This is a genomic window from Amycolatopsis sp. WAC 01416, from assembly GCF_003947485.1.
Lineage (GTDB): Bacteria > Actinomycetota > Actinomycetes > Mycobacteriales > Pseudonocardiaceae > Amycolatopsis.
Window position 1 is genome coordinate 340659 of sequence record NZ_QHHX01000011.1, and the last position, 46148, is coordinate 386806.

General features: G+C 68.9%; 52 protein-coding genes (1 of these 52 only partly in view). 16 read left to right on the forward strand and 36 right to left on the reverse strand.

Features of this window, described 5'->3' with window-relative positions; translation table 11 throughout:
* Window positions 1-391 carry the start of an RNA helicase gene (locus DL990_RS34435; protein ID WP_125801223.1) on the reverse strand. Its footprint begins 2387 nt before the window's first position, so the window shows 391 of its 2778 coding nt (coding positions 1-391); the start codon lies at window positions 389-391; the stop codon falls past the left edge of the window.
* Between the two features lie 112 nt (window positions 392-503).
* Here DL990_RS34435 and DL990_RS34440 point away from each other — a divergent pair, with 112 nt between their 5' ends.
* Window positions 504-1091, forward strand: a complete 588-nt coding sequence (locus DL990_RS34440; protein WP_125801224.1) for a hypothetical protein — start codon at window positions 504-506, stop codon at window positions 1089-1091.
* On the opposite strand, the gene DL990_RS34445 is transcribed toward DL990_RS34440, so the two are convergent.
* The 7 genes from DL990_RS34445 to DL990_RS34475 form a co-directional block, all read right to left on the reverse strand.
* Window positions 1075-1950 carry a diacylglycerol kinase family protein gene (locus DL990_RS34445; RefSeq protein WP_125801225.1) on the reverse strand — a complete coding sequence of 292 codons (876 nt, stop codon included), beginning with the start codon at window positions 1948-1950 and terminating at the stop codon, window positions 1075-1077. The two genes, DL990_RS34440 and DL990_RS34445, sit on opposite strands and share 17 nt — an antisense overlap.
* 7 nt (window positions 1951-1957) lie before the next feature.
* Entirely contained in the window at window positions 1958-2929 is a 972-nt protein-coding gene (gene tatC, locus DL990_RS34450; RefSeq protein WP_125787715.1) for a twin-arginine translocase subunit TatC, read from the reverse strand.
* Window positions 2930-3026: 97 nt separating this feature from the next.
* Window positions 3027-3359, reverse strand: coding sequence for a Sec-independent protein translocase subunit TatA (gene tatA / locus DL990_RS34455; protein ID WP_125787714.1), 333 nt, complete (start codon window positions 3357-3359; stop codon window positions 3027-3029).
* Window positions 3360-3397: 38 nt separating this feature from the next.
* Window positions 3398-3607 (reverse strand): bacteriophage holin, encoded by a 210-nt coding sequence (locus DL990_RS34460; RefSeq protein WP_125787713.1) that lies wholly within the window; start codon window positions 3605-3607, stop codon window positions 3398-3400.
* Window positions 3608-3616: 9 nt separating this feature from the next.
* Window positions 3617-4594 carry a YafY family protein gene (locus DL990_RS34465; RefSeq protein WP_125801226.1) on the reverse strand — a complete coding sequence of 326 codons (978 nt, stop codon included), beginning with the start codon at window positions 4592-4594 and terminating at the stop codon, window positions 3617-3619.
* On the reverse strand, window positions 4591-5571 hold the full coding sequence (locus DL990_RS34470; RefSeq protein ID WP_125801227.1) for a YafY family protein: 981 nt from the start codon (window positions 5569-5571) through the stop codon (window positions 4591-4593). Before DL990_RS34470 ends, DL990_RS34465 begins: the two co-directional genes overlap by 4 nt.
* A 9-nt stretch (window positions 5572-5580) precedes the next feature.
* The gene (locus DL990_RS34475; RefSeq protein ID WP_125787878.1) at window positions 5581-6012 is read right to left on the reverse strand and encodes a helix-turn-helix domain-containing protein; all 432 of its coding nucleotides are present in this window, start codon (window positions 6010-6012) and stop codon (window positions 5581-5583) included.
* 104 nt (window positions 6013-6116) lie between these two features.
* On the opposite strand from DL990_RS34475, the gene DL990_RS34480 reads away from it, so the two are divergent.
* From DL990_RS34480 to DL990_RS34490, 3 genes are read left to right on the forward strand one after another with little or no spacing between them, the layout of a single operon-like run.
* Window positions 6117-7055: an NADP-dependent oxidoreductase gene (locus DL990_RS34480; RefSeq protein WP_125801228.1), complete on the forward strand. Its 939-nt coding sequence runs from the start codon at window positions 6117-6119 to the stop codon at window positions 7053-7055.
* Between the two features lie 37 nt (window positions 7056-7092).
* A complete protein-coding gene (locus tag DL990_RS34485; RefSeq protein ID WP_233599060.1) occupies window positions 7093-7557 on the forward strand; it encodes an SRPBCC family protein in 465 nt (154 codons plus the stop codon).
* Window positions 7554-8252 carry an SDR family oxidoreductase gene (locus DL990_RS34490; RefSeq protein ID WP_125801229.1) on the forward strand — a complete coding sequence of 233 codons (699 nt, stop codon included), beginning with the start codon at window positions 7554-7556 and terminating at the stop codon, window positions 8250-8252. Before DL990_RS34485 ends, DL990_RS34490 begins: the two co-directional genes overlap by 4 nt.
* Here DL990_RS34490 and DL990_RS34495 read toward each other — a convergent pair.
* From DL990_RS34495 to pafA, 8 genes are all read right to left on the reverse strand, one after another.
* A complete protein-coding gene (locus tag DL990_RS34495) occupies window positions 8249-9112 on the reverse strand; it encodes a TIGR03620 family F420-dependent LLM class oxidoreductase (protein WP_125801230.1) in 864 nt (287 codons plus the stop codon). The two genes, DL990_RS34490 and DL990_RS34495, sit on opposite strands and share 4 nt — an antisense overlap.
* A 72-nt stretch (window positions 9113-9184) precedes the next feature.
* Window positions 9185-9526: a helix-turn-helix transcriptional regulator gene (locus tag DL990_RS34500; protein ID WP_125787707.1), complete on the reverse strand. Its 342-nt coding sequence runs from the start codon at window positions 9524-9526 to the stop codon at window positions 9185-9187.
* A 420-nt stretch (window positions 9527-9946) separates the two neighbouring features.
* Complete coding sequence (locus DL990_RS34505) at window positions 9947-10987, reverse strand: oxidoreductase (protein WP_125801231.1); 1041 nt, start codon at window positions 10985-10987, stop codon at window positions 9947-9949.
* Between the two features lie 76 nt (window positions 10988-11063).
* Window positions 11064-11624: a hypothetical protein gene (locus tag DL990_RS34510; protein WP_233620665.1), complete on the reverse strand. Its 561-nt coding sequence runs from the start codon at window positions 11622-11624 to the stop codon at window positions 11064-11066.
* Window positions 11621-12379, reverse strand: a complete 759-nt coding sequence (locus tag DL990_RS34515) for a hypothetical protein (protein WP_125801232.1) — start codon at window positions 12377-12379, stop codon at window positions 11621-11623. Before DL990_RS34515 ends, DL990_RS34510 begins: the two co-directional genes overlap by 4 nt.
* A 24-nt stretch (window positions 12380-12403) precedes the next feature.
* Entirely contained in the window at window positions 12404-12727 is a 324-nt protein-coding gene (locus tag DL990_RS34520; RefSeq protein ID WP_125801233.1) for a hypothetical protein, read from the reverse strand.
* Complete coding sequence (locus DL990_RS34525; RefSeq protein WP_125801234.1) at window positions 12727-13449, reverse strand: hypothetical protein; 723 nt, start codon at window positions 13447-13449, stop codon at window positions 12727-12729. The genes DL990_RS34520 and DL990_RS34525 overlap by 1 nt, the downstream gene beginning before the upstream one ends.
* Before the next feature lie 89 nt (window positions 13450-13538).
* Entirely contained in the window at window positions 13539-14897 is a 1359-nt protein-coding gene (gene pafA / locus DL990_RS34530) for a Pup--protein ligase (RefSeq protein ID WP_037319655.1), read from the reverse strand.
* Between the two features lie 147 nt (window positions 14898-15044).
* Between pafA and DL990_RS34535 the strand changes: the two genes are divergently transcribed.
* Window positions 15045-16523, forward strand: a complete 1479-nt coding sequence (locus DL990_RS34535) for a bifunctional phosphatase PAP2/diacylglycerol kinase family protein (RefSeq protein ID WP_125801235.1) — start codon at window positions 15045-15047, stop codon at window positions 16521-16523.
* Here DL990_RS34535 and DL990_RS34540 read toward each other — a convergent pair.
* Window positions 16520-17494, reverse strand: coding sequence for a helix-turn-helix transcriptional regulator (locus tag DL990_RS34540; RefSeq protein WP_125801236.1), 975 nt, complete (start codon window positions 17492-17494; stop codon window positions 16520-16522). The genes DL990_RS34535 and DL990_RS34540 overlap by 4 nt on opposite strands.
* A gap of 286 nt (window positions 17495-17780) precedes the next feature.
* On the opposite strand from DL990_RS34540, the gene DL990_RS34545 reads away from it, so the two are divergent.
* Window positions 17781-18419, forward strand: coding sequence for an RICIN domain-containing protein (locus tag DL990_RS34545; RefSeq protein WP_125790005.1), 639 nt, complete (start codon window positions 17781-17783; stop codon window positions 18417-18419).
* Between the two features lie 183 nt (window positions 18420-18602).
* Here the strand turns inward: DL990_RS34545 and prcA are convergent, their stop codons facing one another.
* The 4 genes from prcA to dop form a co-directional block, all read right to left on the reverse strand.
* Window positions 18603-19349: a proteasome subunit alpha gene (gene prcA, locus DL990_RS34550; protein WP_125790004.1), complete on the reverse strand. Its 747-nt coding sequence runs from the start codon at window positions 19347-19349 to the stop codon at window positions 18603-18605.
* 51 nt (window positions 19350-19400) lie between these two features.
* The gene (prcB, locus tag DL990_RS34555; RefSeq protein WP_125790003.1) at window positions 19401-20237 is read right to left on the reverse strand and encodes a proteasome subunit beta; all 837 of its coding nucleotides are present in this window, start codon (window positions 20235-20237) and stop codon (window positions 19401-19403) included.
* A gap of 73 nt (window positions 20238-20310) precedes the next feature.
* Complete coding sequence (locus DL990_RS34560; protein ID WP_037319666.1) at window positions 20311-20505, reverse strand: ubiquitin-like protein Pup; 195 nt, start codon at window positions 20503-20505, stop codon at window positions 20311-20313.
* A gap of 97 nt (window positions 20506-20602) precedes the next feature.
* Complete coding sequence (gene dop, locus DL990_RS34565) at window positions 20603-22105, reverse strand: depupylase/deamidase Dop (RefSeq protein ID WP_125790002.1); 1503 nt, start codon at window positions 22103-22105, stop codon at window positions 20603-20605.
* A gap of 43 nt (window positions 22106-22148) precedes the next feature.
* On the opposite strand from dop, the gene DL990_RS34570 reads away from it, so the two are divergent.
* A complete protein-coding gene (locus DL990_RS34570; RefSeq protein ID WP_125801237.1) occupies window positions 22149-22664 on the forward strand; it encodes an NUDIX hydrolase in 516 nt (171 codons plus the stop codon).
* Here DL990_RS34570 and DL990_RS34575 read toward each other — a convergent pair.
* The 3 genes from DL990_RS34575 to DL990_RS34585 are packed head-to-tail and all read right to left on the reverse strand — an operon-like array spanning window position 22661 to window position 24616.
* Window positions 22661-23266 carry a hypothetical protein gene (locus tag DL990_RS34575; RefSeq protein WP_125790000.1) on the reverse strand — a complete coding sequence of 202 codons (606 nt, stop codon included), beginning with the start codon at window positions 23264-23266 and terminating at the stop codon, window positions 22661-22663. The two genes, DL990_RS34570 and DL990_RS34575, sit on opposite strands and share 4 nt — an antisense overlap.
* 55 nt (window positions 23267-23321) lie before the next feature.
* Window positions 23322-24275, reverse strand: coding sequence for an aldo/keto reductase (locus tag DL990_RS34580; RefSeq protein WP_125789999.1), 954 nt, complete (start codon window positions 24273-24275; stop codon window positions 23322-23324).
* Window positions 24272-24616, reverse strand: a complete 345-nt coding sequence (locus DL990_RS34585; protein ID WP_125789998.1) for a hypothetical protein — start codon at window positions 24614-24616, stop codon at window positions 24272-24274. The genes DL990_RS34580 and DL990_RS34585 overlap by 4 nt, the downstream gene beginning before the upstream one ends.
* 142 nt (window positions 24617-24758) lie before the next feature.
* Here DL990_RS34585 and DL990_RS34590 point away from each other — a divergent pair, with 142 nt between their 5' ends.
* Complete coding sequence (locus DL990_RS34590) at window positions 24759-25670, forward strand: DMT family transporter (RefSeq protein ID WP_125801238.1); 912 nt, start codon at window positions 24759-24761, stop codon at window positions 25668-25670.
* A 56-nt stretch (window positions 25671-25726) separates the two neighbouring features.
* On the opposite strand, the gene arc is transcribed toward DL990_RS34590, so the two are convergent.
* Window positions 25727-27529: a proteasome ATPase gene (gene arc / locus DL990_RS34595; protein ID WP_125789996.1), complete on the reverse strand. Its 1803-nt coding sequence runs from the start codon at window positions 27527-27529 to the stop codon at window positions 25727-25729.
* A gap of 362 nt (window positions 27530-27891) precedes the next feature.
* Between arc and DL990_RS34600 the strand changes: the two genes are divergently transcribed.
* A complete protein-coding gene (locus DL990_RS34600) occupies window positions 27892-28713 on the forward strand; it encodes a hypothetical protein (protein WP_125789995.1) in 822 nt (273 codons plus the stop codon).
* Between the two features lie 7 nt (window positions 28714-28720).
* On the forward strand, window positions 28721-29176 hold the full coding sequence (locus DL990_RS34605) for a hypothetical protein (RefSeq protein WP_125789994.1): 456 nt from the start codon (window positions 28721-28723) through the stop codon (window positions 29174-29176).
* Window positions 29177-29235: 59 nt separating this feature from the next.
* Here DL990_RS34605 and DL990_RS34610 read toward each other — a convergent pair whose 3' ends face one another.
* Both DL990_RS34610 and DL990_RS34615 read right to left on the reverse strand, forming a co-directional pair.
* Window positions 29236-30060, reverse strand: coding sequence for a tRNA (adenine-N1)-methyltransferase (locus tag DL990_RS34610; RefSeq protein WP_125789993.1), 825 nt, complete (start codon window positions 30058-30060; stop codon window positions 29236-29238).
* A gap of 102 nt (window positions 30061-30162) precedes the next feature.
* Complete coding sequence (locus DL990_RS34615) at window positions 30163-31314, reverse strand: M50 family metallopeptidase (protein ID WP_125801239.1); 1152 nt, start codon at window positions 31312-31314, stop codon at window positions 30163-30165.
* A gap of 128 nt (window positions 31315-31442) precedes the next feature.
* Here DL990_RS34615 and DL990_RS34620 point away from each other — a divergent pair, with 128 nt between their 5' ends.
* The 3 genes from DL990_RS34620 (at window position 31443) to DL990_RS34630 (ending at window position 34180) form a co-directional block, all read left to right on the forward strand.
* Window positions 31443-32336: a RecB family exonuclease gene (locus DL990_RS34620; protein ID WP_007035382.1), complete on the forward strand. Its 894-nt coding sequence runs from the start codon at window positions 31443-31445 to the stop codon at window positions 32334-32336.
* A gap of 55 nt (window positions 32337-32391) precedes the next feature.
* Window positions 32392-33177 carry a thioesterase family protein gene (locus DL990_RS34625; RefSeq protein ID WP_125789991.1) on the forward strand — a complete coding sequence of 262 codons (786 nt, stop codon included), beginning with the start codon at window positions 32392-32394 and terminating at the stop codon, window positions 33175-33177.
* Window positions 33178-33244: 67 nt separating this feature from the next.
* Window positions 33245-34180 carry a ParA family protein gene (locus DL990_RS34630; RefSeq protein WP_125789990.1) on the forward strand — a complete coding sequence of 312 codons (936 nt, stop codon included), beginning with the start codon at window positions 33245-33247 and terminating at the stop codon, window positions 34178-34180.
* Window positions 34181-34253: 73 nt separating this feature from the next.
* Here the strand turns inward: DL990_RS34630 and hisG are convergent, their stop codons facing one another.
* The 5 genes from hisG to DL990_RS34655 form a co-directional block, all read right to left on the reverse strand.
* Window positions 34254-35099 carry an ATP phosphoribosyltransferase gene (hisG, locus tag DL990_RS34635; RefSeq protein ID WP_125801240.1) on the reverse strand — a complete coding sequence of 282 codons (846 nt, stop codon included), beginning with the start codon at window positions 35097-35099 and terminating at the stop codon, window positions 34254-34256.
* Window positions 35100-35131: 32 nt separating this feature from the next.
* Window positions 35132-35395: a phosphoribosyl-ATP diphosphatase gene (locus DL990_RS34640; protein ID WP_125801241.1), complete on the reverse strand. Its 264-nt coding sequence runs from the start codon at window positions 35393-35395 to the stop codon at window positions 35132-35134.
* Window positions 35396-35639: 244 nt separating this feature from the next.
* Window positions 35640-36131, reverse strand: a complete 492-nt coding sequence (locus DL990_RS34645) for a methylated-DNA--[protein]-cysteine S-methyltransferase (RefSeq protein ID WP_125801242.1) — start codon at window positions 36129-36131, stop codon at window positions 35640-35642.
* 14 nt (window positions 36132-36145) lie between these two features.
* Window positions 36146-37609, reverse strand: a complete 1464-nt coding sequence (locus DL990_RS34650) for a DNA-3-methyladenine glycosylase 2 family protein (RefSeq protein WP_125801243.1) — start codon at window positions 37607-37609, stop codon at window positions 36146-36148.
* A gap of 56 nt (window positions 37610-37665) precedes the next feature.
* The gene (locus tag DL990_RS34655; protein WP_125789986.1) at window positions 37666-38346 is read right to left on the reverse strand and encodes an HAD family phosphatase; all 681 of its coding nucleotides are present in this window, start codon (window positions 38344-38346) and stop codon (window positions 37666-37668) included.
* A gap of 178 nt (window positions 38347-38524) precedes the next feature.
* Between DL990_RS34655 and DL990_RS34660 the strand changes: the two genes are divergently transcribed.
* Entirely contained in the window at window positions 38525-39424 is a 900-nt protein-coding gene (locus DL990_RS34660) for a PAC2 family protein (RefSeq protein ID WP_125789985.1), read from the forward strand.
* 87 nt (window positions 39425-39511) lie between these two features.
* Here DL990_RS34660 and DL990_RS34665 read toward each other — a convergent pair whose 3' ends face one another.
* Genes DL990_RS34665 through DL990_RS34675 form a run of 3 tightly spaced genes read right to left on the reverse strand, consistent with a single transcriptional unit; the run spans window position 39512 to window position 42165 of the window.
* Window positions 39512-40336, reverse strand: coding sequence for a metallophosphoesterase (locus DL990_RS34665; protein ID WP_125789984.1), 825 nt, complete (start codon window positions 40334-40336; stop codon window positions 39512-39514).
* A gap of 15 nt (window positions 40337-40351) precedes the next feature.
* The gene (locus DL990_RS34670; protein ID WP_125801244.1) at window positions 40352-41590 is read right to left on the reverse strand and encodes an MFS transporter; all 1239 of its coding nucleotides are present in this window, start codon (window positions 41588-41590) and stop codon (window positions 40352-40354) included.
* The gene (locus tag DL990_RS34675) at window positions 41587-42165 is read right to left on the reverse strand and encodes a helix-turn-helix transcriptional regulator (protein WP_125789982.1); all 579 of its coding nucleotides are present in this window, start codon (window positions 42163-42165) and stop codon (window positions 41587-41589) included. The genes DL990_RS34670 and DL990_RS34675 overlap by 4 nt, the downstream gene beginning before the upstream one ends.
* 154 nt (window positions 42166-42319) lie before the next feature.
* On the opposite strand from DL990_RS34675, the gene DL990_RS34680 reads away from it, so the two are divergent.
* Window positions 42320-42799 carry a MarR family winged helix-turn-helix transcriptional regulator gene (locus tag DL990_RS34680; RefSeq protein WP_125789981.1) on the forward strand — a complete coding sequence of 160 codons (480 nt, stop codon included), beginning with the start codon at window positions 42320-42322 and terminating at the stop codon, window positions 42797-42799.
* A gap of 149 nt (window positions 42800-42948) precedes the next feature.
* Window positions 42949-44556, forward strand: coding sequence for an ABC-F family ATP-binding cassette domain-containing protein (locus DL990_RS34685; RefSeq protein ID WP_125801245.1), 1608 nt, complete (start codon window positions 42949-42951; stop codon window positions 44554-44556).
* 51 nt (window positions 44557-44607) lie between these two features.
* Here the strand turns inward: DL990_RS34685 and mshC are convergent, their stop codons facing one another.
* Entirely contained in the window at window positions 44608-45846 is a 1239-nt protein-coding gene (gene mshC, locus DL990_RS34690; protein WP_125789979.1) for a cysteine--1-D-myo-inosityl 2-amino-2-deoxy-alpha-D-glucopyranoside ligase, read from the reverse strand.
* Between the last annotated feature and the right edge of the window lie 302 nt (window positions 45847-46148).

Consider the following 46148-nt stretch of genomic DNA (forward strand, 5'->3'; position numbering starts at 1 on the left):
GCAGGACCTCGGTGGTCATGACCACGACCTGCGCGTTGCCGTTGATCGAGGTGTCACCGGTCAGCAGGCCGACGGCGTCGGCGCCGTGGCGGGCGACGAGGTCTGCGTACTTCTGGTTCGACAACGCCTTGATGGGTGTCGTGTAGAAGCATTTGCGGCCCTCGGCGAGGGCGAGGTGCACCGCGAACTCGCCGACCACTGTCTTCCCTGCGCCGGTGGGCGCGCAGACGAGCACGCCGTGACCGTCTTCGAGCGCCTCGCAGCCGCGGACCTGGAAGTCGTCGAATTCGAACGACGATTCCGCCGCGAAGCGGGTCAGCTGGGGGTACCGGCCGCGGCGCTGGGAGGCGGCGTATGCCTCGGCCGGGGTCTGAGGAGGGCTATTGACCACTTCGTCAGGGTTCCATACCCCACCGACAGTTCGCACTCGGTGTGACGATCTCGGGAACGGCCGCGGCGCCCGTGTCATCCAAGGGCCGGATCCGAGATCGAGAGGGGACGCCATGGAGATCGCTTGCCCGCAGTGCGCGCAGGTCGACCAGGTGCAGAGTGTGCCGGCGGTGTTCCAGAGCGGCCAGACCACCTACCGGGTGCAAGGCGGCATGACGGCCATCCCGGCGGGCGACGGCGTGGTCTACACCGCGACGACGCACACCGGCGTGTCGGTGACCGCGACGGCGGCGTCGCTCAACCCGTATCCGGTGCCCCGCGGCGGCGGCTGCTTCCTGGCGCTCGCGCTGGTGCTGCTGATCCCCGCGTTCGTGTTCCTCGCCCTCGCGAACGACGTGCTGGACGAGAACATCGCGCCGACCGCCGACGGCAGGGCCGCGCAGTACATCGGGGCGTCGATCTTCCCGTTCGGCGCCTTCGCGCTGGTCGCCTTGTTCGCCGTCCTGTTCGTGCTCCGGATGCGGCGCAACGCACGGATCCGGCGGGGCATCCCCGCCGCGCTGGACTACTGGCGGCAGGCGTGGTTCTGCCACCGCTGCGGCGGGGTGTTCTTCCCGGGCGGCGAACTCATGTCGGCCGCGACGTTCCGCGGGCAGGTGTGGCGCGCGGGTGACTACGCCGGGCTCACGCGACGACGGTGAGCGCGCCGGGGACGCAGGTGACGTCGATCGGCAGCCTGCCCAGCGGCTCCCCGTCGGCGTAGACGGGCAGGTCGCTGCCCGCCAAGTGGATCTGACTGGCTTTGAGGACCCGCACCGCCGGATGGGCGATGTGGTCTCCCGACCGGACACCGGGCAGCATGCGGATCAGGTCGCGCCTGGTCGCGTTCCCGACGACCGTGACGTCGAACAGGCCGTCTTCGGGGTCCGCGCCGGGGCAGATCGGCATGCCGCCGCCGTAGTACGGGGTGTTGCCGACGGCGATCATGGTGGCGTCGAGTTCGATCGTCTCGACGTCGGTGCGGAGCACGACCGGGCGGGGCCGGAACGCGGCGAGTTCGGCCAGTATCGCGACGTCGTAGCGGCGCGGGCCGCGAGGCCGGGTCAGCCGGTTGGCGCGTTCGGTGACCAGCGCGTCGAAGCCGGAGCACAGGACCGTGGCGAACCATTCGCCACCGGCCCGGCCGAGGTCGATCCTCCGTCGTTTCCCGTCCACGATCCGCCTGGCGGCGAGATCTGCGGCGGCGTGCGGCCGTTCGGGGATCGCGAGTGCCCTGGCGAAGTCGTTGCCGGTACCCGCGGGCACGAGCCCGAGTGCGACGCCGGATTCGGCGCAGAACTGCACGCCCTGGTGCGCCGCGCCGTCGCCGCCGAGTACGACGAGGACGTCCAGCCCGGCCGCGCGCGAGTCGGTCATCAGCGCGCGGGATTCCTCGACCGTGTCGGCGACGAGGACGTCAAGCCGGTCCACGACGGGGCGCAGCCGCGCCGCGACCGACTCCATCAACCGACCAGCGGCCCCGTTACCGGAGGCGGGGTGGACGGCCAATGCCGCGTGCATCCCCGGCTCAGGTGACGTCGTCGGTGCTGGTGCGCTTGCCGTTCGTGGCGGCAGACGGCTCCTCGTCGATCTTGCTCGGCGTGTAGTCGAACGGCGCGGCCTCGTCGTCGTCGAGCTGGTCCCAGCCCTCGGTGCCGCGTTCCTTGTCGAGCTTGCGGTCGTGGAAGCGCGCGATCTGGATCGACATCTCCAGCAGGACCACCAGCGCGCCCGCCAAGGCGATCATCGAGAACGGGTCCGAACCGGGCGTCGCGAAGGCGGCGAAGACGAACACGACCATGATCAGGCCGCGGCGCCACTTCTTCAGCATCTGGTACTTCAGGACGCCGACGCGGTTGAGCATCACCACGAACAGCGGGAGCTCGAAACTGACGCCGAAGATCAGCAGCAGCGACAGGATGAACGAGATGTACTTGTCACCGGTGAGCGCGGTGATGAACTGGTCGCCACCGAAGTTCATCAGCAGTTCGAGAGCGTGCGGGATGAGCAGGTACGCGAGCACGGCGCCGGTGGCGAAGAGGATCGACGCGAAGAAGACGAAGGTGAGCGCGTACTTGCGCTCCTTCGAGTAGAGGCCGGGCGCGATGAACGCCCAGATCTGATAGAGCCACAGCGGCGCCAGCAGCACCGCGCCCGCGGCTATACCGACCTTCAGCTGGATCATGAAGGCTTCGAAGGGGACCGTCTGGAGCAGCTGACAGGGGCCGGTCGGGGAACCACCGAGCCTGCGCTGGTACGGGATGCCGCAGTACGGACCGGTCATGATCTGGCCGAGCGACGGGATCGGGCCGACCCTGGTCTGGAACCAGAGGAAACCGATGATCCCGCCGGCCAGGATGGCGAGCAGCGCGAAGCCCAGACGGCGCCGGAACTCGTAGATGTGCTCGATGAGCGTCATCGTGCCGTCGGGGTTGCTCCGACGGCTGCGCTTGCGCCGCTTCGTGCCGCGGCGCTCCTCACCGGAGGCGGAATCCGCCACTGGACAGTCCGTTCTCGTCAGGGTCCACCATGAGCGCGCCGCGACTTCGGCGCGCTCATCCGCGAACAGGCTCCGCTGGGCTTGCTAAAAAGACCGCTCAGCTGGCGTTCTTCTGCGCCTGCTCGGCCGGAGCGGGCGTGGCGGCCTGCTGCTTCTTGAGGTCGTCGAGCTGACGCTGGAGGTCGGCGACCTGCTTGTCCTGCGCGTTCGCGGCAGGCGCGGGCGTGGTGGCCTGCGGCAGCTGCTTGGTCTCGACCTCTTCGGTCTCGGCGGCCTTGTCCTTGTCCCCGGCCATGTCCTTGGTCTCGGCCTTGAAGATCTTCATGGACTTGCCGATGGACCGCGCGGCGTCCGGAAGCCTCTTGGCGCCGAACAGCAGGACAACGACGAGCACCAGGATGATGATGTGCCACGGCTGCAGCGCGTTCATCGTTTGCGGCCTCCTTCTCGAGTCTCTCAGGTGTGATGTTACCGGTCTTCGAGCCCACGTCGTTCCGCGATCGCCACGCGGAGCGCGGCCGACCGGGCGCGAAGGAGCCCTGTCCGTTTTCGGGTGTTCGTAGCCACCATGCTCATCGTATGGGTGAGCACGCGCAAGACTCTGCGTAATTTGATTAGCAGAACAAAGAGCAGGAGCAGCCCGGCGACGGCGAGCGCGATGCTCGGCAGGTACGACACGGCGTCACCCTACTGCTCGTAGGTTGACGTTAGGTGACGAGCCCGGGCCAGCGCGTCGGCCGCGCGTCGACGAACTGCCTCACCGAGCGCGGCAGGGCTTTCGACGTGTGCGTCTCCGCCCAAACCGAGGATCAACCGGACCATCCAGGACTCGTCGGCGTAGCGCATCCGGATCCGCAGGCGTCCGCCGTCGAGCTCGTCGAGCTCCTCGCAGGGGTAGTACTCGGCTACCCAGCGTGTGTCGGGATCGAGGACGAGGACGGCTTCCTGCTGATCGGGACGCGGTCGAAAAACACCATCGGAAATGTCAGTGGGCCGCGCGTGTGCCGGCGGGACGGCGGGTTCGTCGAGCACGGTGAGCTCGTCGATACGGTCGAGGCGGAACAGCCGGACATCCTCGGCCCGGCGGCACCACGCTTCGAGGTAGCCGACCGCCTGCACGATGAGCAGCCGCATCGGATCGACGGTGCGCTCGGTGATCTCGTCCTTCGACGCCGTGTAGTACCGGATCCGCAACGCGCGCTTCGCGGTGAGAGCGGCCCGGACGGCTTCGCGGGTGCCTGCGGTCTTCTTGCCTTCCCGTACTCCCCCGCCGACGACGATCCCCGACGGCTGGGCCTGGCCTGCCGCGGCCTCGATCTTCGCGATGGCGCGGCGGACCGCGTCGGCGTCGACCACGCCGGGCGTCTCGGCGAGTGCCCGCAGCGCGACGAGCATGGCCGTCGCCTCGCCGCCGGTGAGCCGCAACGGGCGGTTCATGCCGGCGTCGTGCGTGACGACGATCGTGTCGCCCTCGAAGGAGAGGTCGATCAGGTCGCCGGGGCCGTAGCCGGGCAGCCCGCACATCCACAGCAGTTCGAGGTCCTTGCGGAGCTGCTTGGGCGTGACGTCGAAGTCGTGAGCGGCGTCGTCGATCTTGATCCCGGGCCTGGCGAGCAGATAGGGCACGAGCGCGAGCAGCCGCGGCATCCGTCCGGTGGCGCTCATCGGGCACCGCCGGCGTGCGCGATGGCCTCGAGGCGGCTGAAGACGGACTTCGCGAGGACCTCGGGTTCGAGAACGAGGACGTCCGGGCCGTGGGCGGTGAGCCAGTCGGCGGCGGATTCGGGGTAGTACAGCTCGATCTCCACGAGGTCGCCTTCTTCTCCCCCGGCGTGGCTGCGGCCGACCACCCGGCCGCGGCGGCGGACCCCGGCGGCCCTGCCGTCGGCGACCCAGACACTGGCCGTGGTCACGGCGGACGGGTCCTCACTGCTGCTGGCGGAGACCATCCGCAGCAGGTTGACCCCCTCCGGGCGTTCGACGACGCCGGGTGGGCCGAAGGCGTCGACCTTCCCTGTCACGCGCGAAAGGCGGAAGCAGCGGGACGCGCCGCGGTCCCTGTCGTGCCCGACGACGTACCAGCGACCTTTCCAGGACACCACGCCCCAGGGTTCCAGGGTGCGGATCTTGCGTTCGGCCGAACCGCTGCGGCGGTACTCGAAGCGCACCGCCTGCCCGGCCTGGACGGCGGCGAGCAACGGACCGAACGCCGGTTCCGCGCGGACGCGGGGCTCCACGACCGTCGGGGCGTGATCGTCGACCTCGACGCCCGCCGCGCGGAGCTTCACCAGCGCGCCTTGGGCCTCACCGGTCAGTTCCGGGGAATCCCAGAGCCGGACGGCGAGGCCGACCGCGGTCGCCTCGTCGGGCGCGAGGTCGATTTCGCCGAGTTCGTAGTCGCGCCGCGCGATGCGGTAGCCGTCGATCGCGTCGAACGCGGAATTGCGGCCGGTCTCCAGCGGGATGCCGAGTTCGCGCAGTTCGGTCTTGTCGCGCTCGAACATCCGGAAGTACGCCTCGTCGCTGGCCGCGTCGGCGTACCCGGGCACGATGCCCCGGATCCGCTCGGCGGTGAGGTACTGCCGAGTGGACAGGAGGGCCAGAACCAGGTTGACCAGACGTTCGGCGCGAGCGGTGGACACCCGGTTACCCTAGCCCGCGCCGTCCGACCCGATGGTGACAGCCGCCGATCGCGCGTCGTAACGATCCCTGGCGGTCTCGACCTCGTCGAAGCGCGTCTCGGCCCAGTCCTTGATCCCGGCCAGCAGTTGCCGGAGGCTCCGGCCGAGTTCCGTCAGTTCGTAGTCCACCCGCACCGGCACGCAAGCGGTGACCGTACGGGTCAGCAGGCCGTCGCGTTCCAGGGTCCGCAGGGTCTGCGTGAGCATCTTCTGGCTGACGCCGGCGATCCGGCGGGAGAGGTCGCTGTAGCGCTGGGGCCCGTCTCCGAGGGCGACGAGGACGAGGCTCACCCACTTACCCGAGACCTCGTCGAGCAGTTTCCGGGCGGGACAGGCCGCGAGATAGGCGTCGTAGGCCCGTTTCTCCTCGTTCCGCCGTTCTTGTGCCGTGCGCGTGACCACGGTGCGCGTACCTCCGCGTGGGTTGGGCACCTCGAGGTGCGTACTTCCCGATGGAGAGTAACTCCCCATACGTTCGCCTGGAACGATCCCCTTGGAGGAGAACGATGCGCGCAGTGGTGGTCCGCCGGTTCGGCGGTCCGGAAGTCCTGGAGTTCACCGAGATCCCGGTGCCCGTCCCGGGATCCGGTCAGATACGGGTGAAGGTGGCCGCGGCCGGGGTCAACCCGGTCGACGCCGCGACCCGCTCGGGTTTTCTCACCGAGGCGGGGATCATCCCGCCGCGTGAGGTGATCGGGATCGGCTGGGATGTCGCCGGGACCGTCGACGCGGTGGGCGACGGTGTCACCGGGTTCGCCACGGGCGACGCCGTGATCGGCCTGCGGGACCGGCCGTCGACGGCGCTCGGCACGCACGCCGAGTTCGTCGTGCTCGACGCGGACGCGGTCGCCGCTGCCCCGCGGACGGCATCCCTCGTGGAGGCCGCGACCCTGCCGTTGAACGGTCTCACCGCGGTCCAGGCCCTCGATCTGCTCGACCTTCCGGCGGATGCGACGGTACTGGTGACCGGTGCGGCGGGTGCTGTCGGCGGCTACGCGGTCACCTTGGCCAAGGCCCGCGGTTTTCGCGTGGTGGCGGTCGCCGGTCCCGCCGACGAGGCACTGGTCCGAGGGTTCGGCGCGGAGGTTTTCGTGCCGCGCGGCGACTTCCTGGCCGATCGCGTGCGCGCGGTGATCCCCGGCGGTGTCGATGCGGCGCTCGACACCGCGTTGCTCGGGCTCGAAGCCTTGGACGCCGTGGCGAACCGTGGCCGGTTCGTGGTGTTCGCGGCCGGAGCGGCCCCGATTCCCTTGCGCGGCATCAGGGTCGAGCACGTCTGGATCCGCGCGGACGGCGCCGCGTTGGCCGATCTGACGGCCCTCGTCGACGAAGGCGCGCTCGCTCTGCGGGTCGCGGACACGTCGCCCTTGGACGAGGTGGCGAAAGCGCACGAGCGCCTTGCCACGGGCGGGCTCCGCGGGCGGCTGGTACTGACCAACGAATAAGTTGACGCTTAATTAAGCCTACGGTTATCTTCGCATCATGGACAGCATCATGAACGAAGACGAAACCCGGCTCGAACTCCGGCGCGAGTATCCGGACCCGATCGAAGACGTCTGGTCGGCGCTCACCGAATCCGAGCGCACGGCCCGCTGGATCGGCACATGGACGGGCGAAACAGGGGTCGGCAACACGATCATGCTGCTGATGACCGCGGAGGAGGGCTCCGAACCGTCGCCCGCCATCATCCGCGAATGCGATCCGCCGAAACGGCTGGCCATGGATCTGCACAACACCGACGAGCCGACCTGGCGAGTGGAGTTGACGCTGACACCGCGCGGCGACGGAACGGTGCTCGACTTCGTGCACCGGATGCCCAAGCCGGATTGGGACACCTCGGACATCGCGAAGGGCTGGCACTTCTATCTCGACCGGCTCGGCGCTTCCCTCACCGGCGAACCGGTGCCCGAATGGGAGACGTACACGCCGCCTAGTTTGGAGGCATGAACGATCGAGTACTGCTGATCACCGGCGCCTCCCGCGGTCTCGGCGAGGCCACCGCACGCCGGGCGGCCGCGGCCGGGTTCCGGCTCGCGTTGCTCGCCCGCGACCGCGAGGCGCTGCTCCCCCTCGTCGCCGAGTTCGGCGAGGATCGCGCCCTCGCGCTCGCGGTCGACGTCACCGACTGGGGTTCGCTGTCCTCCGCGGTCGAGACGGTGAAGACCACCTTCGGCGGGCTGGACGCGGTGTTCGCCAACGCGGGGCAAAGCGTCGTGGTCTCGTTCGCCGGGGTCGGCGGCGCGGACCCCGAGCAGTGGCGGGACATGGTGCTGACGAACGTCTACGGCACCGCCCTCACCGCACGGGCGACCCTGCCGTCGCTGGCGGAATCGAAGGGGCACCTCGTGCTCACCGGTTCGGTCGCCGGGCGCTACCACCGGCCGGGGAACCTCTACTCGGCGACGAAATGGGCGGTGACCGGGCTCGCTGGATCAATCCGCGAGGAGGCCGTCGGCACCGGCGTCCGGGTCACCGTCGTCCAGCCGGGTTTGGTGGACACCTCGATGATCCCTGAGGACTCGAAGTCCAAGCCGAAACTGGAACCCGACGACATCGCGAGGGCGGTGCTCTACGCGCTGGAGCAACCGCCCTCGGTCGACGTCAACGAGATCGTGGTCCGCCCGACCGGGCAGGTCCGCTAGCCCGGCAGCAGCGACTCGGCCAGCCGTCGCCAGTGCGGCATGGCCGACTCGCCGGGTTCGACGCCGATGACCTGGATCCCGACGTGGTCGGCGCCCGCGTCGAGATGGCCGCGCAGTTTCGCGGTGACGGTGTAGAGGTCGCCCCAGAACACGAGATCGTCGACGAGCCGGTCGCTGCCGCGGCCACCGTCGAGGTCTGCTTCCGTGTAGCCGAGACGGAGGAACTTGGCGACGTTGTACTCCGACGTCAGGTAGCCGTGCAGATGCTCGCGAGCGATCCCGCGCGCCTTGCCCGGGTCGGTTTCGAAGAGCACGGCGTGCTCGACGCCGAGGAAGGCCTTCTCCCCCAGCACTTCCCTCGCCTTGGCGGTATGCGACACCGGCACGTGATAGGTGTGCGCGCCCTCGGAGCGGTCTCGGGCCAGATCGAGCATCTTCGGTCCGTACGCGGCCAGCAGGCGCCGGATCGGCACGGCAGGCAACGGGTTGGCACTCGTGACCGTGTCGAGTTCGTCGAGGTAGTCGTTCATGGCCTCCAGCGGCTTGACGCCGGGACGCGCGCCACCGAAGCCGAGCCCCAGGACGTGCCGGCCGGGATAGGCGTCGGCCAGCAGGAGGGCGGCGCCGCGGGTCCAGCGCGCACCGCGGGAGCCGATCCGCGCGATCCCGTTGACCACGGCCATGCGTTCGGTGGACGCGAGCAGGAATCCGGCGTGGGTCAGGGCTTCCCGCCCGTCCCGTTCCGGGATCCAGATCGACGGCCAGCCGAGTTCTTCCAGCTCCCGCACCGAATCCCGCAGCATGCTCGCGGGCTGGTCTTCGAAGTCGAACGTCCAGATCCCGAAACGCCCCAGTTCCATCCGTCTCTCCTCAGGTCGAGTACAACATATCGAAGTATCGCAGATGTTCGATATGTTGTACTCGACCTGAGCTCAGATGGAGCGTCCCAGCAGGTCGACGAGCTGCGCGATCCGCTGTTCGTCACGGCGGTAGTGCGTCCACTTGCCCACACGGGTGGACCGGACGAGCCCGGCGCGCTGCAGCAACGCCATGTACGCCGACACGGTGGATTGCGCGAGCCCCAGCTTCGCCTGGAGATGACTGACGCAGACGCCGACCTCGTTCTGATCGGCGATCGCGTTCTCCGGCGGGAAGTGCCGGTCCGGTTCGCGCAGCCACCCGAGCACCTGGAGGCGGATCGGGTTGGCGAGTGCCTTCAACACCTCGACGAGGTGCTCGGTGGTCTCCGGGACGGGTTCGGCTTGTGCGGTCATGATCCTTCGAGCTTATCGGTACAGGCGGTCGCGAAGGGGCCTCCGCGCGCCATCGTTGTTGGGGCCAGAGGCGTGTGTCTGAGTCCGTGAAGGACTCCTTGGGGCACCGCATTTGCTTACCCACTACTCGGGGCTCGCGCTCTGAGATCCCCTTGGTTGTCGTGCGGCCTTAGGCGTGACACGCGTGATTGGACGCGTAACTCGCGTGATTGGAAGCGGAACTCACGGCGGACCCGGTCACGGGCGAGATCGGCCTCCAATCACGCGAGTTCCGCCTTCGATCACGCGCGACGTCCATCGGCCCGGTGGTGACATCACCTCACGACCCACCCGCCAACCCGCAGGTCAGACGTAGGCACACAAATGAAGGCCTCCTTGAGAGACTCAGGGTCCCTCAAGGAGTCCTTCACGGAGCGCCGCTCACGACCCGAGCCGGGCGGCCCTGCCTTTCGCCCCGCTCGCCCAGCACGCGCCGCGAGCACAGTCGACCGAGTCCAACGATCCGGTGTCGAACGACTTCCAGTGCCGCCCGCCGTCCGGACTCAGATCGCTCCCGCCGGGGCCGACGGCGATGACCGTGTTCCCCAGCCACGCCAGCCCGGAGCGGTAGCCGACCGGCGCCTCGGGCGGTGTCCGCCACGTGCGTCCCCTGTCGGCGCTCAGCGCGACCGCCGGACCCGGCGCGTTCGGCGCCGCGTAGTCGCCACCGATGGCCACGCCGTGCCGCAGGTCCCGGAACGTCACCGAGAAGACCCCGGCGGAGGCGCCACTGGGCAACGGGGTGTCCGCGGCCTCCCAGGTCTTCCCGCCGTCGCCGGAGTGCAGGACCCGCGCGCGGGCGCCACCGCCGGTCGCGATCCAGGCATCACGCGGGCCCGAGGTGGTGAGGCACTGGCCGCTGGCGGCGAACCCGAACTCGCCGTCGAGCGCGGGTACCATCCCCTCGGACGGCACGGGCTGCCAGGTCCGCCCGCCGTCCGAAGTGGACTGCAATCGGAACTTGCCGTCCACCGGATCGCTCATCGCGAGCCCGCGCCGGTGGTCGAAGAACGCGACGCAGTCGTAGAAGGCGGCCGGGTCACTGTTCTGGAAGGACAGTCGCCAGCTCTTGCCGCCGTCGTCGGTACGGTAGATCCGGGACGCGTCGCCAGGCCCGATGGACAGGGCGACGGCGTGATCGGCGTCGAATGCCTCGATGTCGCGGAAGTCGAGCGCCTCGGTGCCCGTCGGGGCGACCGGCTTCCAGGAACGGCCACGGTCGGTGGTGCGCAGTACGGTGCCCCCGCTCCCGCTGACCCACGCCGTGCGCGAGTCCACCGCGGCGAGTCCGCGCAACTGCGCGTCCGTACCCGTCGGAGTCTCCGTCCACCTCGGCTCGGGCCATTCCGGCGCGGCTTGCGCGACCCCGGTGAACGCCAGCGGGACGACCGCTCCCAGCAGGACCAGCAACGCACGGCGCATCGGCGCACCTCTCCCTCGGTCGAAGAACCGCGCGGGCAACCCTAGTCTGCTCGACGGCGACCTGGCGAGACCCGAATCAGCCGGACTCCCGCTCAAGATGATTCCGCACCTTCTCGACCGTCGGGAAGAGCAACCGGTGAGCGACGACGGCGTTGACGATCGTGAGGATCAGGGCGAGAACCGGCAGGAGCGTGTACATCACGATGCCGGGCGTCACTTCGATTCTGTCCTGGGGGTCGTATCGACCGGATGAGGCGACACGGGAAACATAAAAGATCAAGAAGATCGCCGTCGCGAAAAGAGCACCACCGCACAACCCCGCCTCGACTCCTCGCAGGAGGATGGCGCCTTTCGTCTCCACGCTGCCGGTTCTCACGAGCGACCGTGCCGTCATCATGGCGATACCCGACAACAACAGCGCGACGGCCGCGAAGGTAGCCATTCCCATGGTGACGACATTGGCGCCGTCACTCGACGTCGGAAGAATCCGCCCCGCGATCTGGATGACCACCACCATGGTCAGGCCGACGGCACCCGTTCCGATCCCGAGACTGGTGGCGATTTCGCGAATGGCGCCGATCATCGCGGGTGGGAGCGGACGATAGGGCTCCGTCGGCCACACGGTCGGGTAGGTCACGGTTGCCGCTTCCAGTCCGATGAATGCGACATCGATTCCGTGTTGGTCCTTGGCCACGTGGCACCGAGCGAGTTCACCTTGTCCTCGATAGCGGTTTGTTCCACCCCGATGCTGTTGGTGAGTGAATCCACCGCGCTGATGGTGGTGAAGATCGACGCGATGCCGGCGCCGAGCACGCCGATCAGAATCACGACCGCGGCCGGGATGCCGACAACGCTGATGGCACTGACGATGGCCACGGCGACAGCGATGCCCAAAGCCGAAAGGGTCCCATATATCTGAAGCCAGAAACTCTCCAGACCGTTGGCGAGGTTGACGAGCGAGTTCCGGATCTGTAACCCCAGATCCTTGAGAGAGTTCAGCCCCGCGACCTGAGCGGGCACAGTGACCTTGTATGTCTCGGCCGCCTTGCCACTCCACTCGATGTTCGTCTTGAGCTTGTCGAGCGATACCGAGCCGGCGATCTCGCCGATACCGCTACCGATCCGATCGGACCACTCGGCGGCCACTTGCCTCAGCTTGGCGGGATCTCCACGGTCCGTGACGAACTTCTTGGTCGCGTCCCATAGCTCGGTCACCTTCTGGTTGAGCTCGTTCATGACCCGGCGGACGGGTTCGATCAGATCCGAGAGGATGTCCGGCACCCAGCTCATCACGCTGTTCACCTGGTCGAACAACGCACGGATCTTGTCTTCGATTTCACGAAGCTTTTCCATCGACTGATCGATGACCGGATTCGCTCCAGCGGCCGTCATGGCGGATTCCCCTCGGATGTTTCGCTAGCCGCGGCCGGCGCGATCGATATCGAGCGCGTGCTGGTCCTCGTCGTGGGCGTACCGGTCGGCGGCCGCGCGCAAGGAGGCGGACAGCGCACGGAAGTTGCTTCCCGCTTGGTCGATCATGTCCTGGATGAGGGCGCGGGCCTGGTTGTACTGCTTGTCGAGTCCCTTCGCCGCCGCGTACGACATGACGTCGCCGGGTCCGAGGCCCAGCGGATCGATCGCCGCACGAGGAGCGGCGAGATCGTCTGCGGCCCTGTCCCACACGTCCGCGTCGGAACGAAGTGCGTCCAGCGCCAGCGCGATGTCGTAGTCGTCCGCCATTACGGCCGCTCCTCGCTGATCGACGGTTCGAGACCGACGCGGCGCGCCATCCGGTGCGGGTCGAAGAGCAGGCCCATGATCTCGGCGATCGCGGGTCCTTGCGGGCCGTCGGCGAGGCCCGTCGGAGCACTGGCCCCGCGAAGCCGGCTGAGCACGTCGAGGAGTTCGCTCTCGATCTCGCCCGTCCGGACCTGCGCCACCCAGGCCTGGTCGATTTCCACGTCGACGATCTGCCCATGGGTAACCGAGCCACGGACATGGCCACCACAGCTCTCGGCGGAGATGCGGCGGTCGACGACCTCGGCGGCCCGCTGAGTGAACTGTGCCAACTCGGCGGTCGCGGCTTCCACGAGACGAAGCATGTCTTGTGTGCCGAGGGGGGACTCGTCGGCGATGGACGCCGGTGTCGCACCGAAGGTCGGCATGGCGGGCGGATTGCGGGCGACGTCGTCCACTTGCCGAGCCAAAGCCGCGATGGTGGCGGCGTTCGCCGCCGCTGCCACGGCGTTGTGCAGCCCGCGCGGGTCGACCGACCGTTTCCACTCCGGAGCGAGGGCCACCGCGAGGACGTCCGCATCCGGTGAGACGACCACGGTGACGACACCGTCCTGATCCCGCCCGGCGATCCGGTCGGGTTCGGGAACCGGTTCAGCGGCGGACGACCTCGGTGGATCGTCGTCCTGTTCCAGCTCTTCCTCGAACGCCCACCGCTCGTCGTCCATCCTCGCCCTCCCCGGCTCAGAACCCACAGCGACCTCCACGGTACCTGGAGTGACGATCGCGTGTCGGCCGGCTCTGAGCCGGGGGTCGATCAGAGCGAGGAAATGAGCCTTTCGACCCGTTCGTCCACCGAACGGAACGGGTCCTTGCACAGCACGGTCCGCTGCGCCTGGTCGTTCAGCTTGAGGTGCACCCAGTCCACGGTGAAGTCACGCCCGGCGGCCTGCGCGGCGGCGATGAAGTCGCCGCGCAGCTTCGCGCGCGTGGTCTGCGGCGGGGTGTCCTTGGCCAGTTCGATCTCGCCGTCGTCGGTGACCCGCCGCACGAGGCCCTTCCGCTGCAGCAGGTCGAAGATGCCACGGCCGCGGCGGATGTCGTGGTAGGCCAGGTCGAGCTGGGCGATCCGCGGGCTCGACAGGTCGAGGTCGTGCTTGTTGCGGTAGCGCTCGACCAGCCGGTGCTTGATCGCCCAGTCGATCTCGGTGTCGATCTTGCTGAAGTCCTGCTGCTCGACCGCCTCCAGCGCCCTGCCCCACAGCTCGACGACGCGCTCGGACTGCGGCGACGAACCGGTCTCCTTGACGTGCTGGACGGCACGCGCGTGGTACTCGCGCTGGATGTCGAGCGCGGACGCCTCGCGGCCGCCGGCGAGCCGCACCTGGCGGCGGCCGGTGAGGTCGTGGCTGATCTCGCGGATGGCCCTTATCGGGTTGTCCAGGGTGAAGTCGCGGAACTGGACACCCGCCTCGATCATCTCCAGCACCAGATGCGCCGAGCCGACCTTGAGCATCGTGGTCGGTTCGGCCATGTTGGAGTCGCCGACGATCACATGCAGGCGCCGGTAGCGTTCGGCGTCGGCGTGCGGCTCGTCGCGTGTGTTGATGATCGGCCGCGAGCGCGTGGTGGCGCTGGAGACGCCTTCCCAGATGTGTTCCGCTCGCTGGGACAGGCAGTAGACCGCGCCGCGCGGCGTCTGCAGCACCTTGCCCGCGCCGCAGATCAGCTGCCGGGTCACCAGGAACGGCAGCAGCACGTCGGCGATCCGGGAGAACTCCCCGGCACGGGTCACGAGGTAGTTCTCGTGGCAGCCGTAGGAGTTGCCCGCCGAGTCGGTGTTGTTCTTGAACAGGAAGATGTCACCGCCGATGCCCTCGTCCGCCAGCCGCCGCTCGGCGTCGACGAGGAGGTCCTCGAGGATGCGCTCCCCGGCCTTGTCATGGGTGACGAGCTGGACGAGGTCGTCGCATTCGGCCGTCGCGTACTCCGGGTGGGAGCCCACGTCGAGGTAGAGCCGCGAGCCGTTCGACAGGAAGACGTTCGACGAACGCCCCCAGGACACGACACGCCGAAACAGGTAACGCGCCACTTCGTCCGGGGAGAGCCTGCGTTGCCCATGAAAGGTGCACGTGACCCCGAACTCGGTCTCGATGCCAAAGATCCGCCGCTGCATTCCACCAGAGTAGGCGGTGAGGGCCCGGTGACGGTGCGCCGTTCGGGCGGCGACACGCGGTCGGTACGTTGCATTCGGTGAAAGGTGTGCGGGAAGTCCCGATCGGGTATCACGCGCATGACGTCCCGACCCGGAAGCGGTGAATCCGTGTTAAAGCAGCTCAAACGCCCTTTCCGCAAGGTCGGAAGGACTGACCGGAGGCTGATGGCCCGGAGCGCCGCGCTCCCGAGGACGCGGGCCGACGACGTGATCACCTCGCTCTCCAAAAGTGCGGACAAATCCAAGCTTTGGTGGTGTGTCGCGGTCCTGCTCGCGGCGAAGAAGGGGCCGACGCGCCGGGGCGCGCTCCGCGGCGTGGCGGCCATCGCCGGGGCCAGCGCCGCGGCGAACCTGATCGGCAAGCCGCTGTTCCCCCGCCGCCGTCCCGCGGCCGAAGAAGTGCCGATGCACCGGCGCCTCGTCCGGCGGCCGACCTCGTCGTCGTTCCCGTCCGGTCACTCGGCGTCGGCGGCGGCCTTCGTCACGGCGGTCGCGATGGAATCGCCCAAGACCGGCGCCGCACTCGTCCCACTGGCCGCCGCCGTGGCCTATTCCCGGGTCCATACGGGCGTCCACTGGCCCAGCGACGTCGGCGTGGGCATCGGCATCGGTATCGGCGCCGGCCTGCTGACACGGCACTGGTGGCCGCTGCACCCCGACGTCCCCGGCCGCACCGCGCACACCGCCGAAGCACCGGAGATGCGCGACGGGGAGGACATGCTCGTCCTGGTCAACCCGCATTCGGGAATCGACGGCCAGGACCCGACCGAGGAAGCCCGCTTCGCCTGGCCCAAGGCCACCATCCTGTACCCGGACGCGAAACGGGATCTGCGCGAGCAGCTCTGCGACGAGATCGCCGCCCGTGACAACACCGTGCGCGCGCTCGGTGTCGCCGGCGGTGACGGGACGGTCGCCGCGGTGGCCGCCGTCGCGTCCGACCACGACCTGCCGCTCGCGCTCATCCCGGCCGGCACCCTCAACCACTTCGCCCGCGACGTCGGCATGCGCTCGATGCCCGACGCGGACGCCGCCACCGAAGCGGGCAACGCCGTCGGCGTCGACCTCGGCGAGGTCGAGATCAACGACGGCGACGACCATCGCTACTTCGTGAACACCGCCAGTCTCGGCGGCTACCCGGAAATGGTCCGGGTCCGGGAAAGGCTGCAAAAGCGGCATCCGAAGTGGCCGTCCGCGGCGATCGCGCTCGCCCGCACCCTCCGGCGCGCGAAACCGCTCGAAGTGACCCTCAACGGCAAGCACACCAGCATCTGGCTGCTGTTCGTCGGCAACGGCACCTACTCGCCGAAGGGGCTCGCGCCTTCGCGCCGCCCGGCGCTCGACACCGGTCTCCTCGACGTCCGCTACTTGCGGGCCGACGTGCCGTACTCGCGGGCGCGGTTCATCCTCGCCACGATCACGAACAGCCTCAACGCCAGCCACGTCTACCAGGAACTCGACGTCCCGGAGCTGCACGTCCGGCTGCTCGACGGCAACCGCCGCGTCGCCACCGACGGCGAGGTCGGCCCGCTCGGCAACGACTTCCGCTTCCGGTCGCGGCCCAGCGCGCTCACCATCTACCGGCTCTAAGCCCCCAGCAGGGCGCTGCCCAGCGGCGTCAACGAGTGCAGCACCGCATTGCGGTCACGTTCGGTGGTGATCAGCCCCGCGCGCCGCAACACGGAGGTGTGCTTGCTGACCGCCGACGGACTCACGCCGAGCTGGGCGGCCAGCTCCGACGTGCTGCGGCCGACCGCGAGAACAGCCAACGTCGCCGCCCTGGTCGGCCCGAGCAGGGCGGCCAGGGCGGTGTCCGGCGATCTTCGTACGTCGCGGCCGTACCCGGTCGATTGGGCCGCCTGCCGCACCGACGGGTAGAGCAGCCGGACGGGTCCACGGTCCGTCGCCGGGACGACCACCGGGCACACCGCGAAGTACGTCGGCGAAATCATCAGCCCCGCGCCGTCCGCGCCGCAGGAGCCGACGATCCCGTCGCCGACCTCCAGCACCGGGGACGACCAGCGCACCAGCGGCCGCAGGCTCGTCAGCGCCGCGTCCACCCCTTCGTTCAGCATCAGCTGCGCACGCATCCCCCGGTCCGCGTCCACCTGGGCCCGCGCCGCTTCCCATCCCGGCGCCAGCGAGAGGTCGAAATAGTCCTGCATCGCCTGGACGAGCTTCGGCAGCCCGGCGGTGTCCCCATCCGGCAATCCGGCCGCCCACGCGGGCAGCTCCCGGTTCACCGCGACATCGCGCAACGCCGCCTTCAAGCCCACGGAGTCGGTCCGGGCGATCTCCGCGAGCCCCGCCTCCAAACCGGCTTCGTCGGCTTCCGGAACGAGAAACGCCGGAATCGGCGCGTACGGCCGGCACAACCACAGCAGCACCGAAGCCGACTCCATCAGCCCGAGCCGGACACGGTGCCGCCACCGGTTGAACAACGCCGAGCCTGCGTCGCGCCGCTGCAGGATCTGAAGACTGGAAACCAGTTCGGCCAAGGGATCCGCTTCGGGCGCGAGCCGGACGCGTGTCAGGTCCTGCAACGTCAGCTCGATTCGCACGGATACCCTCGCCTTGCTCGAAGTCGTCGCCGTGTGATCGCGAACCAGGCCATTCCGTTACATCGCTGAACTGCCCTTTTGCCGCTCCCGGAAATCTCCTCGACGGCCGTGGTTCAGACCTGAATGATGTTCGGAGAAGGCCCGCTTCTCGGGGGTTTACGCGGAGCCTTCCACGAGGGGGATTCACCGGCAGTGCCTTCGGGCCGTGATTCGCCGCGGCCTGACGACGGCTGCCTTTTCCCTTCACCTCACTGGGAGAAAACGCTTTCCACAAAGGGGAAAGAAAATGACGAAAATGAAGCGCCTGGCGGGAATCATCGCCGCCGCCGCGGGTGTCCTGACCCTGGTCACCGCACCCGCCGCCACCGCGGCCCCGCAGCCCACCGGCGACGGGTTCAAGACGGTCAGCGTGCACGGGATGAAGCTCATCCCGGTCAAGCGCACCTCCACCGGCGCGCGCACGCAGGCCGCCGGAGTCGCCGACGCGGACATGTTCCTCATCCCGTCCGGGCTCGACGCGAACAAGTGCTGGGACGCCGACCTGAACACCATCAACCGCAACGGCACCAGGATGCAGCTCTGGGACTGCAACTTCGACGCGGATCACCAGGCGTTCTACATCACCGACAACCCCGAGGGCTACACCCGCTTCCAGAACGTGGCCAGCGGCCGCTACCTGGACGCGGACCTCAACACCATCAACAAGAACGGCACCATCGTCCAGCTGTGGGACTTCATCGCCGGTGCCAAGAACCAGTGGTGGGGCGGCACCGTCAACCCCGAGGGTTACGTCCGCTTCCAGAACCCGAGCAGCGGCCGTTACCTGACCGCTGAGGGCAACTCGGCCGCCAACGGCACGCGGCTCCAGCTGTGGAGCTTCATCGCCGGTGGCCGCAGCCAGTGGTGGGGCAACGGCCCCGCCTGAGGCCGAACCGGTCGCTTGACCGACGCGACCTGACGCCGTGAAGGCCTCCTTCCCTACTCTCAAGGTAGGGAAGGAGGCCTTCACGGCGTTCGGCTATGGGAGGCACCTGCCACATCGGGAGCAGCAGGAAGGCCCCCTTCCTTGCGTCCAGCGCAAGGAAGGGGGCCTTCCTGTACTTGAGACTCAGTCCTTCTTGGACTCGCCCTCGGCTTCGTCCTCCGCGGGCTCCTCCGGCTCGGGGGGCAGAAGTGCGTCGAGCGCGGCGCCGGCGACCCGGCGGAACTTACGTCCGCGCCGATCCCGCTCCAGGACGGCGACCTCGAGCTTCACCGGGTCCGAGTCGCCGTTCGTGGGCGTGGGTGTGTTGGCGCGCAACGCCTTCACCGCGACGCCGAGCGCCGCTTCCAGCTCCATGTCGGACTCGAAGCTGTCCTTGAGCTTCGTGGTGAGCGTGTCGGCCTGACCGCCCATCACGACGAACTTCGGCTCGTCGAAGATCGAACCGTCGTAGGTCAGCCGGTACAGCTGATCCTCGGCCGCGGTCGCGCCGACCTCGGCGACGCAAACCTCCACCTCGAACGGCTTCAGCTGCTCGGTGAAGATGCTGCCCAGCGTCGCGGCATACGCGTTCGCCAGCGCACGCGCGCTGACGTCCCGCCGGTCGTACTGGTAGCCCTTCAGGTCCGCGTGCCGGATGCCGGCGACGCGAAGGTTCTCGAACTCGCTGTAGCGGCCCACGGCCGCGAAACCGATCCGGTCGTAGATCTCCGACACCTTGTGCAACGTCGCCGAGGGGTTCTCGGCCACGAACAGCACGCCACCGCGGTACTTGAGCACGACCACGCTCCGGCCGCGCGCGATGCCCTTGCGCGCGATCTCGGAACGCTCCCGCATCAGCTGCTCGGGAGAGGCGTACAACGGCATCGTCACTGTGGTGCTCCGCTCTTTCGGGCTCTCATCGGGAAGGGGACAGGGAGAGGGCTAGCGCCCGCGCTCGGCTCGTGCGGCCACGATGGCCTCGGCCACCGCGGTCGTCTGCTCGAGCGGCACCGCCACCGCACCCTGCTCCGCGGTGACCGTCACGATCGTCGGGAAGATCCGGCGCACCAGATCCGGGCCGCCGGTCGCGGTGTCGTCGTCCGCCGCGTCGTACAACGCCTCCACCGCCGTCCGGATCGCGGCTTCGACGTCCGCGTCCGGGTCGTACAGCTTCTTCAGCGAGCCCTTCGCGAACAGCGATCCCGAGCCGATGGCGTGGTAGCCGGCGCTCTCCTCGTAACGTCCGCCGGTCGCGTCGTACGAGACGATCCGGCCCGCGTGCTTCGCGTCCTCCGCGTCGAGGTCGTACCCGACGAACAACGGCAGCACGGCAAGCCCCGCCATCGCCATCTCCAGATTGGACTTCACCAGCCCGGCGAGCTTGTTCGTCTTGCCGTCGAGCGAGAGCGAAACACCCTCGATCTTCTCGTAGTGCGCCAGTTCGACCGCGTACAGCCGCACCATCTCGATCGCGAGCCCGGCAGAGCCCGCGATACCCACCGCCGAGTACTCGTCGGTGAGGTGCACCTTCTCCATGTCACGCGAAGCGATCAGATTGCCCGACGTGGCCCGCCGGTCACCGGCGATCAGCACCCCGCCCGCGAACTTGACCGCGACGATCGTCGTCCCGTGCGGGGCGTCCAGCCCACCCGCCCCGGTCGAGACCCGCCGCTCCGGGAGCAGCTCGGGCGCCTGCGCCCGAAGGAAGTCCGAGAACGACGAGGTCGCCGACGAGAAGTACGCGGCGGGCAGCGCCGACTTACCCGAGGTGTGTTCCATACGTGCTCAAAGTTCCAATCTGTGTGATCCGCCGGCTCCGCACAGGCGGCCGCCCTGGCCGCCGGAAGACGAGTTACTCGCCGCCCTTTTGCACGTAGGCGCGGACGAAGTCCTCGGCGTTCTCCTCGAGCACGTCGTCGATCTCGTCGAGGATCGTGTCGACGTCCTCGCCGAGCTTCTCGCGCCGTTCCTGACCCGCCGGACCGCCGTCCTCGAACTCTTCGTCCGAGTCGCCGCCGCCGTGCTTTTCGATCTTTTCCTGAGCCATCTCGCCTCCCGGTGTGGCCGATGTTTCCTAGCCTACCCAGCGGTCCCGACATTCCGTGGGATCCGTGATCGCTTAACCCCGATGAAAGGAAATCCCGCTAGTCCGAACCGGTGAGCGCCTCCACCAGCTCCTCGGCGGTCGCGGAGTCGTCCAGCAACTTCCCCACGTGGGCCTTCGTGCCCCGCAACGGCTCCAACGTCGGGATCCGCACCAGCGATTCCCTGCCGACGTCGAAGATGACCGAATCCCAGGACGCCGCGGCGATGGAGTTGGCGTACTTCTCCAGCGCGCGGCCCCGGAAATAGGCCCTGGTGTCCGAAGGCGGCGTCGTGACCGCCTCCAGCACCTCCTCCTCGGTCACCAGGCGCTTCATCGAACCCCTGGTGACGAGCCTGTTGTACAGGCCCTTGTCCAAGCGGACATCCGAGTACTGCAGGTCGACCAGCCGCAACCGCGGCGCGCCCCAGGCCAGCTGGTCCCGCGCGCGGTAGCCCTCGAGCAACCGCAGCTTCGCCGGCCAGTCCAGCCTGTCCGCGCATTCCTGGGGGTCCCGCGCCAGTGCGTCCAGGATCTCGCCCCAGACCCGCAGGACCTCCTTGGAGGCCTCGTCCGCGCCGGTGCGCTCCAGGTTCGCCGACGCGATCTCGTGATAGGCGAACTGGAGGTCCAGCCCGGTGTACTTGCGCCCGTTGGCCAGCGACACCTTCGCCTTCAGCGTCGGGTCGTGGCTGATCTGGTGCACGGCCCGCACCGGCTCGTCCAGCTTCAGGTCGTCGAACCGGATGCCCGCCTCGATCAGGTCCAGCACCAGCGCCGTCGTGCCGACCTTGAGGTACGTGGAGTACTCGGCCAGGTTCGCGTCGCCGATGATGACGTGCAGACGACGGTACTTGTCCGCGTCGGCGTGCGGCTCGTCGCGAGTGTTGATGATCCCGCGCTTGAGCGTCGTCTCCAGGCCGACCTCGACCTCGATGTAGTCGGAGCGCTGCGACAGCTGGAAACCGGCTTCCTCGCTCTGCTGCCCGACACCGACCCGTCCCGAACCGGTCATCACCTGCCGGGACGCGAAGAACGGCGTCAGCCCCGCGATCACCGCGGTGAACGGCGTCGAGCGCTGCATCAGGTAGTTCTCGTGCGTGCCGTAGCTCGCGCCCTTGCCGTCGACGTTGTTCTTGTACAACTGCAAAGGCGGCTGACCGGGAACGGTGGCGGCCTTGCGCGCCGCCTCCTCCATGACCCGTTCGCCCGCCTTGTCCCAGATGACCGCGTCGCGCGCGTTCGTCACCTCGGGGGCCGAGTACTCCGGGTGCGCGTGGTCGACGTACAGCCGCGCCCCGTTGGTCAGGATGACGTTCGCCGCGCCGAGGTCCTCGACGTCCGGATCGTGCCCGGGGCCGCTCGGGCCGGTCAGGTCGAACCCGCGGGCGTCGCGCAGTGGCGATTCCACCTCGTAGTCCCACCGTGCCCGCCTCGCCCGCGGGATGTCGGCCGCGGCCGCGTAGGCCAGCACGACCTGGGTCGAGGTGAGTACCGGGTTCGCCGTCGCGTCGCCCGGCACCGCGATGCCGTACTCGACTTCGGTTCCCATGATCCGCCGCATACCCACCACCCTACGGGGTCGGGGCCGTGCGACGATGCCCCCCATGTCAGGCAGTGACGAACTCGTTGCGCTCTATGACCTCGACGGAACCGCGGTGGGAGCGGGCACCCGGTCCCGGGTCCGCGCCGAGGGGCTGTGGCACGCGGCGGGCGTGGTGTTGGTCCGTTCGAGTGACGGAGGTTCCGTTTACGTGCACCTGCGTACTCCCACGAAGGACGTCTATCCCTCCACTTGGGACTGCTGGGCGGGCGGCATCGTCGCGGCGGGTGAGACACCGGAGGAGTGCGCGCGCCGGGAACTCGCCGAAGAACTGGGTGTTCACGGAGTCGAACTGCGGCCGCTTTTCGTCCATGTCACCGACGACGACACGATCCGCTGCCACAACTTCGCGTTCGAAACGCACTGGGACGGCCCCTTCGTCCACCAACCGTCCGAAGTCGTGGAAGGACGTTGGCTGACACTGGCCGAGTTGCGTTCGTGGCTCGACGATCCGGAGAGCCGGTTCATCCCGGACGGCCGTCTCGGCGCGCTGGAGTGGTTCCGGCGAGAAGGGGCCTAGGCCGAACGGAGGCGCTGCGCGACGATCGGCAACAGCCGCTTCGCCGCGTCCGTCGCCCGCGCCTCGGTTCCGGCCGTCACGCTGAGGGCGGAGACCAGTTTCCCCTTGGCGAGCAACACCGTGCACGTCGTGCCCTCGCACCAGGCACGCTGGATCTCGACGCCGGCTTGCTTCGTCAGCGTGAGCTTCTTGCCTTCGCAGTCCGCCTGGGCGACGACGTCCGAGGCGTCACGGTCGGTGTACTCGGTGACCTGGTGCTCAAGTGTCGAGCCGCTCGGATACGACCACGTCGCCGAGCGGCTCGTGGCGCGGGTGAGTCCGGTCAGACAGCCGGACACCTTGCTCTCACCGGGAACGACTTCTTCCTCGACGACGTCCTCGTCGGTCAGCAGCGCCGCGGAAACCGCCGCTGGGACCGGAGCTCGTGTCGAGGACGGCGGCACCGGCGCGGCCTGCGGCTTCACCGACGGCTGCGCGGGTTCGACCGTGGGCGTCGGCGCCGGGTCGTCGTAATAGGTGTCGAGATCGTTGGGGCGGTCCGCGCAGCCCGACAAACCGAACAGCGCGACCGTCGCCACCGCGAGCACCTGCCGATGACGCACCCTCAAGCCTCCCCAGTGACCCGCCAGACGTTTGCCGCGAGAGTAGTCCAGCCCCTCAATGCCAGCCGAGGCAGGACCGATGCCGCCAGTACGCGACCGGCTCTTCCGCGAGCGCGGCCAGCTCCGAGAGTTCGTCCGCGGTCGGCTTCACCTGCGTGGCAAGGAGATTCTCCGCGAGCTGGGCGGTACTCGACGGGCCGATGACCGCGACCGGCCGCCAGTCCTGCGCCAGCACGGCCGCGATCGCCACCGCGTCCGGACCGGCCCCGTGCTCCCGCGCGATCCGCGCGAGCGGTGGCGGCGGCTCGACCACCAGCCGTCCGTTCGCGACGGTTTCCTTGACCAGCACCCGTTTCCCGGCGGCGTGCGCTTCCGCGAGCGCCGGGCCGACGGAGGGTTCGAGCAGGTTCCACGTCGACTGCACGGCACTGAAGACCGGCGTTCCGGAGACCTCCAGCTCGAACGCCCGGCGGACCGCGTCGGCCTGCGCGGGGCCGGAGGTGGAGAACCCCACCGGGACACCGTCGGCGGCGAGTTCGGCCAGCGCGCCGATCAACCGGTCGTCATCGAACAGCGGACTGTCCACAGTGAGCGAGTGGACCTGGTAGAGCGAGACCGCTTTACCCAGCAGGTCAACGGTTTCCGCCCACTGCTCGCCGAACCGCGCCGCGGTGTGCTCCTTGACCTCGTGCACCTCCGCGTCGAGCTTCCACTCCCCTACGTAGCGGTAGCCCCATTTGCTCGACACCGTCACGTCCGCGGGGGCGCGATCGGCGAGCCAACCGGCGAGGAACTCCTCCGAGGAACCATACGAACGGGCGACATCGATCCACCGGACGCCCGCGCGGTACGCGTCGTCCAGTACGTCGTAGGTCGCCGCGCGCATCGCCTCGAACCCGCGTCCGGGCGGCAGCGCGTCGGCCGGGCCGAGGTTGATGTACGCGGGCCTGCCGAGCGCCGCCAGTCCGACGGCGATCCGGTCGCCGACGTGGGTTTCCGAGGCTGTCACCGGGCTCCTTCGTTCTTGTGGCGGAGGATCGCGAGCCACTGGCTCGAGTTCTGCGCCTGCCGATGGAGCTTTTCGAGGCGGGCCGCCGGGGCTCGAACGTAACCCTTGCCGAAGACGGGCGCGATCTGACGGAGGCTGGCGCCTTCCTCCCTGGCGGCGAGCAGTGCCCAGTCGGAGGCGTCGGCGCAGGCCGCGGAGGCACGGCGCAGCTCCCCCAGGATCTCGATGAGTTCCGGGGCGCTCACCTCCCCCGCTCGTACGGCGGCCGCCGTCGTTTCCAGCCACGCCAGGACATCGGCCTCGGTGATCGGCGCGCGCGGGCGCCCAGCGGATTCGCTCACGGCCGATGAGTATAGGTCGTTATACGCACGGCGTGCGGGACCGCCACGCGGAGATGTGGGACACGTCGTCCGAAAACCGCTGGAGTACACAGTGGATTCCCGATTCACTGAGCCGGAAGACGCGAACTCGGGAGAAGGACAATTGGGACGTTTCAGTATCGCGATCCGGTTCGCGGCACTCGCGATCGTGTGGGGCGCGAGTTTTCTGTTCATCAAGGTCGGCCTCACCGGCCTGTCGCCCGCTCAGGTGGCGCTCTCGCGCGTCTGCCTCGGCGCGGTGGCCCTGATCGCCATCGCCGCTTGGCGCCGCAAGCCACTCCCCCGTGATCCGGCGCTCTGGGGCCATCTCGCGGTGGTTTCCGTGCTGCTGTGCGTGATCCCGTTCCTCCTGTTCTCCTGGGCCGAGCAGTACATCTCGTCCGGACTCGCCAGCATCTTCAACGCGACGACCCCGCTGATCACCATGCTCATCGCCGCCGCGGCTCTGCCGTCGGAACGGTTCACGAAGGCCCGGACGGCCGGCCTGATCCTCGGCTTCCTCGGCGTGCTCACCATCGTCGGGGTCTGGCAAGGGATCGACGTCTCCCACGAACTGACCGCACAACTGGCGTGCCTCGGCGCGACGACCTGTTACGGGATCTCGTTCGTCTACGTGCGACGGTTCATCTCCTGGCGGAATCTCGACGCGCCGACGATCGCACTCGGGCAGGTTTGCTGCGGTGCCGTCGTGATGCTGCTGCTCGCACCGTTCATCGCGACGACGCCGGTGCGCCTCGACACGCCGATCGTCCTCAGCATGATCGCCCTCGGCGCGCTGGGCACCGGGCTCGCCTACGCCTGGAACGCGTCGATCATCGCGGCGTGGGGCGCGTCGAACGCGTCTGCCGTGACTTACCTCACACCTGTCGTCGGTGTACTGCTCGGTGTCCTGGTCCTCGACGAACCCTTGGCGTGGAACCAGCCTGTCGGCGCACTGCTCGTCGTCCTCGGCATCCTGGCCGCACACGGGCGGCTGAGCGTGCGCAAGAAGGTCCAGGAACCCGTCCCCGTGTGACGCGAAAGGGCCCTTCACCGCAAGCGCTGCGGCGAAGGGCCCTTTCGGCTTGCCCTCTACAGGTACTGACCGGTGTTCGTGGCGGTGTCGATCGCCCGCCCCGAATCCTGGTTCTTGCCGGTGACGAGCGTGCGGATGTAGACGATCCGCTCACCCTTCTTGCCGGAGATCCGGGCCCAGTCGTCCGGGTTGGTGGTGTTGGGCAGGTCCTCGTTCTCCGCGAACTCGTCGACTATCGCGTCCAGCAGATGCTGCACGCGCAGGCCGGGCTGCTGGGTCTCCAGCACCGACTTGATCGCCGACTTCTTCGCCCGGTCCACGATGTTCTGGATCATCGCGCCCGAGTTGAAGTCGCGGAAGTACAGGACTTCCTTGTCACCGTTGGCATAGGTGACCTCGAGGAACCGGTTCTCGTCCGTCTCCTCGTACATCCGCTCGACCGTGTGCTGGATCATCGCGTCGAACGTCGCCCTGCGGTCCCCGCCGAACTCGGCGAGGTCGTCCGCGTGGATCGGCAGGCCATCGGACAGGTACTTGGAGAAGATGTCCTTCGCGCCTTCGGCGTCCGGACGCTCGATCTTGATCTTGACGTCGAGCCGGCCCGGCCGCAGGATCGCCGGGTCGATCATGTCTTCACGGTTGGAGGCGCCGATGACGATGACGTTCTCCAGGCCCTCGACACCGTCGATCTCCGAGAGCAGCTGCGGGACGATCGTGGTCTCCACGTCGGAGGACACGCCCGAACCGCGGGTGCGGAAGATCGAGTCCATCTCGTCGAAGAACACGATCACCGGGGTGCCTTCTGAGGCCTTTTCCCGAGCCCGCTGGAAGATCAGGCGGATATGCCGCTCGGTCTCCCCGACGAACTTGTTCAGCAGCTCCGGACCCTTGATGTTCAGGAAGTAGGACTTCCCGTCCGCCTTGTCACCGCGGGCTTCCGCGACCTTCTTGGCGAGCGAGTTGGCCACTGCCTTGGCGATGAGGGTCTTACCGCAGCCAGGAGGCCCGTAGAGCAGCACGCCCTTCGGCGGCCGCAATTGGTACTCCTGGTAGAGATCCGCGTGCAGGAACGGAAGCTCGACGGCGTCACGGATCTGCTCGATCTGCCGGGTGAGGCCACCGATGTCCTCGTATTGGACGTCGGGCACCTCCTCCAGCACGAGATCCTCGACCTCCGCCTTCGGCACGCGCTCGTAGGCATAGCCGGCTTTCGAGTCGACCAGCAGGGAATCGCCCGGTTTGAGGGGCTGTTCGGCCAGCGGATCGGAGAGCAGGACGACCCGCTCCTCGTCCGCGTGCCCGACCACGAGCGCACGGAGGCTGCCGCCCTCGACGTCCGGGGCCAGCACCTCGCGCAACGCGCAGACCTCGCCGATCCGCTCGAAGTCGCCGCCTTCGACGACGGTGAGCGCCTCGTTGAGCCGCAACGCCTGTCCGCGCTGCAGCGATGACACCTCGACCGCTGGTGAGACCGAGACCCGCATCTTGCGGCCCGCGGTGAACACGTCCACCGTGTTGTCCTCGTACGCGGTCACGAACACGCCGTAACCGCTCGGAGGCTGGGCCAGCCTGTCGACCTCCTCCCGCAACGCGAGCAACTGGCCACGCGCCTCGCGGAGCGTCTCGACCAGTTTCGTGTTGCGTTCCGTGAGTTGGCTCACTCGTTCCGACGCCTCGGCGAGTCGCTGCTCCAGCACTCGGTTCTGACGTGGCGAATCGGTGAGCTTCCGGCGCAGCAGGGCGACTTCCTCCTCGAGGAAGCGAACTTGACGTGCCTGCTCGTCGGACGTGATCTCGGCTCCGGTCGTTTCTGAAGGGTCGGCCTCCTCGCGCCGACCTCCGGGAAGGTCATGATGCATCGGGCACCTCCTCGGAGTGCTTTTCATTCCACGGTACCGGCGATCACCGACAATAAAAGGCCTTTCCGCATCACAAGATCGGCGCGTCGCGTTCCGGACGATCCCGCAGCACGTACCTTCACCACGCGCAAGGGGCCATCCCGGTGCCGGGTCGGACACTCCCATGGTCACAATCCGTCCACCTACCCTGACCTGCGGCGGAATACCCGGCTCCGTCCGGGTGCAAACGGGTTTCCGGTCTCAGTTCGGCCCTAATCGAGCGGCGATCCGGGTCGATGGCTAGCATCGAGCGACGTTCGCCGGGGAGGTCGACCGGCGCGTCGTGTTGAGCATTTTCGCAGAACAGCTAGGGGGCAACAGCCATGACTTACCCGCCGCAGCAGCCCGGCGGCTACGGACAAGATCCGTACGGCCAGCAGGGCGGGTACCCGCAGAGCGGCCCCCAGCCGCAGCAGGGATACCCCGGAGGTGGCCAGTACGGCCAGGACCCGTACGGCCAGCAGCAAGGTGGCTACCCGCAGAGCGGACCACAGCCCCAGCAGGGATACCCGGGCGGCACGCAGCAGTTCGGCCAGCCGGATCCCTATGGCCAGCAGGGCGGCTACAACGCGTACCCGCAGGAAGGCGGCGGTTACGGAGGCGAGCCGCCCAAGAAAAAGAAGACGGGCCTGATCGTCGGCATCGCGATCGGTGCGGTCGTGCTGGTCGGCGGTGGTGTCACCGCCCTCGTCATCGCGCTGAACTCCGGTGACGACAACCCGACCGCCGCGCCGCCCGCCAGCAGCGCGGCCCCGTCGGAGGCTCCGTCCTCGTCGTCACAGAAGCCGAGCTCGACCCGGAGCAAGTCCAGCTCGCCGAGCACGTCGGCGACCAAGAGCTCCGGTCCGGCGCCCGGCGGGAAAGCCACGCCTCAAGAGGTCTTCGAAAGCGCGGCGACCTCCTACAGCGCGGGCGACAAGAAGGCGTTCCTCGACCTGATCTGCCGAAGCGAGAACACCAAGGACGAGGGCAAGCCGCTCGACCCCATCAAGCTCGAGATCACCGAGCCCGCCAAGGAAAGCGGCGACCGGGCGACCGGCCGTTACCGCGCGACCCAGGGCACCAAGACGGCGGAAGGCACCATCACCGCGGCCAAGGAGTCGGAACTGTGGTGCCTCAAGGACATCAAGGCCGACAAGAAGTGACCCACCGGTGACGGTGAGCCACAAGCTGACCGCCGCCGCCGCGGTTTGTGGCGCGGTCGTGGCCGGGGTCGTGGTGGGGCTGCTGCTGGTGGCCCCATCCGGCTCCGACCCGGCCGCGTCGAGCACCGTCACGCCCTCACCACAGCCGAGTTCGTCCCGTCCGGTCCCGGTGGATCCGGACGTGGCCGCCGTCGAGGTCGTCGGCAAGGCGATCGCCGCGGCCATCGTCAACCACGACGCGACGGCGTTCGGCAAGCTCACCTGCGTCCAGCAGTCCTCGGCCGATCTGGCCGAGCTCAAGCGGAAGTGGGAAGCGGCGGGCAAGGTTTCGGCGACCGTCCCCGACCCGCCCGCGGTAAAGGGCGACTCCGCGACCGTGACCGTGCACGTCGAGGGCGCGGGCGGCCAGAAGGACACGCCGTTCCCGCTCAAGAAACGCGACGGCGAGTGGTGCGTGCCCTGACATCGCGCCGATGCCGGGTCTTGCGGGGCCTTCACGGCCCCGCAAGCACAACCCGAGGGTCAGCCCTTGCCGGAGCGGCGGTGGACCCGAGGCGACACGGTCCCGTCGGCCAGACGGCGCGCCGTCAGCAGGAACGCGGTGTGCGCGACCATCCGGTGATCCGGCCGCACCGCGAGGCTCACGACGTGCCAGGGCCGCATGAGGGTCTCCCACGATTCCGGCTCGGTCCAGCACTGCTGGTCCCGCAAGGCTTCCGTGATCCGCGAAAGCTGTGTGACTGTCGCCACATAAACCGTCAGCACGCCTCCGGGCACCAGATGCGCGGCGACCGTCTCGAGCTGGTCCCATGGCGCCAGCATGTCGAGGACGACCCGGTCGACCTCGCCGGTGTGCGTCGACAGGTCCGCGACCGTGAGCGACCAGTTGTCCGGTTTGTGGCCGAAGAACTTTTCGACGTTCCGCTCGGCGTGTTCGGCGTGGTCGTCCCGGATCTCGTAGGACTGCACGGTTCCTTCCGCACCGACCGCCCGCAGCAGCGAACAGGTCAGCGCGCCGGAGCCGGCACCCGCCTCGAGCACCCGTGCTCCCGGGAAGATGTCGCCCCACATCACGATCTGCGCGGCGTCCTTCGGGTAGATCACCTGCGCGCCACGCGGCATCGACAACACATAGTCCGGAAGCAGCGGGCGAAGCGCCAGATAGTGGCTGCCGCCCGCCGAGGTGACGACCGAACCCTCCTGCGCTCCGATCACGTCGTCGTGCGCCAGCGCGCCGCGATGGGTGTGATACTGCTGCCCCTCGGCGAGGACCATGGTGTAGTGCCGCCCCTTGGAGTCGGTCAGCTGAACCCGGTCACCAATACGAAACGGCCCACGGACCGACACTGAACCTCCACACGCGCGCGAACAACTGCTGAGCCCATGCGTCCGCGGCGGGAAAGAGTGCCTCGAACGGGACGACCGATCCTCGCAGGTGGCCGCACCGCGCTACGCCGGGGGTCGGCTCCGGGTCATCGCGGCACGCAGGTCCTCGCGCCGGAGCACTCCCGCGGGCCTGCCTTCGTCGTCAACGACGAGGAACTGCCACGCGGCGGTTTCCCGGACCCGCTCGGCGATCTCCTCCCCCGACTCCGAGGAAAGCAGCACCGTGTCGGCGCGGATCGGTTCCGCCGCCATCTCCGCGGGAGCGTGTGGTGACGTCCCGGCCAGTTGCGCGGCGGCCGTCTCGTCGAGCAGCCCGGCCGCGACGCCGTCGGCACGCACCAGGACCACCCCACGGCCCGCAGAAGCGGCCAGAGCGTCCGAGACGGGGCTTTCCGCGGGAAGCTGGAGAACGGGCCGGACGAGTTCGCTCAACCGCACGCCTTCGGGCCAGCCTCGACGTGTTTCGGCGGCGAGTTCGCTTCGTGCGCCGAGGATCACGAACCATGCCGTCACGACGCAGACACCGAGCCGGAGCCAGCGGTCTTCGCTGCCCGCGGCCAGCCCCCACAGCGCCCAGACGACCAGTCCCGCCGCGACGACGCCGCCACCGACGACCGCCGCCCGCGTGCCCTTCTCCCGGTGACCCGTAGCCGCCCAGACCCCGGCGCGGACCAGCCTGCCGCCGTCGAGCGGGAGCCCGGGAAGGAGGTTGAAGATCCCGACGGCGAAGTTCGCGACGGCGCATTCGGCGATGAGCAGCCATGCCGCGCTTTCCGGCGGGACGGCGAACATGAGCAGCGCGCAGAAACCACCGAGCAGCAACGAAACCACCGGACCCGCGGCGGCGACGAGCCCTTCCTGCCGCGGCTGGCGAGGTGTCCTGGCGACCTCGGAGAGTCCGCCGAGCAGGAACAGGCGCAGCCGCCGGACCGGGATGCCGAGGCGCAGCGCGACCAGGCAGTGCCCGAGTTCGTGCGCGAGCACCGAAAGTCCGAGAAGGACCGCGAACGCGGCCGCCAGCAGCCAGGAGGTCAGTGTCGTCGCTCCGGGCAGGAACCGTTCGACCAGCGGCGTGTAGAGCACCACGATGATCAGGGAGCCGATCCACCACGAAGGGGCCAGCAGCACGGGGATCCCGGAGACGCGGAACAGCAGGAGCCCGCCCTCTGGTGCCACGCCTCGTCGAGGCGGGCCCTGCTCACCCGTCACCGCCATGGACGAGAGCGTAGATGCCCAGGTGTGGGGTGCCGGTAACCCGCCCTTCCCGTCCGGGTGGTGTCGGTCATGCCGCTCCGGTGCGTTGCGGTCCCGAAACTGTCGGTGCCCGGCGATACGCTCACCCCATGCCCGACACCGACACGGTCACCGCCGATCCGCCGCCCGGCGCCGAAGTCCCGCGCCGTCGGCCGGCCCTGTCCCCGTCGCGTGCCAGCGACTTCAAACAGTGCCCGCTGCTCTACCGCTTCCGCGCGGTCGACAGACTCCCCGAGATCCCGACGAAGGCCCAGCTCCGCGGCACGCTGGTGCATTCCGTGCTGGAGCGGCTGTTCTCCCTTCCCCAGGCCGATCGCACGCCGCCGCAGGCCAAGGAGCTGCTCGCGCCGGCGTGGGAGGACCTGTCCGCGGAACGTCCGGAGTGGATCGAGCTGTTCGACCAGGAGGATCCCGAGGCCGTCACCTCGTGGCTCTCCTCGGCGGAGCAACTGGTCGACACCTACTTCGGCCTCGAGGATCCGCGTCGGCTGGAGCCCGAAGCGTGCGAGCTGCACGTCGAGATCGAGCTGGGCTCCGGGGTCCTGCTCCGGGGCTACGTCGACAGGCTGGACGTGGCGCCGACCGGCGAGATCCGCGTCGTCGACTACAAGACCGGCGCCGCGCCCCGCGAAATCGGCGAGGCCAAGGCGATGTTCCAGATGAAGTTCTACGCCGTGGTCCTCTGGCGACTTCGCGGTGTCGTGCCGCGCCAGCTGAAACTGATGTACCTCACCGACGGGCAGTCCCTGGCCTACACGCCCGACGAGGGCGAGCTGATCCGCTTCGAGCGCACGCTGGAAGCGATCTGGCAAGCGATCCTCAAAGCGGGCAAGACCGGCGATTTCCGGCCCAATCCGAGCAAACTGTGCGCGTGGTGCGATCACCAGGCGCTCTGCCCGCAGTACGGCGGCACTCCCCCGCCGTATCCCGGCTGGCCGGAGCCGGACCCCGGTGAAGAGTCCGTTTTGGACCGTGCGGATTAGGCGGTGTCCGGCGAGACCGCGAACGGACTCACCGGACACGGCCTAGGGTGCCTTTGTGACAGAAGCCTTCTACGTGCCGTCAGGCGACGGCGTCTTCCTCCCGACCCCGCACACCGCCGGCCCGTGGACGCCGGACGCACAGCACTTCGGGCCGCCCTCGGCGCTGCTGGTCCGCGCGCTCGAAGAGCTCGACGCGCCGCACGCGAGCCAGCTGGCGCGAGTGACGGTCGAGATCCTCGGTCCCGCGCCGCTCAAAGAGCTTTCGGTGCGAGCTTCGGTGAAGCGACCGGGCCGGTCGGTCGAGTGGCTGGAGGCCGAGCTCTCCCACGGTGAGCGAGTCGTCGCCCGTGCCGCGGCGTGGCGGATCGCGACTTCGGACACCACCGCGGTGGCCACTCCCGAAGGTCCCCCGCTGCCGTCGCCGGACGGCCTGCCCGCGTCGAGCTGGCCGGAAAGCTGGCACGGCGGCTACCTCGACGCCGTCGAATGGCGGCGGATCAGCGGCGCGCTGGACACGCCCGGGCCGGCGACCGTCTGGGGCCGCCAGCGTGTCGCCCTCGTCGACGGGGAAAAGCCGAGCGCGCTGCAGCGGCTGTTCGTCCTGGCGGACTCCGGCAACGGGATCTCGAACTTCCTCGACCCGCGCGAGTGGTGGTTCATCAACTCGGAGCTGACGGTGCACCTACGCCGTCCGCCGCTGGGCGACTGGATCGGCGTCGACGCGGCCACGCTGGTCGGCCCGAACGGGATCGGCACGGCGACGACCACCCTGCACGACGCCTCCGGCCCGATCGCTTCGGGGGCCCAGGCGTTGCTGGTGCGGCCGCGACAGGCGGGCTGATAGACGCGCTTTCCGAGCCCGTTTCCAATAGCCTTCCCGGAACAACAGACGCAGGGAGCGCTTCGGCATGCAGATCACCTCGGTGGTCAACCAGAAAGGCGGGGTCGGCAAGACCTCACTCAGCGTGGGCGCGGCGGCCGCACTGGCCGAACGCGGCCGCCGGGTGCTGCTGATCGACCTCGACCCACAGGGCCACGCGACCACCGAACTCCTCGGGCTGGACGAGGTGGCTCCGAACATGCCCAGCCTGGCGAAAGCCCTGACCAAGGTGTGGAAGGGACCGATCGAGGAGCTCGCCGTACGGCATCCGCGCAGCAACCTCGGGCGGGGCGGGGCGTTCGACGTCATCCCGACGTCGCCGGGCATGTTCGACCTGATCCGGCGGCTGGACCAGTTCCGCGTCCCTGGCTGGCAGCTGGCCAGGGTCATCCAGTTCGCGAACTACGACCACGTCATCATCGACTGCCCGCCCGCGCTCGACGTGCTGACCAACAACGCGCTGGCCGCTTCGCACGGGATCCTCGTGCCGGTGCAGCCGGACCGGACGAGCATTCGCGCGCTGCGCCTGCTTTCGGACCAGGTGCGTTACGTCGAACAGACCGTCGGCCGTCCGCCGATCGCCTACTACGGCCTCGTGCCGGGCCTGTACCGCCGCCCGATCTCGCACTACGCGGCGGCGGCGTTGCAGGAGCTGTACACGTTCGGGATCCCGATGCTGTCGCACGTGCCGCTCGGCGTCGTGATGAACGAGGCCGCGGCGCACGGTGTGCCCGTGACGACGTACGCGCCGGAAACCTTGCAGGCGCTGTCGTTCCGGGAGATCGCGGAGACACTGGACGGCTACCTGCGGAACAATCCGGCCGCGACGATCGTGCCCGCGGACGAGGACTTCGTCTTCGAGGATTTCATCACCGAGGTGTCGGTGACCCGCAGCGCGAAAGACAACGGGACGCGCAAGAAGCTCTACGACCTCATGCCCAAGAAGCCGAACCGGCCCCGCTGACCAACGCCATGAAAGGTCCTTTCCTTGCAAAATTTGCAAGGAAAGGACCTTTCATGGCGTCTGCGACCGGGGGTCAGAGGCGGCAGGCCCGGATGTCCGAAGCCAGCACGGCCTTGGCGCCGGTTTCGGCGAGTTCGTCCATGATCCGGTTGACCTCCTTGCGCGGCACCATCGCCCGCACGGCCACCCAGTCTTCGTCCGCCAGCGGCGCGACGGTCGGCGACTCGAGACCCGGCGTGATCGCGATGGCCGCGTCGAGCAGCGGACGCGGGCAGTCGTAGTCCAGCATCATGTAGTGCTGGGCGAAGACGACACCCTGCAACCGCGCCTTCAGCTGGTCCTTGGGCCGGGTGCGCTCGGTGCCCGCGCGCTGCAGCAGCACCGCCTCCGACACGCAGATCGGGTCCCCGAAGGCGACGAGGTTGTGCTGGCGCAACGAACGTCCGGACTCGACGACGTCCGCGATGGCGTCAGCCACGCCGAGCTGGATCGAGATCTCGACGGCGCCGTCGAGGCGGATGACCTCCGCCTCGACCCCGTGCTGCTTCAGGTTCTCGCGGACGAGCCGCGGGTACGACGTCGCGAGCCGCTTGCCCTGCAGGTCCTCGGCCTTCCAGTCCCGGCCCGCGGGTGCGGCGTACCGGAAAGTGGAACCGCCGAAGCCGAGGCCGAGGATCTCCTCGACCGGGGCACCGGAGTCGAGCGCGAGGTCGCGGCCGGTGATGCCGAGATCCAGCTCGCCGGATCCGACGTAGATCGCGATGTCCTTGGGGCGCAAGAAGAAGAACTCGACCTCGTTGACCGTGTCCAGCACGGTCAGGTCGCGGGCCTCATGTCGCTTGCGGTAGCCGGCCTCTCCGAGCATCTCCGACGCGGCGGCGGCGAGGGCTCCCTTGTTCGGCACGGCGACACGCAGCATTGTCTCTCCTTGGTTCTCCGGACGCGAACGCGTCACAGGTACCGGTACACGTCCTCTGTCGACAGTCCTCGGCCGAGCATGAGCACCTGTACGCGGTACAGCAGCTGTGAAATCTCCTCAGCGAGCCTGTCGTCGGATTCGTGCTCGGCGGCGATCCACACTTCGCCCGCCTCTTCGAGCACCTTCTTGCCCTGGGCGTGCACTCCCGCGTCCAGCGCGGCGACGGTGCCGGAACCGTCGGGGCGCGTACGGACGCGCTCGGCAAGCTCGGCGAACAGCTCATCGAAGGTCTTCACAGTCTGGAGATCCTTCCATCCGCGCCCGCGTCGCGCTGCCCCGGGCCGGTGTGGTGCCGGTCGCGTCACACTTCGGTATTGGTGAACCCGCGTCCGCGATCGACGTCGGCAGAGCGCGACCTGGTAGAAACCCGTCCTACGGGCGCTCACGGCGCCCTGCCACCGCGATAGCGGGGCCTTCGGCCGGGCGGGTTCCGCGTTATGCGCGGTGCACGAGGCCCTCCGCAGCTCCGCCAACAGGCTCTCAGAACAGCACCGAGCCGCCGCGTTCGAAGTCGAGCAGGTGCCGCTTCCGTTCGACACCGCCGCCATAACCGGTGAGATCGCCGTTGGAGCCGATCACGCGGTGACACGGCACGATGATGCTGATCGGGTTCTTCCCGTTCGCGAGCCCGACCGCGCGCGACGCGGTCGGCCTGCCGAGCCGGTCGGCGAGCTGACCGTAGGAGACCGTCTCGCCATACGGGATCCCGAGCAGCCCTTCCCAGACCATCTGCTGGAACGCGGTGCCGCCGAAGCTCAGCGGGAGATCGAAGTCCTTCCGCTGGCCGGCGAAGTACTCCTTCAGCTGCTTCTCGGTGTCGACGAAGATCGACGAGCCCGGATCTGGATGGCCGAAGCTCTCCTCGACCGGACGGTGCCGCTGCTGGACCATGTACAGGCCGCAGAGGCTTTCGCCGTCCGCGACCAGGGTCAGCTTGTCGTACGGGCTGTCGATGACGGTGTGCGTGCGCATGGCGCTCCTCGAACTCAGGCGGCGGGCAGCCGGTTGATCGGGTGATCTCCGGTCGCCCAGAGGTGCTGAACGGCGTAGGCGCGCCACGGGCGCCAGTGTTCGGCGTGCGCGGCGAACGCGGCCGGGCCGAGCCCGAGCCCCTTCGCGGCGATCTTGACGCCGAGGTCGGTCGGGAGGAAGGCGTCCGGGTCGCCGAGCGAACGCATCGCGATGCTCTCGACGGTCCACGGGCCGAAGCCGGGCAGCGCGTGCAGCCTCTCCCGGGCCTGCTGCCAGTCACTTCCCGCGCTGAGGTCGAGTCCGCCGGCATTCAGTTCGGCGATGAGGCCGAGCAGGGTCCGCTTGCGGCTCTGCGGCATCCCGAGGCTTTCCGGGTCGATCTCCGCGAGCGCGGCGGCGTCCGGGAACACGTGGGTGAGGCCACCGTCCGGATCGTCGACGGGTTCGCCGTGCGCGAGGACCAGCCGGGCGGCGTGGGTGCGGGCGGCGGCGGTGGACACCTGCTGACCCAGCACGGCCCGGACGGCGAATTCGTCGCCGTCGACCGTCCTCGGCACCCGCCTGCCGGGTGCGGCGGCCACGAGCGGCCCGAGTAGCCGGTCGGCGGCCAGCGCGTCGTCGACCGCGACCGGGTCGGCGTCGAGATCGAGCAGGCGGCGGCAGCGGCTGATCGCGGTCGAGAGGTCACGCAGGTCCGACAGCGTGAGACGGCAGCCGATGTAGCCGTCCTCCGGTTTGAGGGCGACGACGGCAGGGCCGTGCGGGAGCCGCAGCGTCCGGCGATACGCGCCGTCGCGCCATTCCTCGACGCCGGGGACACCGGTCGCGACCAAATGGCCGAAGAGGTTGTCCGGGAACAGCGGCTTCCGATACGGCAGGCGCAGGTTCAGCGTCCCGGGCGCGGTCGACGGTTCGGTGCGGCCCCGGGCCCGCAGTTCGGTCGGAGACAACGCGAAGACCTCGCGGACGGTGTCGTTGAACGTGCGGACGCTGCCGAACCCCGCCGCGAGGGCGACGTCGATCATCGACAGGCCGGTCGTCTCGATCAGCAACCGCGCCGTCTGCGCCCGTTGCGCACGGGCGAGGCCGAGCGGACCCGCGCCCAGTTCGGCACGCACATGCCGCTCCACCTGCCGGACGCTGTAGCCGAGCCGCGCGGCCAGGCCGCTGACCCCGTCGGTGTCGACGACGCCGTCGGCGATCAGCCGCATCGCTCTGGCCACCAGATCCGCGCGCTCGTTCCACCGCGGTGAACCTGGGCTGGCGTCCGGACGGCACCGTTTGCAGGCGCGGAATCCGGCCTCCTGCGCGGCGGCCGCGCTCGGATAGAACGTCATGTTCTCCGGTTTGGGCGGGACGACCGGGCAGCTCGCCCGGCAGTAGATCCGCGTCGTCAGGACGGCGGTGAAGAACCAGCCGTCGAACCGGGCGTCCTTCGCCTGGACCGCGCGGACACAGCGCTCGAAATCCTCATGCACCCGGTCAGCATCACCGACCGCACGGGCCGCGGTCTAGCGGAAATGCGACATGGCGGTCAGGGCAGGAGCGCGGTCAGCGCGGGCACGTCGAGACCGACCAGCGAGGAACGGAACACGCGCCGCTCTCCCGGTTCGACGTCGACGTCGTTCGGGATCACCACCACCGTGCAGCCCGCCGCGGCCGCGGAAGCCGCGCCCGGCGGGGAATCCTCGATCGCGACGCACCGGGAAGCCGGTACTCCCAGCAATTCCGTGGCCAGCTGATATGGCCTGGCGTCCGGCTTGTTCAGACCATCGACTTCGTCACCGCAGACGGTGGCGGCGAAGTACTCGCGGCCGATGGTGTTGAGGGCGAGTTCGGTCAGCGACCGTTCGGTGGAGGTGACCAGCGCCATCGGGACGCCGTTGACCCGCAACAGTTCGAGCAGCTCCTGCGCGCCGGGGCGCCACGGAAGCGGGCCGTCGAAGAGATTGGCCGTGCGCGCGCGGATCCACTCCCCCATCTCCGCGATCGACTCCGAGGTGACGGGCTTGGCGCACACTTCGAGCAGGAACGCGGCCGTGTCGTCCATATTGGATCCGACGAGACTCAGGCGCTGTTCCTCGGTCAGTGTGCCGCCGAGGGTTTCGACGGCCTCGTAGAGCGCGACGTCCCACAGCTTCTCCGAGTCGACCAGCGTGCCATCCATATCCCACAGCACGGCGGCGAGTCCGTCCGGTGTGGACGGTTCGGTCACGGCTCCCCCTCACGATCGGATGGACCTTCCGGGACCCACCGTAGCCGAGACGGATTCACGTCGGCGCCGCGGTTGTTGCCCGAAATGTCGTATTGCGTCGGCTCCGCGCGTTTCGTCGCGACGAAACGCCATCGGACATGCCCAACGGCGCACGGCCGCCTGGTCGTAGGCTGGTCCGGTGAGTGAGCCCGTCGACGAGACCCAGCGGCCCGGCCGCGACCAACCGGATGACACAAAGCCGATCATGATCGTCGCCTTCGAAGGATGGAACGACGCAGGTGACGCGGCCAGCCGGGCGGTCGAGCATCTCCAGCTCAACTGGGATGCGACCCCGCTGAGCGAGCTGAGTCCTGACGAGTACTACGACTTCCAGGTCAGCAGACCGACCGTACGCATGGTGGACGGAGTCACCCGGAGGGTCGACTGGCCGACCACGCGGCTCTCGGTGTGCCGCCCGGAGGGCATCAGCAGGGACATCGTGCTGGTCCAGGGACCCGAACCGAATATGCGCTGGCGTGCCTTTTGCGCCGAACTGCTGGAGTACATCCAGCAACTCGACGTCGCCACCGTCGTCACCCTCGGCGCGCTCCTGGCCGACACCGCGCACACCCGGCCCGTCCCGGTCACCGGGACGGCGTACGACAAGGACACCGCTTCGCAGTTCGGCCTGGAGCTGAACAACTACCAGGGGCCGACCGGCATCGTCGGTGTCCTGCAGGACTACTGCGTGCAGGCGGGGGTTCCGGCGGTGTCGATCTGGGCGGCCGTGCCGCACTACGTCTCGCACCCGCCGTCGCCCAAGGCCACCCTCGCGCTGCTGCACAAACTCGAGGACGTCCTCGACGTCGAGATCCCGCTCGGCGCGCTTCCCGAGCAGGCCGAGGAGTGGCAGCGGACGGTCACCGAGATGGCCGAAGAGGACGAAGAGATCAGCGAGTACGTCCGGGGGCTCGAGGAGCGCGGTGACGCGGAGACCGAGTTCACGCTGGACGACGTGAGCGGGGACAAGATCGCGGCCGAGTTCGAGCGGTACCTGCGGCGGCGGCGCCCGGGTCAGGACGGTCCCGGACGGGGCTGAGCCCGCGGCACTTCTCAAGCGCTATGAAAGGCCCCTTCATTGCAAATTTTGCAATGAAGGGGCCTTTCATGTCATCCGGGAGGCCGCTCAGAAGATGCGCCGCAGCGGGATCGGACCCCGCGACCGCTTCCGCCATTCCCGCGGATAGCCGAGCGAGACCTCTTCGAACCGCACGCCGTCCGCCTCGGTGGAGCGCGGGATGTGCAGGTGCCCGTAGACGGCGACCTCCGCCCGGAAGCGCAGGTGCCAGTCCTCGGTCTCGGTCGTCCCGCACCACAGCGCGAACTCCGGGAAGTACAACGGCTCGGTCGGGTGGCGGTGCAGCGGCCAGTGCGACATGAGGATCGTCCCGTGGTCCTCGGGGATCGCCTCCAGCCGTTCCGTGCTGATCTTCACCCGGTCGGCGCACCAGGCCTGCCTGCTGGGATACGGGTCGGGGTGCAGGAAGAACTCGTCCGTGCACAGCACGCCGGCCTCGCGCGCTTGCTCGATGGCGGCCAGCATCGGCAGCCCGTCGGCCGCGGGAGTCCGCCAGCTGTAGTCGTACAGCACGAACAGCGGGGCGATCGTCAGCGGCTTGTCCTGGTGCTCCCACACCGGGTACGGATCCTCCGGGGTGAGGACGTCGATCTCGCGGCAGCGTTCGACCAGATGCTCGTAGCGCGCCTGGCCGCGCAGCTGACATTCATCCTTCTGGGTGGTCCATAGCTCGTGGTTGCCGGGGACCCAGACGACCTTCGCGAAACGTTCACGCAGGGTCTTGAGCACCCCGATCACCGATTCGACGCGTTCGGCGACGTCACCGACCACGAGCAGCCAATCGTCCGGGGTTCGGGGGACGACCTCGTCGACGAGCGGGGCGTTGCCCTCATGGGTGACGTGGAGGTCGCTGGTGGCGAAGAGATGCGGCACTCCACCACCGTAGCTTCACCCGGACCGGGGAATCGCCGAAACCGCGTCACGACGTGGCCTGCCCGACGCCGACACGCCCAGAACGACCAACGCCGAGACGGTGTGCAGACCCGCCTGGACGTTCAGCAGCACTCCGGTGCCCAGCACGTTCACCAGCGCGCCCGTCAGCAGCGCGCCCAGCGCCGTGAACCCCGCCGTGCCGGCGAAGACGGTGCTCAGCACGCGGCCGGACCGTTCGGGGGACGCGGTCGTCTGGACCAGTGAGAGCAGCCCGGAACCGGCGAGCACTCCGGGGGCGCCGACCAGGCCGAAGAGCCCGATGAAGACACCCAGCGACGCGGTCAGTGCCGGCAGGTTCCAGATCACCGCCGACAGCAGTCCGAGCGCCAGTCCGCCCCAGCCGAGCAGGGCGGCGGGCGCGACCTTGCGGGCGACGGTGGCGACGGCGAACCCCGCGACCAGCCCGCCTAGCGCCTGCACACCGCGAAGCAGGCCGACGTCGCCTTCGGTGCCGTCGAGGATGTCGAGCACGAAGACCACGAACAGGACCAGGAACATCCCTTGCGCCAGGGACGTCAGCACCACGACCACCCCGGCGAGGCGAAGGCGTCCTTCGCGACCGATCTCGCGAAGCCCGTCAATCCAGGCTCGCAACACCGGTTCGTGCGGTCCTGCCTGTTTGGGCGCGGCGACGCGCGGAAATGGGCGCGCCAGCAGCGCCGAACCGATCACCAGCACGCCGAGATAGGCCACCACGACCCAGCCCAGGCCGCCGAATCCGAGCAGAAGCCCGCCCGCCCAGCCGCCGGCGAGCCGCGCGACGCTTCCGTTGATGCTCATGAGGCCGTTGGCGCCGATCAGCTCCTCGGGGGCGACCAGTTCGGGCACGAGCGCGTTGCGGGCGGGCTCGAACAACGAAGCCAGCCCCGCTTGCGCGGCCATGACCGCGTAGATCACGTACACCGGGCCGCCGGCCGCGACGAACAGCAACGGCAGCGCCACGAACGCCTGGCCCGCGCACACCACGCACAGCACCAGCCGCCGGTTCCAGCGGTCCGCGATCACGCCGGCGACAGGGCTGAGCAGCACCGCGGGCACCAGGCCGAGGACGATGCTCAACGCCGTGGTGGCCGCCGAACCCGTCGCCTGGAAGACGAACACCGGCAACGCGATCTGCAGCATCCACTCGGCGGTCTCGGAGAAGAAGGCGGCGATCCACAACCGCGCGAAGGCGGGTTCCCTCAACGGTTTCATCTGCTCGGCTTCCCCTCGGCGTCGATGCGAAGGAACGCCCGCAGTCCCAAGTGGACCGGCAGGGCCTCCGCGGGAGTGTCTTCGCGGATCGCGCCGACGTAGGGCCGCACGAGTGCGTCGATCCCCCGCACCAGCTCGTCCAGTTCCGCCGCGGTCACCCGCAGCGAGTAGTTGTTGATCCCGGACGCGTCCCGCCACTCCTTGTCGAGCCGGTCTGCGGCGTCGAGATAGCGCTCGGTCAGCTCCTTCTCCCGCGCGAGGGTGGTGCCCACGACCGCCAGTTGCGCGCCGTGCAACTCCGGGTCGTCGCCGAACTCGATGCCGACCTGGCACGCCCGCCAGGGCCGCTCACGGCCGTCCTCCCCCTCGACGCGTTCCACTAGGCCGTGCTGAGCGAGCTGACGGAGATGCCAGCTGCAGTTGGAGGCGGTCGAGCCGACGGCCGCCGCGCATTCGCTCGCGGTCCGCGGGCCGACCGCCATGAGGTGATCCACCAGCGCCGAACGCAGCGGATGCGCCAGCGCCCGCATCAGCTCGACGTCTTCGATCCGCTTGCGCGGCGGCAACCCGGTCATCACCCGATCCAATCTGAAAGGATTCTTTCGAAAGTTCTCTTTCAGACTCACAGGCGGCCGACAGGATGTCAAGCGAACCCTCGGATACCCTTGCCGAGACAGTTGCTGCACGCAGCAGTAACTGCACAGGTCAACTACTGCCTCAGGGAAGCACATGCCCGACCAGCGAGAACTCGCCACCGCGGCGGCTTTGGAGATCCCCCGGTTCGTCAGCGCGACCGTCCTGTTCCAGGCGGCCATGGCGGAGCGGCTCGAGATCAGCGCCACCGAGCTGCACGGCCTCCAGCTGGTCATCAGCGGCGCCGCGACCTCGCCGACCGAGCTGGCGCGAGCCCTCGGCATGACCACCGGCGCGGTGACCCGGATGCTCGACCGAATGGAGGCGCAGCGGCTGGTCGAGCGCGTCCCCGATCCCGCGGACCGCCGCCGGATCGCGATCCGTCCGCTGCCCGACCGGCTCGACGAAGTCGCCGGCCTCTACTCCCCCATGGCCCGGTTCTTCGGCGACCGCCTCGGCAGGCTCGACCGGCGTCAGCTCGCCGCACTCCTCGGCGTCATGACCGACGGGCGCGCGTTCGCCGAACAAGAGGCCACGCGACTGCGATCCGGCTCCCCCGAAAGAGGGGTTGACTAACGCTACATCGGTTGCGTTAGACTGCTCGCATCATGGACAACTGACATCGCACCTTCCCCGCTCCGAGGCGGCTTCGGTCGAGCACCGCTCCCGTAAGCCACGAGGCCCGGCAGGGATCCCTCATGTCCGCAGAAGCACGGTGATGTCGTATGTCTCTTTCCCTGATCGCCAAAGACCTCGTCCACTCCTACGGTGCCCGCGTCGTGCTCGACGGCGTGAACCTGACGGCTTCGGCCGGACAGCGGCTCGGACTGGTCGGCGAGAACGGCGTCGGCAAGTCCACGCTCCTGCGCTTGCTGGCCGGGGTCGAAGAGCCCGACGCCGGCGAGGTGCTGCGAGGCGACGACCTCGGATTCCTCTTGCAGGAGCTGCCTTTCGCGTTGACCGCGCGGTTCTCCGACGTCATCGACGACGCGCTCGCCGAAATCCGGCAAGCGTCGGCGAGGCTCGACGACCTGACCGAAGCGCTCGCTCGGCATCCGGACGACACCGCTGTGCTCGACGAGTACGGCACCGTCCTGGAATGGGCCCAAGCGCACGACCTCTGGGACGCCGACCGGCGGGCCGAGATCGTCTGCGCGGGTCTGGGGCTCGCCGGGATCGACCCGGCGCGCGAACTGGGCACCCTGTCGGGCGGGCAACGGTCGCGGCTCGGCCTCGCGGCGTTGCTGATCCGGCGGCCGGGCACGCTCATCCTGGACGAGCCGACGAACCACCTCGACGACGCCGCGATGGAGTTCCTGGAACAGCATCTCGCGTCGCTGACGGGTGTCCTCGTGCTGTCGTCGCACGATCGCGTGTTCCTCGACGCGGTGTGCACCGACATCGTCGACCTCGACCCGGCGCTGGGCGGCCCGACCCGGTATGGCGGCACCTATTCCGACTACCTGGACCAGAAGCGGGCCGAGCGGGCGCGCTGGGAACAGCGCTACGCCGAAGAGCAGGACGAACTCAAGGAACTGCGCGAATCGGTGGCCGTCACCGCGCGCGCCGTGGCGCACAACCGGCCGCAGCGCGACAACGCCAAGATGCTCTACGACTTCAAGACCGGGAGGGTGCAGAAGCAGATCTCACGCCGGGTCCGCAACGCCCAGTTGCGGCTGGACGAACTGGAACGCGACCAGGTGCGGAAGCCGCCCGCGCCGCTGCGGTTCCAGGGCGGCCTGACCGGCGAACCCGGCGAGGACAAGACGGCCATCTCGGTGCGGGACATCGAGATCGCCGGACGGCTGCGGCTGGCGACCCTGGACGTCACGACGACGTCGCGGCTGCTGATCACCGGCGGGAACGGCGCCGGGAAGTCGACCCTGCTGTCCGTCCTCGCCGGCTCGCTGACGCCGGACTCCGGGACCGTCCTTTCCGGACGCGGGGTGCGGATCGGCCTGCTGGCGCAGGATGTCTCGTTCGCCGAGCCGGAGAAGAGCGCGCAGCGGACCTACGCCGAAGCCCTCGGCGAAGACGCTCCCCCGTTGCGCGGCCTCGGCCTGCTGGCCCCGCGCGATCTCGGGACCCGGGTGGGCGCGCTGTCGGTCGGGCAGCGGCGACGGCTCGCGCTGGCGTTGCTGATCGCCGATCCGCCGGAGGTCCTCCTGCTGGACGAGCCGACCAACCACATCTCGCTCACCTTGGCCGAGGAACTGTTCGCCGCGCTCGATTCCGCGCCGGGTGCCGTCGTCATCGCGTCACATGATCGGTGGCTGCGGCGGGATTGGGCCGGTGACCACCTCCAGCTGGAGGCCGGCCGCGTCGCCGTGTAGGGCGTTATACACACTGCTGGGGCGGGAACCTTCCCCGCCCCAGCAGTGTCTTCACAGCTCGATGCCGAGCAGCGCGTCGACGGCGTTCCGGATCAGGCCGGGGGCCGCCGGGTCGGTGCCGGAACGGTTCAGTGCCTCCTCCGCCCAGGCGTCGACGGCCGCGAGCGCCTTGGGCGTGTCGAGGTCGTCGGTGAGGTGGTCACGCAGCCGCGCGACGGTGTCCTCCGCCGACGGACCCGTGCCGATGGAGACGGCTTCGCGCCAGCGCGCGAGGCGCGCTTCGGCGTCCGTGCGCAACTGCTCCGTCCACGGCCGGTCCTCGCGGTAGTGACCGGCGAACAGCGCGAGCCGGATCACGCCGGGGTCGACCTTGTCGGCACGCAGCCGCGAGACGAACACGAGGTTCCCGCGCGACTTCGACATCTTCTCGCCGTCGAGGCCGATCATCCCGGCGTGCACGTAATGCCGCGCGAACGGCCGGTCCCCCGCGACGGCCTCCGCGTGCGCGGCGCTGTACTCGTGATGGGGGAAGATCAGGTCAGAGCCGCCGCCCTGGACGTCGAAGCCGAGGCCGAGCCGGTTCACCGCGATCGCGCTGCACTCGATGTGCCAGCCGGGCCGCCCCGCGCCCAGTTCGGACTCCCACGACGGCTCGCCCGGCCGCGCCATCCGCCACAGCAACGCGTCGAGCGGATGCTGCTTGCCGGGGCGGTCCGGGTCGCCGCCGCGTTCGGCGAAGAACTTCGCCATGGTCTCGGCGTCGTAGTTCGACTCGGACCCGAAGTGCCCGGTCGCGTTGTGGGCGAAGTAGATGTCCGGGTACTCCGCGTCGTCGGCACGGTAGGCGCTGCCGTTCGACAGCAGCTTGGCGATGACCTCGACGATCTCAGGGATGCTCTCGACGGCCCCGACGAACTGCCGCGGCGGCAGCACCCGCAACGCGGTCATGTCCTCGCGGAACAGCGCGGTCTCGCGCATGCCGAGGACGACCCAGTCGTCCTTGTCCCGCTCCGCTCGCTCCAACAGGGGTTCGTCGATGTCCGTCACGTTCTGCACGTAGTGGACGTCGTGCCCGGCGTCCCGCCACAGGCGGTTCACCAGGTCGAATGTCAGATACGTGGCGGCGTGCCCCAGATGGGTCGCGTCGTACGGCGTGATGCCGCAGACGTACATCCGGGCGGTCGACCCGGGCGCCGTGGGGCGGATCTGCCCCGTCGCCGTGTCGTGGAGCCGCAGCGGACGGGGGGTGCCGGGGATACGGGGCACGTCGACCGATGACCAAGTCTGCATACCCCGACTGTAAGCGGAGCCGCCACGCCGTTCCCGTCCGGTGGGAGCCGGACACGGCCGGAGTAACGGAATCCGCTGGTCCGGCTCGCGCCGCAGGAAGCCGAACTGGACCGGTTCGGTCGCCTACGGCCGAGTTCGCGGCAGGTCCAGGTGGTCGTGAGTGGCGATTCGGGTTCTAGGGCGTGTCCTGCGGATCTTGTTCATGATCGTGTGCGGACAATGGGTGTGTGGTGGGTCGTGGTGAGCTGACGGATAAGGCGTGGGCGGTGATCGCGCCGTTGCTGCCTGCGGAGACAGGTCAG

What these genes read in the sequence shown, in the direction of transcription:
- pafA (WP_037319655.1), bottom strand. Translation starts at nt 14,897, where the DNA reads ATGCAGCGGCGGATCTTTGGCATCGAGACCGAGTTCGGGGTCACGTGC.
- DL990_RS34465 (WP_125801226.1), bottom strand. Translation starts at nt 4,594, where the DNA reads ATGAGCGCCACCGGACGGATGCCGCGGCTGCTCGCGCTCGTGCCCTAT.
- DL990_RS34600 (WP_125789995.1), top strand. Translation starts at nt 27,892, where the DNA reads ATGACTTACCCGCCGCAGCAGCCCGGCGGCTACGGACAAGATCCGTAC.
- DL990_RS34680 (WP_125789981.1), top strand. Translation starts at nt 42,320, where the DNA reads ATGCCCGACCAGCGAGAACTCGCCACCGCGGCGGCTTTGGAGATCCCC.
- DL990_RS34670 (WP_125801244.1), bottom strand. Translation starts at nt 41,590, where the DNA reads ATGAAACCGTTGAGGGAACCCGCCTTCGCGCGGTTGTGGATCGCCGCC.
- arc (WP_125789996.1), bottom strand. Translation starts at nt 27,529, where the DNA reads ATGCATCATGACCTTCCCGGAGGTCGGCGCGAGGAGGCCGACCCTTCA.
- DL990_RS34615 (WP_125801239.1), bottom strand. Translation starts at nt 31,314, where the DNA reads ATGGCGGTGACGGGTGAGCAGGGCCCGCCTCGACGAGGCGTGGCACCA.
- DL990_RS34440 (WP_125801224.1), top strand. Translation starts at nt 504, where the DNA reads ATGGAGATCGCTTGCCCGCAGTGCGCGCAGGTCGACCAGGTGCAGAGT.
- DL990_RS34490 (WP_125801229.1), top strand. Translation starts at nt 7,554, where the DNA reads ATGAACGATCGAGTACTGCTGATCACCGGCGCCTCCCGCGGTCTCGGC.
- DL990_RS34505 (WP_125801231.1), bottom strand. Translation starts at nt 10,987, where the DNA reads ATGCGCCGTGCGTTGCTGGTCCTGCTGGGAGCGGTCGTCCCGCTGGCG.
- DL990_RS34480 (WP_125801228.1), top strand. Translation starts at nt 6,117, where the DNA reads ATGCGCGCAGTGGTGGTCCGCCGGTTCGGCGGTCCGGAAGTCCTGGAG.
- DL990_RS34630 (WP_125789990.1), top strand. Translation starts at nt 33,245, where the DNA reads ATGCAGATCACCTCGGTGGTCAACCAGAAAGGCGGGGTCGGCAAGACC.
- DL990_RS34675 (WP_125789982.1), bottom strand. Translation starts at nt 42,165, where the DNA reads ATGACCGGGTTGCCGCCGCGCAAGCGGATCGAAGACGTCGAGCTGATG.
- DL990_RS34685 (WP_125801245.1), top strand. Translation starts at nt 42,949, where the DNA reads ATGTCTCTTTCCCTGATCGCCAAAGACCTCGTCCACTCCTACGGTGCC.
- dop (WP_125790002.1), bottom strand. Translation starts at nt 22,105, where the DNA reads ATGCGGCGGATCATGGGAACCGAAGTCGAGTACGGCATCGCGGTGCCG.
- DL990_RS34485 (WP_233599060.1), top strand. Translation starts at nt 7,093, where the DNA reads ATGGACAGCATCATGAACGAAGACGAAACCCGGCTCGAACTCCGGCGC.
- DL990_RS34560 (WP_037319666.1), bottom strand. Translation starts at nt 20,505, where the DNA reads ATGGCTCAGGAAAAGATCGAAAAGCACGGCGGCGGCGACTCGGACGAA.
- DL990_RS34515 (WP_125801232.1), bottom strand. Translation starts at nt 12,379, where the DNA reads ATGACGGCCGCTGGAGCGAATCCGGTCATCGATCAGTCGATGGAAAAG.
- DL990_RS34645 (WP_125801242.1), bottom strand. Translation starts at nt 36,131, where the DNA reads ATGCGCACGCACACCGTCATCGACAGCCCGTACGACAAGCTGACCCTG.
- DL990_RS34620 (WP_007035382.1), top strand. Translation starts at nt 31,443, where the DNA reads ATGCCCGACACCGACACGGTCACCGCCGATCCGCCGCCCGGCGCCGAA.
- DL990_RS34495 (WP_125801230.1), bottom strand. Translation starts at nt 9,112, where the DNA reads ATGGAACTGGGGCGTTTCGGGATCTGGACGTTCGACTTCGAAGACCAG.
- tatA (WP_125787714.1), bottom strand. Translation starts at nt 3,359, where the DNA reads ATGAACGCGCTGCAGCCGTGGCACATCATCATCCTGGTGCTCGTCGTT.
- DL990_RS34570 (WP_125801237.1), top strand. Translation starts at nt 22,149, where the DNA reads ATGTCAGGCAGTGACGAACTCGTTGCGCTCTATGACCTCGACGGAACC.
- DL990_RS34445 (WP_125801225.1), bottom strand. Translation starts at nt 1,950, where the DNA reads ATGCACGCGGCATTGGCCGTCCACCCCGCCTCCGGTAACGGGGCCGCT.
- mshC (WP_125789979.1), bottom strand. Translation starts at nt 45,846, where the DNA reads ATGCAGACTTGGTCATCGGTCGACGTGCCCCGTATCCCCGGCACCCCC.
- DL990_RS34520 (WP_125801233.1), bottom strand. Translation starts at nt 12,727, where the DNA reads ATGGCGGACGACTACGACATCGCGCTGGCGCTGGACGCACTTCGTTCC.
- hisG (WP_125801240.1), bottom strand. Translation starts at nt 35,099, where the DNA reads ATGCTGCGTGTCGCCGTGCCGAACAAGGGAGCCCTCGCCGCCGCCGCG.
- DL990_RS34525 (WP_125801234.1), bottom strand. Translation starts at nt 13,449, where the DNA reads ATGGACGACGAGCGGTGGGCGTTCGAGGAAGAGCTGGAACAGGACGAC.
- DL990_RS34500 (WP_125787707.1), bottom strand. Translation starts at nt 9,526, where the DNA reads ATGACCGCACAAGCCGAACCCGTCCCGGAGACCACCGAGCACCTCGTC.
- DL990_RS34545 (WP_125790005.1), top strand. Translation starts at nt 17,781, where the DNA reads ATGACGAAAATGAAGCGCCTGGCGGGAATCATCGCCGCCGCCGCGGGT.
- prcB (WP_125790003.1), bottom strand. Translation starts at nt 20,237, where the DNA reads ATGGAACACACCTCGGGTAAGTCGGCGCTGCCCGCCGCGTACTTCTCG.